This window comes from Paenibacillus sp. FSL W8-0186 (genome assembly GCF_037969765.1).
Taxonomy (GTDB): Bacteria; Bacillota; Bacilli; order Paenibacillales; family Paenibacillaceae; genus Fontibacillus; species Fontibacillus woosongensis.
This window is the reverse complement of record NZ_CP150207.1, coordinates 3882900-3940570: the sequence shown is the minus strand read 5'-3', so window position 1 is coordinate 3940570 and position 57671 is coordinate 3882900. Positions and strand designations below refer to the sequence as shown.

The 57671-nt window shown below is 50.6% G+C and carries 39 protein-coding genes (2 of these 39 cut by a window edge); 30 read left to right on the top strand and 9 right to left on the bottom strand.

What is annotated here, in order from left to right:
* Together MKX50_RS17695 and MKX50_RS17690 are read right to left on the bottom strand one after the other, a co-directional pair.
* A protein-coding gene (locus MKX50_RS17695; RefSeq protein WP_339157472.1) for a cobyric acid synthase crosses the window boundary here: on the bottom strand, window positions 1–323 show its start. 460 nt of this gene lie to the left of the window's left edge; 323 of the gene's 783 nt are visible here — the first part of the coding sequence; its start codon is at window positions 321–323; its stop codon lies off the left edge, out of view.
* Window positions 324–346: 23 nt separating this feature from the next.
* The gene (locus MKX50_RS17690; RefSeq protein ID WP_339157471.1) at window positions 347–937 is read right to left on the bottom strand and encodes a transcriptional regulator; all 591 of its coding nucleotides are present in this window, start codon (window positions 935–937) and stop codon (window positions 347–349) included.
* A 342-nt stretch (window positions 938–1279) separates the two neighbouring features.
* On the opposite strand from MKX50_RS17690, the gene MKX50_RS17685 reads away from it, so the two are divergent.
* The 7 genes from MKX50_RS17685 to MKX50_RS17655 all read left to right on the top strand — a co-directional run bounded on the left by MKX50_RS17685 (window position 1280) and on the right by MKX50_RS17655 (window position 8098).
* Window positions 1280–2104 carry a sugar ABC transporter permease gene (locus tag MKX50_RS17685; protein WP_213590678.1) on the top strand — a complete coding sequence of 275 codons (825 nt, stop codon included), beginning with the start codon at window positions 1280–1282 and terminating at the stop codon, window positions 2102–2104.
* Window positions 2105–2135: 31 nt separating this feature from the next.
* Window positions 2136–2978, top strand: a complete 843-nt coding sequence (locus tag MKX50_RS17680; protein WP_213589896.1) for a carbohydrate ABC transporter permease — start codon at window positions 2136–2138, stop codon at window positions 2976–2978.
* 37 nt (window positions 2979–3015) lie between these two features.
* Complete coding sequence (locus tag MKX50_RS17675) at window positions 3016–4356, top strand: ABC transporter substrate-binding protein (RefSeq protein ID WP_339157470.1); 1341 nt, start codon at window positions 3016–3018, stop codon at window positions 4354–4356.
* 14 nt (window positions 4357–4370) lie between these two features.
* Entirely contained in the window at window positions 4371–5198 is an 828-nt protein-coding gene (locus MKX50_RS17670) for an HAD family hydrolase (protein ID WP_339157469.1), read from the top strand.
* Complete coding sequence (locus tag MKX50_RS17665; RefSeq protein WP_213589901.1) at window positions 5195–5536, top strand: multidrug efflux SMR transporter; 342 nt, start codon at window positions 5195–5197, stop codon at window positions 5534–5536. Before MKX50_RS17670 ends, MKX50_RS17665 begins: the two co-directional genes overlap by 4 nt.
* 41 nt (window positions 5537–5577) lie before the next feature.
* Complete coding sequence (locus MKX50_RS17660; protein ID WP_213589903.1) at window positions 5578–6453, top strand: metallophosphoesterase; 876 nt, start codon at window positions 5578–5580, stop codon at window positions 6451–6453.
* A gap of 196 nt (window positions 6454–6649) precedes the next feature.
* Entirely contained in the window at window positions 6650–8098 is a 1449-nt protein-coding gene (locus MKX50_RS17655; RefSeq protein WP_339157468.1) for an N-acetylmuramoyl-L-alanine amidase family protein, read from the top strand.
* A 91-nt stretch (window positions 8099–8189) separates the two neighbouring features.
* Here the strand turns inward: MKX50_RS17655 and MKX50_RS17650 are convergent, their stop codons facing one another.
* The 5 genes from MKX50_RS17650 to MKX50_RS17630 form a co-directional block, all read right to left on the bottom strand.
* Complete coding sequence (locus MKX50_RS17650; protein WP_155610563.1) at window positions 8190–8579, bottom strand: SH3 domain-containing protein; 390 nt, start codon at window positions 8577–8579, stop codon at window positions 8190–8192.
* Window positions 8580–8891: 312 nt separating this feature from the next.
* Window positions 8892–10130, bottom strand: coding sequence for a response regulator (locus MKX50_RS17645; RefSeq protein ID WP_339157467.1), 1239 nt, complete (start codon window positions 10128–10130; stop codon window positions 8892–8894).
* Entirely contained in the window at window positions 10130–12043 is a 1914-nt protein-coding gene (locus tag MKX50_RS17640) for a sensor histidine kinase (protein ID WP_339157466.1), read from the bottom strand. The genes MKX50_RS17645 and MKX50_RS17640 overlap by 1 nt, the downstream gene beginning before the upstream one ends.
* A complete protein-coding gene (locus MKX50_RS17635) occupies window positions 12033–13031 on the bottom strand; it encodes a substrate-binding domain-containing protein (RefSeq protein ID WP_213589924.1) in 999 nt (332 codons plus the stop codon). The genes MKX50_RS17640 and MKX50_RS17635 overlap by 11 nt, the downstream gene beginning before the upstream one ends.
* 205 nt (window positions 13032–13236) lie before the next feature.
* Window positions 13237–14238 carry a winged helix-turn-helix transcriptional regulator gene (locus MKX50_RS17630; protein WP_339157465.1) on the bottom strand — a complete coding sequence of 334 codons (1002 nt, stop codon included), beginning with the start codon at window positions 14236–14238 and terminating at the stop codon, window positions 13237–13239.
* A gap of 454 nt (window positions 14239–14692) precedes the next feature.
* On the opposite strand from MKX50_RS17630, the gene MKX50_RS17625 reads away from it, so the two are divergent.
* The 12 genes from MKX50_RS17625 to MKX50_RS17570 all read left to right on the top strand — a co-directional run bounded on the left by MKX50_RS17625 (window position 14693) and on the right by MKX50_RS17570 (window position 35480).
* Window positions 14693–16198 carry a glycoside hydrolase family 43 protein gene (locus MKX50_RS17625; RefSeq protein ID WP_339157464.1) on the top strand — a complete coding sequence of 502 codons (1506 nt, stop codon included), beginning with the start codon at window positions 14693–14695 and terminating at the stop codon, window positions 16196–16198.
* A 1937-nt stretch (window positions 16199–18135) separates the two neighbouring features.
* Window positions 18136–19623, top strand: a complete 1488-nt coding sequence (locus MKX50_RS17620) for an alpha-N-arabinofuranosidase (protein WP_339160170.1) — start codon at window positions 18136–18138, stop codon at window positions 19621–19623.
* 345 nt (window positions 19624–19968) lie between these two features.
* Window positions 19969–21300 carry an ABC transporter substrate-binding protein gene (locus MKX50_RS17615; protein ID WP_339157463.1) on the top strand — a complete coding sequence of 444 codons (1332 nt, stop codon included), beginning with the start codon at window positions 19969–19971 and terminating at the stop codon, window positions 21298–21300.
* An 81-nt stretch (window positions 21301–21381) separates the two neighbouring features.
* Window positions 21382–22275 carry a sugar ABC transporter permease gene (locus tag MKX50_RS17610; protein WP_339157462.1) on the top strand — a complete coding sequence of 298 codons (894 nt, stop codon included), beginning with the start codon at window positions 21382–21384 and terminating at the stop codon, window positions 22273–22275.
* Between the two features lie 3 nt (window positions 22276–22278).
* On the top strand, window positions 22279–23112 hold the full coding sequence (locus MKX50_RS17605; RefSeq protein ID WP_213589928.1) for a carbohydrate ABC transporter permease: 834 nt from the start codon (window positions 22279–22281) through the stop codon (window positions 23110–23112).
* Between the two features lie 484 nt (window positions 23113–23596).
* Entirely contained in the window at window positions 23597–24982 is a 1386-nt protein-coding gene (locus MKX50_RS17600; RefSeq protein ID WP_213589929.1) for a sugar ABC transporter substrate-binding protein, read from the top strand.
* A 120-nt stretch (window positions 24983–25102) separates the two neighbouring features.
* Entirely contained in the window at window positions 25103–25990 is an 888-nt protein-coding gene (locus MKX50_RS17595; RefSeq protein ID WP_213589931.1) for a sugar ABC transporter permease, read from the top strand.
* 27 nt (window positions 25991–26017) lie between these two features.
* Window positions 26018–26860, top strand: a complete 843-nt coding sequence (locus MKX50_RS17590) for a carbohydrate ABC transporter permease (RefSeq protein ID WP_213589932.1) — start codon at window positions 26018–26020, stop codon at window positions 26858–26860.
* 59 nt (window positions 26861–26919) lie between these two features.
* Window positions 26920–28323: an arabinan endo-1,5-alpha-L-arabinosidase gene (locus MKX50_RS17585; RefSeq protein ID WP_339160168.1), complete on the top strand. Its 1404-nt coding sequence runs from the start codon at window positions 26920–26922 to the stop codon at window positions 28321–28323.
* Window positions 28324–28370: 47 nt separating this feature from the next.
* The gene (locus MKX50_RS17580) at window positions 28371–29339 is read left to right on the top strand and encodes a family 43 glycosylhydrolase (protein ID WP_339157461.1); all 969 of its coding nucleotides are present in this window, start codon (window positions 28371–28373) and stop codon (window positions 29337–29339) included.
* 55 nt (window positions 29340–29394) lie between these two features.
* Window positions 29395–30882, top strand: coding sequence for an alpha-N-arabinofuranosidase (locus tag MKX50_RS17575; RefSeq protein WP_339157460.1), 1488 nt, complete (start codon window positions 29395–29397; stop codon window positions 30880–30882).
* Between the two features lie 107 nt (window positions 30883–30989).
* Window positions 30990–35480 (top strand): LamG-like jellyroll fold domain-containing protein, encoded by a 4491-nt coding sequence (locus tag MKX50_RS17570; protein WP_339157459.1) that lies wholly within the window; start codon window positions 30990–30992, stop codon window positions 35478–35480.
* A gap of 44 nt (window positions 35481–35524) precedes the next feature.
* On the opposite strand, the gene MKX50_RS17565 is transcribed toward MKX50_RS17570, so the two are convergent.
* The gene (locus MKX50_RS17565) at window positions 35525–36430 is read right to left on the bottom strand and encodes an AraC family transcriptional regulator (protein ID WP_339157458.1); all 906 of its coding nucleotides are present in this window, start codon (window positions 36428–36430) and stop codon (window positions 35525–35527) included.
* A 142-nt stretch (window positions 36431–36572) separates the two neighbouring features.
* Here MKX50_RS17565 and MKX50_RS17560 point away from each other — a divergent pair, with 142 nt between their 5' ends.
* The 3 genes from MKX50_RS17560 (at window position 36573) to MKX50_RS17550 (ending at window position 43719) form a co-directional block, all read left to right on the top strand.
* Complete coding sequence (locus MKX50_RS17560) at window positions 36573–38549, top strand: beta-L-arabinofuranosidase domain-containing protein (RefSeq protein ID WP_339157457.1); 1977 nt, start codon at window positions 36573–36575, stop codon at window positions 38547–38549.
* Between the two features lie 274 nt (window positions 38550–38823).
* Window positions 38824–40374 carry a response regulator transcription factor gene (locus tag MKX50_RS17555; protein ID WP_339157456.1) on the top strand — a complete coding sequence of 517 codons (1551 nt, stop codon included), beginning with the start codon at window positions 38824–38826 and terminating at the stop codon, window positions 40372–40374.
* A 513-nt stretch (window positions 40375–40887) separates the two neighbouring features.
* A complete protein-coding gene (locus MKX50_RS17550; protein ID WP_339157455.1) occupies window positions 40888–43719 on the top strand; it encodes a glycoside hydrolase family 3 C-terminal domain-containing protein in 2832 nt (943 codons plus the stop codon).
* 1 nt (window position 43720) lies between these two features.
* Here the strand turns inward: MKX50_RS17550 and MKX50_RS17545 are convergent, their stop codons facing one another.
* Window positions 43721–44623, bottom strand: coding sequence for an AraC family transcriptional regulator (locus tag MKX50_RS17545; protein ID WP_213589948.1), 903 nt, complete (start codon window positions 44621–44623; stop codon window positions 43721–43723).
* Between the two features lie 133 nt (window positions 44624–44756).
* On the opposite strand from MKX50_RS17545, the gene yicI reads away from it, so the two are divergent.
* The 8 genes from yicI to MKX50_RS17505 all read left to right on the top strand — a co-directional run.
* Complete coding sequence (yicI, locus tag MKX50_RS17540) at window positions 44757–47078, top strand: alpha-xylosidase (protein WP_339157454.1); 2322 nt, start codon at window positions 44757–44759, stop codon at window positions 47076–47078.
* Between the two features lie 636 nt (window positions 47079–47714).
* Window positions 47715–49490 (top strand): histidine kinase, encoded by a 1776-nt coding sequence (locus MKX50_RS17535; protein ID WP_213590683.1) that lies wholly within the window; start codon window positions 47715–47717, stop codon window positions 49488–49490.
* Window positions 49491–49607: 117 nt separating this feature from the next.
* Window positions 49608–50588 (top strand): sugar ABC transporter permease, encoded by a 981-nt coding sequence (locus tag MKX50_RS17530; protein ID WP_339157453.1) that lies wholly within the window; start codon window positions 49608–49610, stop codon window positions 50586–50588.
* 17 nt (window positions 50589–50605) lie between these two features.
* On the top strand, window positions 50606–51505 hold the full coding sequence (locus MKX50_RS17525; protein WP_213589954.1) for a carbohydrate ABC transporter permease: 900 nt from the start codon (window positions 50606–50608) through the stop codon (window positions 51503–51505).
* 137 nt (window positions 51506–51642) lie between these two features.
* Window positions 51643–53373, top strand: a complete 1731-nt coding sequence (locus tag MKX50_RS17520; protein ID WP_339157451.1) for an ABC transporter substrate-binding protein — start codon at window positions 51643–51645, stop codon at window positions 53371–53373.
* A gap of 111 nt (window positions 53374–53484) precedes the next feature.
* Window positions 53485–55863, top strand: a complete 2379-nt coding sequence (locus MKX50_RS17515) for a glycoside hydrolase family 95 protein (protein WP_339157450.1) — start codon at window positions 53485–53487, stop codon at window positions 55861–55863.
* A 234-nt stretch (window positions 55864–56097) separates the two neighbouring features.
* Complete coding sequence (locus MKX50_RS17510; RefSeq protein WP_339157449.1) at window positions 56098–57000, top strand: M15 family metallopeptidase; 903 nt, start codon at window positions 56098–56100, stop codon at window positions 56998–57000.
* A gap of 385 nt (window positions 57001–57385) precedes the next feature.
* Window positions 57386–57671 carry the 5' end (the start) of an S-layer homology domain-containing protein gene (locus MKX50_RS17505; RefSeq protein ID WP_339157448.1) on the top strand. Its footprint extends 5555 nt past the window's final position, so the window shows 286 of its 5841 coding nt (coding positions 1–286); its start codon is at window positions 57386–57388; its stop codon lies beyond the right edge, outside the window.

Here is a 57671-nt window from a genome sequence, read left to right as displayed (position 1 = left end):
TCCGGCAGATAATCCTCGTATTTCGTATAACTGCCTGTATACAATAACTTGCCGTTTAAAATGATTTGCGTCTGGTCATAGGCAGGCTTAATGAGAACGGGATTCATATCCGCTTCCGGAGCCACGCCTGCGCTTAAGGCCTGGATATAGGTAGAATAAGCGATTTCGCAGTCATCTTCGGTCGTGAAGGACTTGGAGGAAATATTTTGCGCCTTAAAGGGGGCGGCAGCAATACCTTTATTCCGCAGCATACGCAGCAGAGCCGCTGTGATGAAGCTTTTGCCGCAGGAGGAGCTGGTTCCGACAATCATTAAGGATTTCATGGGTTCACCTGCTTCGCTAATTTTTATTCCGCAGAGTTAGGCTCCGCCTTATTCTCCGGCTCGATTATCACGCTTTCGTCAAAATAACGCCCCTCCCGAAGATCATAAACGAACTGCTGGAGCCATGTGTAGTAGCTAAGGGCATGCCGCAGCTTGTGAAGATCCTGCAAGCATAGCTGGCGCTCTTCTTCCGGCGTGTCAAGGTCGAGAATGATTTCTGTAAGTTCGGGCAGAACGTCGTTAATGGCCTCCGTCATCACATCTATTTCACGCTGCAGCTTTATCGTAAAAAAATTCTGAAAAGCCAGAAAAAAGTTCGTCTCCGCCTGATAGAGGTCTTTACGCTGCTCCTTTTCCGGCAGCTTAAAGACCATTTGGGAAGCCATGAGCGAACGAACGGCATAGCTCATATTGCTTTTGCTCATATTCATGCGGTTCTTCATTTCTTCCAGCGTCATCGGCTTGTCCTCGAAATACATGATGCCATATAACTCGCCAAAGGAATGGGTTGCCCCGTACAAATCCATCGTATCGGCAATGGCCTTAACCACTTTTCGGCGAAGCTCCTCATGTTTGATCTTGCGCTGCTCCTCATCCCGATTGGATTGTTTCATAATTTCACCCGCTATCGCATCAAAATTATTCACGATTGTCTTTTACATAACTTCCTATTCCATTTTACATGGAGAAAACCATACCTCTTAACTTCGAGTGTACAATATTTTTTGAACGAACGAAGTTTACTAGATTTTCATACAGACAAGGAGGACGGAATTTAAAGCGATTATAACATAGCGTCAAATCATAAATCGAGCGAGTGTTCAATAGGCTTTCGGAAATCAAAAAAGTTCCTATTGATATAAGTTAAAAATATTTTGAACGAAAAAAGGAGGAGCAACTTGAAACAATCCAAACTGGCGGCCGATGCCAAGGCGCTGCTGTTCACGCTGCCGGCAATGATTCCGCTCACGATGTTTTGGCTCATCCCGCTAGGATATGCTTTCTATCTGAGTTTTACGGAATGGGATTTCATGAGTCCGGACAAGCTGTTCGTCGGCATGGCCAACTATGCTGAATTGGCGGACAACCCCGCGTTTTACAAGGCGCTGCGCGTTACGCTGCTGTTTACGGCGGGAAGCGTCCTTCCTACGCTGATCGGCGGGCTCGGCTTCGCCCTGCTGCTGAACAGCAAGCTTAGATTTTCCGGAATATATCGTACGCTTATTTTTTCACCTTGGGTAACACCAACCGTAGCCGTGGCCATCGTATGGTCTTGGATTTTTGAACCGGAGGTAGGGCTGGCCAATAACGTGCTGCGCTTCTTCGGTTCGGAGGGAGTAGGCTGGCTGGGTGATCCAAGCTGGGCACTTATCGGCATCTTGATTGTAACGTGCTGGAAATCCGTCGGCTGGGCGATGGTCTTCTACCTGGTAGCTCTGCGCAACGTGCCGCGCGATTTGCTGGAAGCGGCCGCAATCGATGGAGCCGGAAGCTTGCGTAGGTTCACGTATGTCACGGTTCCGCTCATATCTCCGACTACATTCTTTCTGACGATTGTGCTAATTATTCAGTCCCTGCAGGCCTACGATCAGATTAACGTGATGACGCAAGGCGGGCCGTCGGGATCTACGAGAACGCTGCTGTACATGTATTATCAATCTGCATTTGAGGCCTTCAATATTGGAGAAGCATCGTCTGTGGCAGTCGTGCTGGTCATTGGCTGCGTGCTGCTCTCCATGGTTTCATTTGCAGTAAGCAGGAGCAGCGTACACTACCACTAAATCAAGATCGATAGGAACAGGAGAGCAATTCATGACTGAGACAAAGATAAGCCCGATTCTCACAAGGCATCTGCCGTTGGTGCTAATCGGCCTCCTAATGGCCTTCCCGTTCTATTGGATGGTGACCAGCGGTCTCAAAACCAATGATGAAATCTGGCAGTTTCCACCAACCTTCTGGCCAGAATCTCCCCAGTGGGGTAATTTTCTCGAAGCCTGGGAGGCGGCGCCATTTTGGCGCTATATGGCAAACAGCATCGGTGTAGCTGGCGCGATTGCCATCATTCAGGTAATCAATTCCGCGATGATGGCCTACGCACTAACCCATATGAAATTCCGGCTGAAGGGCCTGCTGACCGCATTGATCCTACTGGGTTATATGGTGCCGAACACCGCAGTTTATTTACCGAGTTATATCGTGTTATCCAAGCTTCACCTGCTGGATAGTTACGCCGGCATGATTCTATCTAACTGTGTCAGCGTATTTTCGATATTTCTCATCAGGCAAGCTTTTTTACAGGTATCCCATGAACTGGTGGAAGCCGGGCATATCGATGGGGCATCGCATGGACGCATTCTGGGGTCAATTCTCGTTCCGTTAACCCGCTCGTCCTTCGCTGTGCTCGTGCTCATTACGTTCATAGAGCAATACAACAATTATTTCTGGCCTATGCTGATCACCAAAAGTCCTGATCTGCAGCTAGTTTCGGCGGGTCTGCGCAGTTTTTTTGTGGAGGGGGGTGCTTACGGCTTGAAGTGGCCGCTGATCATGGCTGCCAGTTCATTCACGATTATGCCATTATTGCTGCTGTTTCTGCTGACGCAGAGGACAATTATGCAGAGCGTGAATTTATCTGCGGGAGTTAACAAGGGATAAACCATATAAATCATAAAGTGGAGTGGAGGAGCTATACATGAATTTATTGAAAAAGGGTTTGATTTTCACCTTGATCCTAAGCTTCGTGCTGATCACAGGCTGCGGTACTAACGGCAGCGGAAGCAGCACGGGGGGGCAGGCTGGCGCTGCAGTAAATGGAGCGAAGGATTCGGGAGCGAAGGAGCCAGTGACGATTGAATTTTGGTACGGGCTTGGCGGCAAGCTGGGCGAGCAAATGAAGGCGCTCATCGACGAATTCAATGCCTCCCAGCAGGAGGTTATTGTCAAAGGGATCGTCCAGGCTGATTATTCGGAGACGGAGAAGAAGCTTCAGGCGGCGATCGCTTCGGGTGATGTGCCTGCGGCTGTTCTAGCGGCCAATGTGCATTGGGCTCGAAAAGGTTATTTTGCCGAGCTGGACGAAATGATCGCCCAAAGCCCGGACTTTAATAAAGAGGATTTTGTACAGACCTTTCTGTCTCAGGGACAGGTGGACGGCAAGCAATACTTCCTGCCGATGTATGGCACAACCCAGGTGATGTACTACCGTAAGGACAAATTTGCGCAGGCAGGCATCCAGGCGGAGGATATCAAGACATGGGAAGACTTGGCGGCGGCGGCCGCGGCAATGACGGAACGGGAAGGCGGCAAAACGAAGGTGTACGGCTGGGAGCCGATGTGGGGCAGCGAGAATATGATCGATGCCGTACTAAGTAAAGGCGGACGTATTCTTAGTGAGGATGGAAAGACAGTCATGATCGATTCCCCGGAATGGGTGGAAACGTGGTCGCTGTTCCGCAAATGGATTCATGAAGATGGCATTATGCGCATTCACTATGGCGGACAAGGCTGGGAATATTGGTACAAAACGATCGACGACGTGATGAAAGGCCAAGCGGCAGGTTATACCGGCTCGAGCGGCGACCAGGGCGATCTTGATTTCACACAGCTTGGAGCGATGGAGCAGCCGGGCTGGGCGGGAGTTGGCGAAGGCAAGCCGGTCGCGAGCGCCATCTTGGCGGGCATTCCGGCCAAAGCAAGTCCCGAGCAGCAGCAGGCGGCGTTTAAATGGTTCTCTTTTTTCAATAATTCCAAAAATACGGCAGCCTGGTCGATGAATACCGGCTATATTGCTGTTCGCCAATCTGCACTGGATGATCCGGATTTCATTGCCTACAGCGAACAAAACCCGCAGAGTAAAATCCCGCTCATGCAGGCAGCGCATGCTTCCGCTCCATTCCAGGATCCAACCGGCGGCAGAATTAACGATGCGCTGAAAATCGCAGCTGATAAAGTGCAAATCGAGAATATTCCGGCTGAAGAAGCGCTGAAGGAAGCGAAGGCAGTGGCCCAAAAGGCGCTGGATAGCATGAAATAGGAGTGACGCAAGGAATGCCTGAACTCATTGTAAGTAATCACAGCTATGCGATTAACGGCATTTTATTGGATAAGGACGGCACCCTGCTGGATTTTGTGTCCATGTGGGGGAGCTGGAGCGAGCATATGCTGCGGCATTTTGGAAGCCAGCTAGTAGCGGAGCTGAGGCAGTCTGGCCGGGCAAGACAGCTAGAAACTGGACTGGAGCCGGGACAGGAGCTGCTCTTCACAGAGTCACACTTGTGGGGGACGGTTCATGGACAGGATGGCGCGGTGATCGATTATGATCGCAATGGACCGCTGGCGATGGGGACGATGGGGGAGCTGTTTACCCTGCTGACTTGGCGGGGTTATCGAGCGGGGTTATCCTGGGCAAAAGCCAAAGAGTTGGCGGAGCTAAGCGGCAGGTTAGCCGATGCGGAGCTGGAGCGGGCTCGTCCCGTCCGGCCGATCGCTGGAGTCCTCGCTTTTCTCGAAGCGTGCCATGCACAGCATATCCCGCTTGGAGTCGTAACTGCCGATGATACATTAGCGGCCGAGAAGCATCTGGAATGGCTAGGCATTCGCCATTTGTTCGGTGCTGTAGTTGGTACCGATCAGGTTGGGCGGGGAAAGCCGTTTCCCGATATGCTGGAGCTGGCCTGCGGTAAGTTGTCCATAGATGTACAGGGTGCAGCGGTGATCGGCGACACGAACGGAGATATGATCATGGGCCAGGCGGCCGGAGCAAGAATATGCATCGGCTTGCATTCGAAGCAGGCCGGGGCGGCGGAGCTTTTGCCCGATGCCGATTATATTATTGGAGCTTATGAGGAGCTCCGGCTGAAAGGAGCGGCAGAATGAAGGCTGCGGATGGAATCGGCTGGTTATTTCTCGCCCTGGCCATCGCGCTTGAGCTGTCGGGCACGGTATCCATGAAAATGTCCGAGGGCTTCACGCGATTATGGCCCTCCGTAGCGATGTTTGCGTCCTATGGTGCTGCTTTTACGTTCCTTAACTATGCCCTGCGTTATATGGACATGAGCATCGCTTACGCTACCTGGTCAGGCATCGGCATTGTCTTGATTACGCTGGCGGGCGTGCGGCTGTTCGGTGAACGGCTTCCCCTGTCCTCGATCATGTGGATGACGATCATCGTTATTGGCGTAATTGGATTGAATATGAGCTCGAAAGCCCATTAATCATCTTTGTAAATGGTAAAAGAAAGGGAGTGGAGATTTCCATGAGACATCACGATCATATCGATCTCATCGATCATGCCCAGGCAATTGAACAGCCGCTGGCTGCCTTCCAGGTCATTACGGATACCCATGTGACCGGGAATGCCGATCATGAATATAACCAGAATTTCGATAGAGCCCTAAAGGACATTATTGCCAACGCGGCCGGAAGCAGCGGAATTATGCATGTAGGCGATATTACGGATCACGGCTTTATCGAGGAGTACGGGGAATTGAAGCGTATTATCGAGGCTAACCGGGAAGGTCTTCCTCCTATTCTTTTTACCTTGGGCAATCATGATGTCGCCTTTGGAAATTGGAGCTCCAGATTGGGGAACTATACCGCCCAGACTGGCATGCAGGGAGTTTATCATGATCACTGGATCGACGGGTATCACTTCATTTTTCTCGGTACGGAACAGGGACTGGAGAGATTCTGCCATTTGACGAAGCAGCAGCTGGAATGGCTGGATCAGAAGCTTGGAGAGAAGGCTTCCGCCGATAAACCGGTTTTCGTATTTTTGCATCAACCGCTGATGGATACGGTGGCGGGTTCTCTCCAAGCTCAGAACTGGTACGGCGTGGAGCAGGATAAGGAGCTGAAGCAGGTGCTGAGCAAGCATCCGCAAGCGATCATGTTTACCGGGCATACCCATTGGCAGTTAGAGGCCGAGCATACGATGTTCGATGGCAAGGGAGAAACGGCAACGATGTTCAACGCGGCTTCCGTAGCCTATTTATGGACGGACGAGGATGTTCATCTTACCGGGAGCCAAGGCTTTTACGTTGAAATCTATGCAGACAAGGTTCTGGTCAGAGGCCGGGATTTTGCATCGGGCAGCTGGGTGGAGTCGGCGCAGTTTCAAGTCAACTACTAGAAAAATCTAAGACCACTTCGATAGAAGTGGTTTTTTTGCGCATGTTTTAGGACTTTTGATAGAATTGTAGATTCTTATTCAAAAATATTATAGAAAAATAGCAACTTTTGGTGTGTTTTAGCGTTAAAATGGGTGATGTTGGAATTTTGGATATATTTAGTTGTCTCTATTATTATTAAAAGGATGCGTGGATAGATTGAAAAGGCTTGGAGTCATCGTTTTGTTTGCCGTTAGCTTGTTCCTGCTTAGTTTTAATTCGCCGGTATTTGCCAATACCGCTTCAATATATTTGAATGGGGCGCAGCTCAGCGCGGCTAATTTGTCTCAAGTTGAAATCGTCAACAGCAAAGTGATGGTTCCGATCCGCGTGGTGGAGGAGCTGGGTTACGTTGTAAACTGGAATAAGACGGATCAGACGGTGAAAATTCAAAACAACTCCAAAACGGTTGCGATGGCCATTAATAAATCCAGTGCCTATGTCGATGACCGGGTCGTTTCGCTTACGTCACCACCCTTGTTGAAAGGGGGGACCTCTTTTGTGCCCTTGCGGTTTATCGGGGAAGAATTCGGCCTGGAGGTCAACTGGGATAACGGTACCAAATCGGTGTATTTATCCTCGGACGCTTTAGAGAGCACACCTGATTCGCTCGATACAACCTCTGCTAATAAGGGATTAATAGAGAATATCCAATTTGCGGACAATCGTCTGACGATTAACATGGATCAAAGCGTGCAGCCGGAAATTTTCACAATGAGCGGGCCGGAGCGGATCGTTCTAGATTTGCCGGGGGCTGCTTTAGCGGATGCTTTTACTTTGCAAAATATGGCGGGAGCGGGGAGCTACCAGATTAATATTGAGGAAGAACAATCTTTTGTAAGCAAAATCCGTTATTCCTTGTTCAAATCGGATCCTTCGACCATTCGCGTTGTCCTGGATTTGAACTCCAAGGCAAGTTATCAGCTTTCCAATGCTGCGGGGAATTCGGAAGGAATTGTACTGGATTTATTCGATCCAACTTCGCCAACCGTACCAGCTACGTCTCCTGACACCATTCCAGACATATCTACACCGCCGACAACAACGACGACGGTACCGGTTACCGGGAATAGGTTAGTCGTGATAGATGCGGGACATGGAGCTCACGATAATGGTACTACCGGAGTGTCTGGCAGAGTAGAGAAGGATTTCAACTTGACGATGGCTTTAAAAGTAGAAGCGCTGCTTGGGCAGGAGCCGTTGATCGATGTGGTGCTTACCAGGCATGATGACACCTACGTCACAAGACCCGATCGCGCCAAACTCGCAAACGATCTTAACGCGGATGCGTTTATCTCTATTCATGCCAATTCGGTGCTGAATATACCGACGGCAAGCGGTACCGAAACCTATTATTACAGCGAAGCCAGCAAGCCGTTGGCTGATGTGATGCATAAGCACCTGATTCAAGCGACCCGGCTTAAGGATCGTAAAGTCAAATACAATAACTATGAGGTGTTAAGAAGGAGCAACATGCCAGCTACCTTGCTGGAGGTAGGCTTTTTGTCCAATGCAGAAGAGGAAGCGCTGCTTTTCACGGAAGATTTTCAGAACAGGGTAGCCCAAGGCATTGTGGATGCGATTAAGGAATACTTCGGAATCAACTAGTGAGCGAACTGAATAGGTGCTTAGATTTAAATAACCCCCTCACCGTGGGAATCTCCCATGGCGAGGGGGTTTACTATATAGGAGGCTGTGATTAGCCTATTTCCTCCAGGTAATCAACGGCAACCCATCCCCATGCCTCGTGATTGTAGCTATAAACCTGCTTCCAGACATATCCGTCGGCAACCACATCGGTGCCGCCATGTTGGGCGTTAACCATATCGCCCTTGTTAAGCAAGCCGAGTACTGTACCGGATGTCGAAGGAGTTTTTCTCAGTCTTACACCGTCTCCTGTGATTTTGTATGTTGCAGACATCGTTGTAATTTTTCCGGACGATTTCACAGGCGTTAATCCTGCCAAAACCTCTTTCGAGCTTAGAGTAGTGGTGCTGACGTAACTGCTGCTATCCGCGGCAAAGACTCCGTAGGAAGGGATCATAAGAGTGGCTGCTACTAACGAAACGGCGACGATTTTTTTGAACATGTGAATGTCTCCTTTTTAATTGAAATAGGTAGTTGAGAAACAAGCTGAACCCCAGTAAACTTGCCAGGATTACTGCAGTAAAACTGATTCCCGAGAATGATCATGAGTATAGTAGATCTTCTGCTTATCCCGCTTTCTTCTAAGTAGGAAAATACCTTATTCAATGTCTAGCAGCGGAGGCAATCCCGGCGACATCCCCTCCTTTCAAAATTATAAATTTCCCATATTTTAGGATACTAATATAAATATAACAAAAATATAGTATTATTGGAATATGCTAGGAGCTAAATCTTTTCGACAAAAACTAAGGCGCTACTCATCTTGAGCAGCGCCTCCTTTGCGATATTGCAGGGGGGAGATTCCGGTGGTGCGTTTAAACGCCGTGCTGAAATAATGCTGGGTTTCGTAGCCGACCTGTCTGGCGATTTCGGCGATGGTGAGGTCGGTGCCGTTCAGCAGCTGGGACGCCCGGCGAATTCGGATTTGTGTTAAATAGCTGTTGAACGAGGTATCCAGCTCCTGCTTGATCATCCGGCTTAGATACACCGGAGAGGACTGGAGCTGCTGGGCCATCGACTCCAGTGTCAGCGTACAGTCGCCGTAATGCTCCAGCATGTACTGCTTCGCTCTGCGCACTAACGGGGAGACAGCGGTCTCCTTCAAAACGGCGGATTTACACTTGCGGAAGACGGCAGGCATAGCTGCGACATCGTTATCCCCCTCGGTCAAATGGACATCTACGGCGACCTTCAAGTAAGTCCGCACGGACGATTCGATCTGATGGAAATCGGCATCGGCGGAGAAGCTCCAGAGCAGCACCACGATAACGCCGAAGGGATCGCGGAAGATGACCTTCGGGTATGGTGCGAGCAGTTCGGCGGCAATATTCTCGATCGCGAACAAATAGAGCTGGCGCTCGCTCTCTTTCATCAGGGGCTGCGGCGCAGCTGCCTCGCGCAGGCGGATCATGCCAAGCAGGGCGGGAGCAGTCACGGGCAGTTGGAGAAAAGACAGCTGCTCCACGATTTCCTCCCCGGTCATGCTCCCGTCCATCCATTCCTGGCAGAAGCGTTCCCGCAGCAGAGGGTAGCTCTTCGTAATTTGCCGCGAAGCGGTCTGCAGATGCTCCTGCTGGATGGCCTCGGCCTCCAGCTCATCCCTGACCTGGCGCAGCACCTTCTCCAGCTGCGCCGGATTGGCCGGCTTCAGGATGTAATCCTTCACCTGAAGGCGGATCGCCGTCTGGGCATAAGTGAATTCATCATGGCCTGTGATGATGACGATTTTACAGTCCGGCAGCTCCTCGCGGACGTGCTTCATCAGTTCGATTCCGTCCATGATGGGCATATTGAGATCGACGAGCAAAATGTCGATCCCATGCCGAAGGGCGAGCTCAAGCGCTTCTTCGCCATCCTCGGCTTCCGCGGCGACCTGCAGCCGCAGCTTCTCCCAATCGACGCTTTCCCGGATGCCTTCGCGAATGATGAATTCATCGTCGGCAATAAGCACCTTCCAGCGGTGAGCGGAGGCAGGCGAAAATTGATTTAACATCAGCGATCAACTCCATTGTGAAAATCATTGTCCCGCAGCAGCGGGTGCATTACCGTTACCGTTGTTCCTTCGCCCAGAACGCTGTCCAGGTGAAGGCCGTATTTATCGCCGAAGGTAAGCCGCAGCCGGGCTTGTACGTTCAAAATGCCGTAACCCTTCGTTTCTCCAGCCGTTTTTGCGGCTTCCCCAGCTGACGTGTTATCCTTGTTCCCGATGGAAGCTTGACCGGAGCCAGGCTCCTCCTCTGCGCTTGCTGCTTGTTCAATCGCCCGGCGGAGCTCCAACAGCTGCTGCTCCGACATTCCTTTGCCATTGTCACGAATCGTAATCACCAGATTTCCTTCCCGTTCCATCGCTTCCACCTCAATATGTCCCGGACCCCGTCGTTCTTTGATCCCGTGATAAATCGCATTCTCTACGATGGGTTGAAGAATGAGCTTCAACACACTGAAATCCTGCACGGCCGGATCGACCTTCAGCTCATAATCCAGTTTGTTCTGATAGCGGACATGCTGGATTTGCAAATAGCTGCGAATGTGCTCGATTTCATCGGATAACGGAATAATAACATTGCCTTTGCTGAGCCCGATCCGGAACAGCTTTGACAGCGATTCTGCCATCTCGGCGATATCCACGGCATCCTTGCGGCGGGCCATCCAATGGATAGTGTCCAGCGTGTTGTATAGAAAATGCGGCTTAATATGAGCCTGCAGGCTGCTGAGCTCGGCCTCGCGCTTTTGCCGCTCCTGCCGTTCCGTCAAGGAAATGAGCCGGTTGATTTGCAGCAGCATTTCGTTGAAGCGGCGGCCGAGGAGACCCACCTCATCCGAGCGGTCGCCCCAGTAGCGGATCGTCAAGTCGCCGGACTGAGCCTTCTGCATGAAGGACATCAGCTGCCCGATCGGCCTGGAGATGGAATGGGCCAGGTAGAAGGAGGCCGTCATGCCAAGCAGACAGACCACAAATACGAAGCTGACGACATAGAAGCGGATTTCCCGCATTTCCGAGATGGAATCCTCCGTACTGAAGACGCCGACCGTTGTCCAGTTGGTAAACGGGGATACCCGGTAGATGAACTGCAGCTTCCGTCCGTCGGCTTGATGGGAATACGTTCCCGAGCCGTCTTTGTTCAGCCAATCCAGCGGAATATGTTCGATGTACGGATCAGGAGGAGCATAGATGAGATCGCCGCTGCTATCGATCACCGTGAGGTAACCGGTTTTGCCGAGCCGGACGTCCTGCGCCGTCTCTGCGATGACTCTCAGCTTCAAATCGATGAGGACGACGCCTTTCACCTGCTGTGTATCCGGATCGAGAATGGCTCGGACAGCCGACACCACTTCACTGTTTTTGTAATTGACATGATTGGTGACATTGCGCTCATTCGGATGGCCGACGATCTTGAATATCCCCTTATTGCTCACGGCCTCCTGATACCACGATTCGCGGGTTAAGTCGCTCTCCGTCCGCGCATACATTTCGTTGCTGATATATTCGCCGCTGCTGTTCACGATCATAATGCCGGCTACCTCTGAATGGAGAGTCGTAAAGCCTTGCAGAAATTTGCGGATATCGTAATGATCCTCCTCGGAGGCGGGCACAGGCGCTGATCCGCTCTTGCTATCAGGCTCCAGGAAACGCTGAACACCCGGATTAAAAGCGATCAGGAACGTCATATTCTGCAAATTTTCTACATATGTCTCCAGAGATTCATTCACCTTGCCGATCAGCTGCAGGGTGTTATTTGTAACCTGGCGATCCAGAACGCGGTCGACGGTCCAGTGAATCAGGAAACCGAGCCCAATGGACGGAAGGATGCTGATAAGCAGAAAATGGATAATCAGCTTATAGCGGATCGGTAAATTGTTGAATGACAAATGACGCACCCCCGCCGACGTAAACTTATTTCGCATAGTAATCATCCACGTTTTGCCGCGTTACTACCGTGATTCCGGTATCCACCTGTTCGGGAACGGGCGGCGTACCCGGAATTTGCGCGGTGTTCAGATCATGTCCGAGCGAGAAAAGGAATTGCAGCGACCAATAGCCCATATTCCAGGTGCCCTGGGCCATCGTTGCGGAGATATCCCCGCTTTTGACGAGATCCAGCGTGCCCTTGTCGGTATCAAAGCTGATAATTTTCGGCCGCTGGCTCCCGCCGATTTCCCGTACCGCTTCCGCAACTCCGATGCCGCCGTTCGCTTCCGTCGCAAAAATACCGGCAATATCCGGGTAATCCCGCAATATTTCCTCGGCCGACTGCCGGGAGTAAATCTGATCCCCTTTGCCGTTCTTCACGGCGACAACCTTCATTTCGGGATAATCCTTCTGGATTGTAGCCAGGAATCCGTCGGTCCTATCCTGATGGTTCTGCTGGTTGGGCGTGGTGACGACCGCGACTTGGCCGCGGCCATTCGTCAGCTCCGCCATTTGATGCGCAGCTTTAATGCCTGCGGAATAGTTATTCGTGCCGAGGAAGGAATAGGCTTTGCTTCCGGGCGCATCGGAGTCGAACAGGACGACGGGAATCCCCGCGTCCACCGCTTTGCCTATCGTCTCCGTCAAATCAGCGGGATGAATGGCCGAGATCGCGATGCCCGCCGGCTTCTTGGCGATAATTTGCTCCAGCACCGTAATCTGCTCATGGACGTCGCGCTGCGTGGAGCCGCGGTATTCGACGGACACATTCAGCGCCTGGGCAGCGTCCTCGAAGCCCTTCAGGCTGCTTTTCCAGTAATCGATCCCCATTTGAAAGGTGACCATCACGTATTTTTCATCGATTTCGCCCCGCAGTCCTGCCGTTTTCCACTGTTCGTTCAAGTGGCTTTGGGATCTGTAGTCCAGTACGTACAGCAGAAAAAAGCCGATCAGGAGCAAATAGACGATCCAAATCTTTTTCATATTGAAACCCCTTTCAAAGACAGAGCTTGGACACATCATACTATGAATCGCTGCTGAAATATATCCTTTTCCCATGCAGCGCCTGGCCTTAAAGACCTGAACGGGCAAAAGGCCGTCTCTTATGCAGAACATTGCTTCCGCACCTAAAGACAGCCTTCGGCTGATTGCTGTATCCTATTGTGGCCGATCCGATGAGTTGCCTTGCTTATTCCTGAGCTGCAGTCTGCACCGTCGAGTTGGTGTGCTTGCTATCCTTGCCGGGTCTCGAGGATGCTTTATCCTCGGCCTCATGGACCTCATGAACATCATAGAGCACCCGGGCGAGCAGGTCTTGGCTATAGTTGCCGAAATGCTTGCCGTAGATCGTTAAGCCTCTTTTGTTCACGGGTTTATCGGTAACCGCGATTCTGAAGGTCAGCTCGCTCTTGTAGTCCAGTTTGATCTGATCGATGGTGACATCGGAAATCCGGCATCCGTCAATGAAGCTGCCTTCGTGGTTGATACGGATCAGTTTAAGCATGCCGTACTGGTTCAAATGAGGCGGCCACCAGTCGGGGTTGAAGGTTCCCCGGGCATCGCCGAAATCGCCCGGACTCGTCCAGTAGCCGATTTCGATGCCATTGATATAGAAGTAAATGTCGGACGGGTAGTTGTCATTGAAGCCGGGCGCCTCCGAGCTCAGCTCCATGGAGAACTGGATTTCGCGGAACGTCTGATTCGGCTTCAAATAGTTAGGAATCCGGTATTCCAGAAATCCGTCGGCGAGCCAAATAATTTCCGAGTCGATCCGCTGCGGATCCGCGAAATAGCGCGGGTCGTCAAAATCGCCGATAATGCTGTCCTTCGTCGCCAGTCCACAGGTAGGAACCGCCTGGTAGTCGCTGTAATGTCCTACCTGGATTTCCACCTCATATAAATTTTCCACATCCTTGCTGCGCAGATCGACCATTAATTTGTCTTTGTTCAAGTAACAAATTTTCTGGATTCCGTGCTTGCCTACCGTCGTATTGATTTCAATAAGCCCGCTTTCCTCGAGCTTCCGAATATGCATCGTGATGGCGCCATTGCTTAGATTGAGCTTGTTAGCCAGATCATTCAGGTTCAAGGATTGATTGTTTGCCAGCAGCTCCAGGATTTGAATTCGAATCTCTGAGCCTAGAGCCTTGAAAATGTCGATCCCGCTCATTAGATCTTTAATGTAGATCATCTACCGTACCAGCCTCCGAAAAAAGTTGATTTCATTTTCGTTTGTTTCAAATAATTATAAACCAACAAAACTGAAAATGAAAGCAATTAATTAAATAATGTAATATTAATACAATATAAAACAATTGATTCCAATTTAAATTATCATTATTTTATACTTATATAAAGAAGAGGCAGCAAGCAATAAAGCGATTTTCGAATGATTCTTTATATTTATAAGCTTATATTAAAAATAAAGAGATGGAATTCAACAAAATATGAAAAGATTTATATAGATACGTTTACTATAAGGGGACTGTATGCTATTTTATAGCTGTAAGCGAATTCATTTAATGATTACAAAATTAGTTTATGTTTAATTGAAACATGATCTGAAGCTGGAGGAGATATGTGAGTACAATCATAGCGGAGATCCTGGCGAATAAATCGTGTTACAATCTATGGGAGGGTTACCATTGAAGCTTAAAATAGCCATCGGATGGACAGTCATGCTGCTGCTGGCTTCATGCAGCGGGCAGGCTGTGACCGGTTTGCCCGAGGGGGCTGCTAAGGGAGGCGGAAAAGTGCAGACAGAGACGGGAAAACAAGCTGCGGCAGATGAGGTGCCGAATTTCAAAAATGCATCCGTTCATGATCCATCTGTCATCAAGGTAGACGATACTTATTATGTCTTTGGTTCCCATTTGGCGGCGGCGAAGACAACGGATTTCATGAATTGGACGGAGATTGCTTCAGGGGTACATGACGGTAATCCATTGATCCCGAACGTGACTACCGAGCTGGCGGAAACGCTGGAATGGGCGCAGAGCAATACGCTTTGGGCGCCGGATGTCATTCAATTGCCGGATGGACGTTTTTACATGTACTACAACGCCTGCAAGGGGGATTCCCCATTATCGGCTATGGGCGTGGCGGTGGCGGATCAGGTCGGGGGGCCGTACAAGAACCTGGGCATTATGCTGAAGTCGGGGATGTGGGGCCAGCCTAGCGAGGATGGTACGGTGTACGATGCCACCGTTCATCCGAACGTCGTCGATCCGCACGTATTTTTCGATAAAGAGGAGAAGCTGTGGATGGTGTACGGCTCTTATTCGGGGGGCATCTACATTCTGCAGATGGATCCGGAGACCGGATTCCCTTATCCAGACCAAGGCTATGGGAAAAAGCTCCTCGGGGCTAACCATAGCCGCATCGAAGGCCCTTATATGCTGTACAGCCCGGATACGGATTATTATTACTTGTTTTTGTCATACGGCGGGCTTGACGCTACAGGAGGCTACAACATTCGCGTAGTAAGGTCGAAAACGCCGGACGGTCCGTTTGTGGATGCCGAGGGTCATGACATGACCCGTGTAGGCGGCCCTGCGGGCACGTTCTTTGATGATGAGGCGATTGCACCTTATGGCGTGAAGCTGATGGGCAATGTGGAATTTGGCTCTGCCGAGGGAGACACCCTGGCTGCGGGTACGGCTTATGTGTCGCCTGGACACAATTCCGCTTATTATGATGAAGCGACAGGCAGGTATTTTTTGATTTTTCATACCCGGTTTCCGAATCTGGGGGAGAGGCATGAGGTGCGCGTGCATCAGATGTTTATGAATGAGCAGGGCTGGCCGGTCGTGGCGCCTCACCGCTATAGCGGCGAGACGATCGGGTCGTACAATGCGGCGGAGCTTGCCGGCGATTACAAGTTCGTCCGCCACGGCAAGGACATTACGGCCGAGGTCAAGGAGTCCTCGCTCATCCGCCTGGACGACAACGGCAAGGTGACTGGCAGCGAGGAAGGCACATGGCGCCTTACCGGCGGCCATGAGCTTGAACTGGCCCTTTCGGGCAGCGTATACCGCGGCGTTTTCCTGCGCCAATGGGACGGCGGAACGCTGCAGCACGTCATGGTCTTCACTGCTTTATCCGGCGCAGGTGAGGCGGTGTGGGGCAGCCGTATTACAGCGAAGGAGTGAAATTGACCGTTCGAGCCGATTGAGCTATTGTGAATTGTTCGAGCTGAGCTGTACCAGACGCGTTAGTTGCTTGTATAGCTGCTAGCCCTTGACCATTATGGTCAAGGGCTTTTGGTTTTGTGGGCAGCAAGCAGACTAGTTGGTACCAGCGTATCAGTTGGTACAAGTACGCTCAATTAATTAAAGCACACCAGTCGGTTGAAGCACACCAGTCGGTTCAGTTACGAGCTTTGGGCCAAGCCAGCTACTTGGGTTTCACAAGATACCTAGCACACTATCGTACCTACATGCCAGTCGATGGCTGCTTCGGCTCAGTTCCATTATGCTCGAATGAAATAAAGCTTTGCTGCAAACGTAACGGACCCTGGATCCGCTATTTCTCCAAAATGCCGCAAATCTGTAAGCTAACGGACCGTGGTTCCGCTATTGTGCCAAAATGACTGAAAAGAACATGGGTTTTGAGTAAATAAGATCCCCTGTGTCCGTTAGGCCGCCAAATTAGCCGAAAAAGCGAGAATAGCGTCTCCTATGTCCGTTAGCCTTCGCCCAACCCATTGCATTTACCGGCGGCAAGCACATCAGTTGGTACAAGCACACCAGTCGGTTCAAGCACACCAGTCGGTTCAGTTACGAGCTTTGGGCCAAGCCAGCTACTTGGGTTTCACAAGATACCTAGCACACTATCGTACCTACATGCCAGTCAATGGCTGCTTCGGCTCAGTCCAATTATGCTCGAATGAAGCAAAGCTTTGCTGCAAACGTAACGGACCCTGCATCCGCTATTTCTCCAAAATGCCGCAAATCTGTAAGCTAACGGACCGTGGTTCCGCTATTGTGCCAAAATGACTGGAAAGAATATGGGTTTTGAGTAAATAAGGTCCCCTGTGTCCGTTAGGCCGCCAAATTAGCCGAAAAAGCGAGAATAGCGTCTCCTATGTCCGTTAGCCTTCGCCCAACCCATTGCATTTACCGGCGGCAAGCACATCAGTTGGTACAAGCACATCAGTTGGTACAAGCACACCAGTCGGTTCAAGCACACCAGTCGGTTCAAGCACATCAGTTGGTTCAATTACGAGCTTTGGGCCAAGCCAGCTACTTGGTTTCACAAGATACATAGCACACTATCGTACCTACATGCCAGTCAATGGCTGCTTCGGCTCAGTTCCATTATGCTCGAATGAAATAAAGCTTTGCTGCAAACGTAACGGACCCTGGATCCGCTATTTCTCCAAAATGCCGCAAATCTGTAAGCTAACGGACCGTGGTTCCGCTATTGTGCCAAAATGACTGGAAAGAATATGGGTTTTGAGTAAATAAGGTCTCCTGTGTCCGTTAGGCCGCCAAATTAGCCGGAAAAGCGAGAATAGCGTCTGCTGTGTCCGTTAGCCTTCGCCCAACCCATTGCATTCGAGTGTGGCCACGCCCAACCACTACATTCGAGTATGGACGCCCAGCCCATTGCATCCCAAGTAACTAGCCAAGCCCAACCCAACCAGCCACGCCGGCCGCTGCACACAGGTTACTAGCCATCCTCAGCCTGTCAACTAATCCTCCATCACTCTTTTAGTTCAAATAATTCTAAACCAATAATTTCCAAAAAAACAAGATATATCGCCTGCATTTTTAGCCAATTGCCTTTAAACGATTAAAAAACAAGAATATATCAGCGTATGTATTATATATTTATATAAATTTAATAGATGTCCAAAGGCCGCAGAAGAACTAAAATTGCCCTAAATAAGCATAAAAAAGAGCAATAGTTTCATATTATTATAAAAAGGTTTATGTTTAATCGTTTACAATCTATACCCTCTATGTTATTTTATATTTGCAAGCGGATTCATTCAAGTGTAACAAAATCATTTTATGTTTAATTGAAACGGAAGGTGAATATTTTGTCCACAACGTCAAAGTCAGCTTCAACGCAGCAAGCACGGATGGTCGTAGACAAAGCGTTCAAGATCGCGGAAGTAGACAAACGTATTTACGGATCCTTTATTGAGCATTTAGGACGAGCGGTGTATGGGGGAATTTATGAGCCATCCCATCCTGGAGCGGATAATTTGGGCTTTCGCAATGATGTGAAGGACCTTGTCCGGCAACTGAACGTGCCGATTATTCGTTATCCCGGCGGGAACTTCGTTTCCGGCTACAACTGGGAAGACGGGGTAGGGCCAGTGGAACAGAGGCCGAAGAGGCTGGATCTCGCCTGGCGGGCGCTGGAGCCGAACGAGGTGGGCACGAATGAGTTTATGAACTGGGCCAAGGAGGTTGGCTCCGAGGTCATGATGGCCGTTAACCTCGGCACCCGGGGCGTCGATGCGGCGAGAAATCTGCTCGAATACTGCAATCACCCGGAAGGAAGCTATTGGAGCGACTTGCGCCGCAGCCACGGCTATGAGCAGCCACACAAAATCAAGACCTGGTGCCTGGGCAACGAGATGGACGGTCCTTGGCAAATCGGCCAGAAAACTCCGGTGGAGTATGGCCGCTTGGCTTACGAGACAGCTAAAGCGATGCGGCTCGTCGATCCCGACATCGAGCTCGTATCCTGCGGGAGCTCCAGCACGGCGATGCCGACATTCCCGGAATGGGAAGCGGTTACGCTGGATCACACCTACGATGTGGCTGACTTCGTTTCCCTGCATCAATACTATGGCAACCGGGACAATGACACCGCCAACTATCTGGCGCGCTCCATGGATATGGAGCATTTCATCCGCACTGTCATCGCAACCTGCGACTACATTAAGGCGAAGAAGCGCAGCAAGAAGACGATGTATCTCAGCTTTGATGAATGGAATGTCTGGTACCACTCCAACCAAGCGGATCGAGAGATCGAGCCATGGAGCGTGGGGCCGCCGCAGCTGGAGGACGTCTATAATTTCGAGGATGCCTTGCTTGTCGGCAGCATGCTGATTACGCTTCTGCGGCATGCCGATCGGGTGAAAATGGCCTGCATGGCACAGCTGGTCAACGTCATCGCGCCGATTATGACCGAGAATGGCGGAAAGGCCTGGAAGCAGACGATTTTCTACCCTTACATGCACGCATCGATTTATGGTCGGGGCGTATCGCTGCAGCCGGTCGTCGAATCTCCGGTCTATGATGCGCAGGATTACACCGATGTTCCTTATTTGGACAGTGCTGTCGTATACAATGAAGCCGAAGAAGAACTGACCATCTTCGCGGTGAATCGCCACTTGGAGGAAGCGCTGGAGCTGAAATGTGATGTGCGGGGCTTCGAGAACTACCGGGTGATCGAGCATATCGTACTTGAGCATGATGATCTCAAGGCGGCAAATACGGCTAATGAGGAGAAAGTGAAGCCGCATTCGCATGGCGATGCCGCCTGTGAGAATGGCTACGTGAATACTCGCCTCTCCAAAGCCTCCTGGAACGTCATCCGATTAAAGAAGGCATAGCAGCGCCAGTCACGCCAATTACAGCCGAGTCATGCCAGCAAATAGCTGTTCAAAGCTAAGATGCAGCGCATGGCTAAGACCAGCACACAGCTGTTCATAGCCATGAGCAGCACATCGCTAAGATGTAGCACACAGCTGTTCATAGCCCATGAGCAGCGCATAGCTAAGAGTAGCGCATAGCCAGTTACAGCTGTTCGCAGCCCATCTGCGTACAACATAGTTTAACATTACCTAAACTGACAACTCGTCACAGGCACAGCAGCGTACAGCCGCCGGATTTAACAAGTATGCACAACTTTAACTTCTATGATCTGCACTTAAAAGAAAATTTTAAGGAGGTCAACAATGAAGCAAAGATGGTTTATTGTGCTTGTCGCAATGTCAATGACGCTCGCATTGTTCGGTTGCGGGCAGTCGCCTAAGAGCATGGGAGGGCAAACCTCGGTTCTCGACGGAGGAGCAGGTGAAGGCGCAACGGAATTGTCCTATTGGACATTTGTGGAGTTACACGGTCAACATTTTGAGAAGATGCTTGGCAAATGGAACGAGGCCAACCAGGATCGGCAAATCAAATTGAATGTGACAGTAATGCCTTACGATGACATGCATAATAAACTATCGATCGCCGTGCAAACAGGGGTTGGGGCTCCCGATATCGCGGACATTGAGCTGGGCAAGTTCCCGGATTTCCTTGCAGGGACTCCCCAATTGGTGCCTTTGAATGACGTGATTGACCCGTATCGCGACACGATCGTGAAATCCAGGGTCGACCTGTACAGCAAGGACGGCCAAAATTACGGCGTGCCTACCCATGTAGGCGCATCGGTCGCGTTCTATAATACGGAAATTCTAGAGCAGGCTGACGTCGACTACAAGACGATCGAGACCTGGGAAGACTTCAAGCAGGCTGGAATCAAAGTATACGAAGCCACCGGCAAATACATGGGTACCGCCGATACCAGCGCAACCTGGCAGACCTCGATGCTGCTTGCGCAGCAGGGCAGCGATTTTACGGATGAGGCCAGCAAGCCCGTCGTAAACTCGGAACAAATGGTCAAAGGTCTGACCATTCTGAAGGATTTGCAGGACAGCAATGTTCTATCGACGATTGCCGGAGGGCAGCCGGATACCGAGGAAGCCTACGGTGAGTTCAATGCGGGCAATTACGCTACCGCTTTCATGCCTCTATGGCAAATGTCGAGATATACGAACTATATGAAGGATTTATCCGGCAAAATTGCGATCGCGCCGATCCCCGTCATTGAGAAAGGAATGCCGCGCTCTGTGGGCGGGGGAGGCACGGGCACCGTCGTGACGAAGACGGCCAAGGATATTCAGCTGGCCAAGGACTTCCTGGCCTTCGCCAAATTATCGCTGGATGCGAATAAGGAAATCTGGAATACGCTGGGCTTTGATCCGGTCAACATGGACGTCTGGGACATGAAGGACGTTACGCACAACCCAGACAACCAGTTCGTGCAATATTTCCAGAACAACCCCTTCGATGTTCTGAATGAGCTCAAGGGCGAAATCCAGCTGATCAAATCGACCTCTGCGACGCCAACGATCAACAATGTCCTTTGCACAGTGACCTTGAACGAAATATTTGAAGACGGCAGAGATATAAAGGAAGCACTAGACGCAGCTCAAGCGCAAATTGAACAAGAATTGAAATAGCAAGTAACCGCTTATTCATCAATTCAGGAGGCTGTCCTTCCCAAGGGCAGCTCCGACTCCATTTCATAAAGGAGTAGTGCGATGATCAAAAAATTTCTCTACTCGCAAAAAGTCGCTCCCTACGTTTTTGTGCTGCCTTTTATCCTCGTGTTCTTATTCTTCTGGGTCTATCCGCTGGGCAGCTCATTTGGCATGAGTTTTCAGAAAATCCAGCTCGGGCAGGAAGCCAGCTGGGTCGGCTTCAGCAATTACGAGAAGCTGATGGGCGACGGCGTATTCCTCAAAGCCGTAACGAACAGCGCCGTTTACATGGTGCTTACTCTAGCTGTGCTGATTCCATTTCCGATGCTGTTTGCCGTACTCATCAACAATAAATTCATGTGGGGGAGAGATTTCTTTAAATCCTCCTTCTTCTTTCCGGCATTGACCTCCGTGGTCGTGGCCGGGACGATTTTCCGGCTGATGTTTGGAGAAATGGAAGGCTCACTGATCAACAGCGTGCTGGCCTGGTTCGGAATCGGTCCAGTCAAATTTCTGAAGGGGCAGGTTACTGGATTTGTAGCTCTGGTGTCGCTGGCGACCTGGAGGTGGACAGGGGTCAATATGCTTTATTTTTTGGCAGGCCTCAAAAATATTCCGGATGAATACTATGAAGCCGCCTCGATCGACGGAGCGTCGTCCTTGCAGAAATTCACAAGGATCACGATGCCTTTATTGAAACCGACCACGATCTATGTATTAACGATCAGCATTTATGCGGGACTCGCGATGTTCATCGAGAGCATGATGCTGTGGAATGGAAATAACTCGCCCAAGAACATCGGCCTTACGATCGTCGGATATTTGTACCGGCAAGGAATCGAGAAGAACAATCTCGGATATGCGGCAGCCGTCGGCATTGTGCTTTTGGCCATTACGATGGTCATCAATCTGACGCAGCTGGCCTTTTCCGGGATGTTCAAGAAGGAGGAGTGACGAATGAGCAGGGATACTTCCGTTAAAATCATCCTTTTTGTCTTTTTCGCCATCCTGTGTGCGCTAATTCTCATTCCGTTTTATGCCGTAACCATCGCCTCCTTCAAGCCGGGGGAGGATTTGATCCGCTACGGCCTGAATTTGAGCTTCGACCTCTCGGTCATGAATTTTGATAACTTCGTTTATTTATTCTCCGGGAACCATGCGTATTTCACCTGGTTTTTTAACTCGCTGCTGCTGACGATTGTCCAGGTGGTGCTAACCTTGCTGGTTAGCGCAACGGTGGCTTACGGGTTCTCGGCCTACGAATTCAAGGGGAAGAACTTCCTGTTTATCTGCGTGCTGCTGATCATGATGGTGCCGTTTGAAATTCTGCTGCTGCCTTTGTATACGCTGACCCATAATATCGGTCTCATGAACTCCTATTCGGCCATCGTGCTTCCGGGGATCGCCAGCGCCGCGACGATCTTCTTCTTCCGGCAATACTTAAGAGGCGTGCCGAAGGAGATCATTGCTGCAGGCCGGGTTGACGGGGCTACGGAATATGGGATTTACGTAAGATTGATCCTGCCTGTCATGAAGCCGTCTTTTGCAGCGATGGCGATTCTGAACGGCATGAACAGCTGGAATAACTTCCTGTGGCCGTTTATGGTGCTGAGCGATGCCGGGAAGTACACGCTCCCGATTGGCCTCAAGACGCTGCTCACACCCTACGGAAACAACTATGATTTATTGATTGTAGGCTCGTTTTTTTCGATTCTTCCCATTTTTATTTTATTTGTAGCCTTCCAAAAATATTTCATCGATGGCATGACGGCCGGGGCGGTAAAAGGTTAGCTGGCCGCCCCTAAATCATCGGAGAGAGCAGCTAATCTCCTCATTTGATGAGGCACCGACAGGTGCTTTTTTCTTCATTTCCGGTTGGACAAGGTCATGGGAAGCCCATTTATTTTAATTAAGCATAAATAAATACTTCTTATTCCCTATAAAACATCCTAAATTTGATTGAAAAGCAAATATATATAAAGAAATATGGATGATATAATCCTTATATTATATATTTATATAAAATTAATGCCTCTAAATAAGCGCTAATTTAGTTCCTGTCTCCCCTTTTAACGCTATTCACCATTTAATTTTAGATAATTATAAAAAGTTTTATGTTTTATTATTTACAATCTGCGTTCTATATGTTATTTTATACTTGCAAGCGGATTCATTCAATTATTTAGAAATAGTTTTACATATGATTGAAGAATACGTAGGCACAACATTTCTATTTCATGCAATGTTAAATCAATATTCATTAGGAGGGTTTATGGTGGTCAAGAAAAAAAGTTGGTTTACGCTCGTTTCGCTCATTCTCATCCTCTCAACCGTGCTGGCAGGCTGCGGAGGCAAAGGGAACGGTGAGGCAGGAGCCGGTAATGGCAACGGGAATGCCGGCAAATCTTCAGAGACTAAAGAGCTGACATTTATGTACCGCGGAGGTACCGATGAGCAGAAGGCTTATACGGAAGTCGTCAAGAAATTTGAAGCGGATCATCCCGGCGTAAAAGTGAAAATGGTCGTTACAGCAGCGGATCAGTATGCCACGAAGCTGAAAGCGGCCATCACGGGAAATAAAGTGCCTGACGTGTTCTACTTTGAATCCGGCGATTTGAAAGCCTACGTGAACAGCGGAATTTTGATGAACCTTACGCCATACCTGAATTATAACGACGATATTAATCTTGATAACATTTGGAAATACGGCGTTGATTTATACCGCTATGACGGTGAGATGGCCGGACAAGGCGATATCTACGGCATGCCGAAGGACGTTGGGCCGTTCGCTTTAGGATATAACAAGACGATGTTCGAGAAGGAAGGCATCCCGCTGCCTGACAATGACGTCCCGATGACCTGGGATGAATTTATCGAAGTGAACAAAAAGCTGACCAAGGACACGAACGGAGACGGAAAAATCGATCAATACGGGACAGGCTTTAACGTGAACTGGGTATTGCAGTCGCTAGTCTGGAGCAATGGTGCAGACTGGATTGACGAGACAAAGACGAAAGTCACGATCGATGATCCGAAATTTGTGGAAGCGCTGCAGTTCTTTGCAGACATGCAAAACGTCCATAAAATTACGCCTTCCGCCGAAGATGCGCAAACCTTGGATACCTACCAGCGCTGGATGAAAGGCGAGCTGGCCTTCTTCCCGGTAGGACCTTGGGATATGAGTACTTACGAAGGGCTCCCATTCGAATATGATCTAATGCCTTACCCTGCAGGCTCGACAGGCAAGTCCGCTACTTGGATAGGCTCGCTTGGAATCGGAGTTTCCGAGAAGACGAAATATCCGGAAGAGGCGGTTGCTCTGGTCAACTATTTGACCGCATCCAAGGAAGGCATGGAAATGCTGGTTAACGCCAAAGTGCAAATTCCGAACCTGATCGATATGGCGGAGGAATGGGCTGCCGATACGTCGACGAAACCAGCCAACAAACAGGAGTTCCTGGACATCGTAGGAGATTACGGCAGAGTGCTGCCAGGCCACTATACTTACAATGCCGAATGGTACAACCTGTTCTTTACGGATATCCAGCCAGTCCTGGATGGCAAAATTACGGCTGCGGAATATGTGAAGCAGGAACAGCCGAAGATGCAAAAGCTGTTGGATAAAGCCATTGAACAGGAGCAAAAATCGAAGAAAAAATAACCGTTCTGCAACATTAGCATCGTAATAATCCAGTATGCAAAATGATGTTAGTCACTGAGGTTATCATACAAAGGGGCTAGCATCATTTTCATTCTGGCATCCGAAATAGAGGTGAACCGCATGAAAACCAAATCGAATCTCTATCGAAAAGAAAAAATGTACGGACTGCTGTATGTAACTCCCCCGGTTTTGGGCTTTTTGCTATTTACCTTGTTTCCTGTGGCGTATTCGTTCTACGGTTCGTTTACGGACTGGGATGGCCTGGGACAGATGGATTTCATCGGCCTGAGCAATTTTAAGGATTTGTTTACGGATGAACTCTTCCACAAGGCAAGCTTCAATACCATCTACATGATGATCGGAATTCCGATCGGCATCGTGCTCGCCCTGCTGCTTGCCCTCGGATTGAACCGGGGCATACCAGGAACGACGACGTTTCGCGTCATTTATTATGTTCCGGTCATTTCTTCGCTTGCCGCTATTTCGATTATGTGGAGCTGGGCTTTTAACGGCGATTACGGCTTGGTGAACCAATTCCTCGAACTGTTCGGCATTAAAGGGCCAAACTGGCTGATGAACAAGCATACGGTCAAACCAGCCCTAATCATGATGACCGTATGGAAAGGCCTTGGTTACACGATGCTCCTGTATTTAGCAGCTCTGCAAAGCGTTCCCCGCTCCTATTATGAAGCGGCTGAACTGGACGGAGCCAACGGCTTCGCGGCCTTCCGCCATATCACTTGGCCGATGGTCAAGCCGGTGACCTTCTTTATCGTTGTGACGAATATTATCGGCGGGTCGCAAATTTTTACGGAAATCAACATCATGACCTCTACGGGGGGACCGGAATATTCATCGGCTTCCGTCGTGTTCTATATTTGGCAGAAGGCTTTCAACAACCTGCAAATGGGTTATGCCTCCGCCATGGCAGTTGTTCTGGGCATATTCATATTTATTGTGACCCTGATTCAATTCAAAATGAACGAGAAGTCATCCTTTGATATTTGAGCATGAGGGAAAGGAGAGAATATGAATATGTCTCATTCGACTAGAATCAAGCTGACGAATACGATTATTTTCATCATATTGGCGATCGGGGCCGTATTTATGATTGCGCCCCTGCTATGGATGCTGTCTACTTCGATCAAACAGAAACTGGACGTATTTGCATTGCCTCCGGTGTGGATCCCTAGTAATCCGCAATGGAGCAAGTACTTGGAAATATGGGAAGCCGGTCCGCTGCTTAGCGGGATCCAAAATAGCGTTATCATCGCGGTTTCAGTTACAGTCGTAGGTACGTTTACCTCCAGTCTGGCCGCATTTTCGTTCGCGAAGCTCAGATTTCCCGGCAAAAATCAAATTTTTCTCATGCTGCTGTCGGCGATGATGATCCCTTATCCCGCAGTCATGATTCCGCAATTTATGATGTTCTCTAAAATGGGCTGGATCGATACGCTGCTGCCGCTCATCGTTCCTGGCTTATTCGGCAATATTATTATGATTTTCTTCCTGAGGCAGTATTTGATCAGCATTCCGAACGAGGTTATTGAGGCGGCAAAAATTGATGGAAGCTCTTATTTCCGGCTCTTCTCGGTCATTACGTTTCCATTAATCAAACCTGCCGTGGCCGCTCAGCTGATCTTATGGTTTATGGGCATATGGAACGATTATCTGGCACCGATCATTTATTTGAATTCGCCGGAAAAAATGACGCTCCAGCTCGTTATAGCGAACTTTAATGCGACGTATGCGATCCAGACGGACTATCCGCTGATTATGGCGGCTTCTGTTATTGCTCTTCTGCCGGTGCTGATCATTTTCCTTGTGTTCCAGAAGCAAATTATCGAGTCGGTCGCGATTTCTGGAGTGAAAGGATAAGCGAGTCTGCAGGGCGGTGAGCAGCAATGAATATATCTAAAAAGGCGGTGCTGTCAGGCATGTCTCTATTGATGATTCTCGGGGCGGTTGGCTGCACGGGAAAAGGAGCGCCCCAACCGATATTTCCCGATTCGCCAGGTGAGATGGCGATGTATGATACGTCAATTCTTCATGCAGAAGAGAAGTGGACGGTCAACAATGCCCACGATCCTGGCATTATCAAGACGGAAGACGGCTATTATATCTTTTCTACGGACGTCAAAGTCGGCGGAGAGCCGCAGCCGGGAGTCATGGTGCGCAAATCCCAGGATCTTATCCGCTGGCAATGGGTCGGCTATGCGCTGCCGGGTATTTCGGAAGAGGCTGGGGCTTGGAGCGGGGCAGTCAATTTATGGGCTCCCGATGTCGTGAAGCATGGGGATGAGTACCGGCTCTATTATTCGGCTTCCACGTTTGGCAGCAGGCAGTCTATGATCGGCATGGCAACTTCCAAGTCCATCGAAGGCCCGTGGAAAGATCAAGGGGCTGTGCTTAAGACGAGAAGCGAGGATGTGCTGAATGCCATCGATCCTAACATTATTACGGATGCCGATGGGCGGATGTGGATGGTGTACGGTTCTTTTTTTGGCGGAATTCACATCATTGAACTTGATCCGGAGACAGGGAAGCCTGGCGAGGAAGGATTCGGCACTAGAATAGCCGCACGTGATCCTATTTCGGAGGACGGGGCAGTTGAAGGGCCTTATATCATCTATAACGAGAAGTTAAACAAATATTATTTGTTCGTATCCTATGATTCTTTATTCGAGGATTATAACGTACGGGTGGCTCGTTCAGATAAGATTACCGGGCCTTATGTGGACTATAACGGGCGGGAAATGACAGATACCGGATTCGAGCCGCAGTATGAGGTTGGCACTAAAATTCTCGGCGGCTATAAGTTCGGCGAAGACGAGGGCTGGATAGCACCAGGCCACAATTCCGTTCTCAAGGATGGAGACGAATATTACATCGTTCATCATGCCCGCGGAGAGGTAGATAAGCATTGGTCATATCTTCATATCCGCAAAATTCTGTGGACGGAGGACGGATGGCCTGTCGTATCACCAGAGAGATATGCCGGAGAGCAGGAGCAGGACATACCGGAGGCGCTGATTGCCGGGGCGTGGGAACGGATTGAAATCGATCCGTTTATCGACGGACTGATCGAGTCCGACCAGCTTATCCTTCACCCCAAAGGGAAGCTGGAAGGCAGCCGGGGACAAGGGACCTGGAAATTCGATGGACGGAGAACGGTGACTTTGACATGGAACGATGTTGCCGAAGGCGAGGGGAAAAGCGCGAGCGTGCAGCTGCTTCCTTCATGGGATTGGGAAAAAGGGGGGCAAACCCTCGTATTTACCGGATTGGATGAGCGTGGAGTTTCAATCTGGGGCAAGCAAAAGGCCCAACGAGAGAGCTGAGCCTGCCCTGGATGTACACAAAATGATTTCACAAAGGAGAAACCAGAATGATGACAAACCATGAATTCAAAAATCCAATTATAGAGCAACGGGCTGATCCTTGGGTTTACCTGCATAGTGACGGCTATTACTACTTTACGGCTTCTGTCCCGGAGTACGATCGGATCGAAGTGCGCAGAGCCCGAACGATTCAAGGGCTTGGCGAGGCAGAGCCCGTTGTGGCTTGGAGAAAGTATGAAACCGGGCCGCTTAGCGCTAACATTTGGGCTCCGGAAATTCATTATATTCAGGGTAAATGGTATATCTACTTCGCCGCTGCTCGAACAACGGAGACGAAGGACGGCTTGTTCGATCACCGGATGTACGTTTTGGAGAACAGTGCAGTTAACCCGCTTGAAGGAACTTGGGTAGAGAAGGGGCAGGTTCGCACCCGCTGGGAATCTTTTGCCCTGGACGCGACCGTGTTCGAGCACCGGGGGGATCTGTACTATGTGTGGGCGCAGAAGGATCCTGAAATTGACGGCAACTCGAATATGTATATTTCCAAAATGAGCAATCCGTGGACGCTGACAGGAGAGCAGACGATGATCTCAACCCCGGAATATGACTGGGAGGTCATTGGCTTCAAGGTGAATGAAGGAGCAGCGGTCTTAAAGCGCAACGGAAAAATATTCATCAGCTACTCGGCCAGCGCCACGGATCACAATTATTGCATGGGACTGTTGTGTGCAGACGAAAATGCCGATCTGCTTGATCCGCAAGCCTGGTCCAAATCTCCGGTTCCCGTCTTCCAGACGAATGAGGAGCACGGGCAATATGGTCCGGGACATAACAGCTTTACGGTTACAGAGGACGGCCGGGACGTCATTGTCTATCATGCCCGCAATTACAAAGAGATTACAGGGGATCCGCTGTATGATCCAAACCGGCATACGCGCGCCCAAATCTTCCATTGGAATGAGGACGGAACGCCGAACTTCGGGGAACCGCTGCCGGATGCGCAACGAACTCGGTAATTTGCTGCTTGTCTTGTAATGGGAAAATATTATTTTTCATCTGGAGGGCATCATTTTGAACAATGTCGTGATCGTTAACGCGGACATCCGCAAAGGAACTATTAATAAGAATATTTACGGCCATTTCTCGGAGCATTTGGGCCGCTGCATCTACGAGGGGATTTGGGTTGGCGAGGACTCCCCGATCCCCAATACGAAAGGAATTCGCAATGACGTTCTCCAGGCGCTGAAGCAGATCAAGGTTCCGGTGCTGCGCTGGCCGGGAGGCTGCTTCGCCGACGAATATCATTGGAAGGACGGCGTCGGGCCTAGGGAAAGCCGCAAACGCATGGTCAACACGCATTGGGGCGGTGTGGTTGAGAACAATCATTTCGGAACCCACGAGTTCTTGCTGCTCTGCGAGCTGCTGGAATGCGAGCCGTATATTTGCGGCAACGTGGGCAGCGGAACGGTACAGGAGATGTCGGAATGGGTCGAATATATGACCTTTGACGGCGAATCCCCCATGGCGAACTGGAGACGAGAGAATGGCCGGGAAGAGCCATGGAAACTGAAATATTTTGGCGTGGGGAATGAGAATTGGGGCTGCGGCGGAAATATGCGTCCGGAATATTACGCTGATTTGTACCGCCGCTATCAAACTTATGTGCGTAATTACGGGGACAACAAAATTTATAAAATCGCCGGCGGGGCGAATGTGGACGATTATAACTGGACGGAAGTGTTAATGAAGAATGCTGGCTGGCTTATGGACGGATTAAGCCTGCATTATTACACGATTCCGGGGGACTTCTGGCTGGGCAAAGGATCGGCCCTCGACTTTCCGGAGGACGAGTGGTTTATGACGATGAAGAAAGCTCTTCATATGGACGAATTGATTCGCAAGCACAGCACGATCATGGATAAATACGATCCGGACAAACGCGTAGGCATGATCATCGATGAATGGGGCACGTGGTTCGATGTGGAGCCGGGAACGAATCCAGGATTCCTGTATCAGCAGAACACGATTCGGGACGCACTGGTGGCCGGTTTGCACTTCAATATTTTCCACAACCACTGCGACCGCGTGCAAATGACGAACATTGCTCAGACCGTCAACGTGCTGCAGGCGATGATTCTGACGGAAGGCGAGAAAATGATCCTGACGCCGACCTATCATGTGTTCGACATGTACAAGGTTCATCAGGATGCCGAGCTGCTGGCCGTTGATTCTACCTTTGGCGAGTACGAATACAATGGCGAGAAACTGCCGCAGGTAACGGTCTCCGCTTCCAGAGATGCTGCAGGTAAAGTCCATATCAGCCTGTGCAATATCGATCATCTGCAGGATGCCGAGCTCGACCTTGAGCTTCGCGGTCTCGGTGCTGTCGGTGCGAAGGTATCGGGAACGATCCTCACGGCTGACAAGATGAATGCCCATAATACCTTTGAGCAGCCGGAGGCCGTCAAGCCGGTGGAATTCACTGGAGCTGCCGTGCAGGGCAATAAGCTGGCGATCAAGCTGCCGGCCATGTCCGTCGTCACGATTGCTGTAGAGTAACAGCTCACAGAAGAAGAACAAGGACCGACAGCGAGATGGAGCCATTCGTCAATCCAGTACGCTGCCGGTCCTTTTATTTACATGAATCCATAGAGGGGGAAATGAATGTGAAGCGTATATGGGATAAGCTGCTGGCCGTCATATTGACTTTGGCCATGCTAATGCCTGCCGCGGCTTTTGCCGAGCCTGGCAGTTTTTCCGGTTCGGGCAGCGGCGGAAATAGCATAGACGGCGTTAGTGACAAAAATGGTATAGGCGGTATAAGCGCTGTAAGCAGCACAACCGACATAACCGACGTAAAGGGCCACTGGGCGGAGAAGCCGTTTGCCGACTGGGTTCAGAAAGGGCTGGTTCACGGTTATGGCGATGGGTCGTTTAAGCCAAATCAGGCGATAACGAGAGCTGAATTTGTGACCTTGGTCAATAAAGTATTTAATTTCTCGGCAGTGAATGAAATTTCCTTTAAGGATATGCATGCTGAGGATGCTTATTATTCAGAAATTAAGAAAGCGATTACAGCCGGTTATTTGAGCGGATATGAGGATGGGACTGTACGCCCAGGCGCAGTGATTACGCGGCAGGAAGCGGCCGTCGTACTGGCGAAGGTGTTTGCATTGCAGCCCTCCGGCTCATCGGGCACGGCGGTGCAGCTTCAGGATGGGGAGGAGCTTCCTTCCTGGAGTGCCCCGGCGGTAGCTGCGCTGCTGGAAGGCGGCTATGCGAGCGGATATCCCGATCATTCTTTTAGAGGCGGCAATCCCGTGACGAGAGCCGAGGCGCTCGTTCTGCTCGGCAAGCTGTCCGGCGAAATTTTTAATCAGGAAGGCACACATTCGGGCGGCTCGTACCGGAATGCGGTCATCCATCGCGGCGGCATTGTTCTGAAGGATGCAACGATTCAAGGTAATCTGTATTTGACAGAAGGGGTTGCCGAGGGAGAAGTGACGCTCGACAACGTCAAGGTACAGGGCAGGGTGTACGCGAACGGGGGCGGGGAGAACACAGTCATCTTGGCCGATTCTGAAATTCGTGAAATCGTTGTAAATAAGCGGAACGGGCAAATTAGACTGGCGGCCAAAGGCCATACAAGTGTCCAGCAAATCATTGTCCAATCCAGCGCCAAATTGGAGGAAAGGACGCTGGCGGACGGGGCCGAAGGCTTCGTGCAAGTGATATTGGACGAGGCTTTGCCGAAGCACTCGAAGGTACAACTGTCAGGAGAATTCGCTGAGGTCGAGGTTCGTTCCTTGTCCAATCCTGAGCTTAGCTTGCTGCAGGGCTTGATGAAGAAGCTCGTTCTTCGTCAGCAGGCGGCACTGAATGTTTACGAAGGCAGCGTAATCGAAGAGGTCGTCATTTATGTAAATAAGACGATTCCGGTGAGAGGCAAAGGAGTGATTCATTCAAACGATCAGAGACTCGTCCGTGAAGGGGAGGGAGCTCCGGTTCCCGGCAATGGAAGTACAAATACGCCCGGAGGTTCGAGTTCAAGCTCGCCGTCAACTTCCAGACCATCGCCAAACCCGAATCCGCAGCCGGGGGGCAAGCCGGCATTTACCGAGGTGTCGGTTCATGACCCGTCCATCATCAAAGATGGCAGCACATATTACGTATTCGGCTCACATATCGAGGCGGCCAAGTCGGCTGATCTGATGAACTGGACCCGGTTCACGAATGGGTACGAGACGCCAGGCAATGTGATTTTTGGCGATTTATCCGCGAATTTGGCGGGTTCGTTTGCCTGGGCTGGAGAGAACGACTCCGACAGTAAAGGCGGTTTCTCCGTCTGGGCGCCGGACGTCGTCTGGAACGAGCATTACGTGAATGAGGATGGAACTAAGGGCGCTTATATGATGTATTACAGCGCATCCTCCACCTATATCCGGTCGGCGATCGGTTATGCGGTATCCAAAAACATCGAAGGCCCTTATCAATATGTGGATACGATCGTGTACTCGGGATTTACGAGAAACGACGCCTACGATGCCGATAGCCAGGTCAACAAGAAATGGACAAATACAAATATTCAGGCGCTGGTCGATAACGGCATATTGACCGGAAGCAACCCGAACTGGTTCAACAGCAATGGCTCCTATAACAACAGCATGTATCCGAACGCTATTGATGCGACATTGTTTACGGATAGCAGCGGAAGGCTGTGGATGACCTATGGCTCCTGGTCTGGCGGAATTTTCGTCCTTGAGCTCGATCCGCAGACAGGCCGGGCGATGTATCCAGGCCAGGATGGAATTACGGCGGATGGCCGAATCATCGATCGTTATTTCGGCACCAAAATTGCCGGCGGATATACGAAATCGGGAGAAGGCCCGTACATTATTTATGATAAGGCTACCGGCTACTATTTCTTGAATGTGACTTATGGATGGCTGGGGGCGGACGGCGGCTACAACATGAGATTGTTCCGGGCGACCGAGCCGGATGGCCCATATGTAGATGTGGCGGGGAACAATGCGGTTCTTCCGGGCAATACCGATAACTCGCCGTACGGCATCAAGATGATCGGCAATTTCCTCTTTGAGCGGCAGGTCGGAGAGCCGGGGACGGGCATAGGCTACGGCTATGCATCGCCAGGCCATAACTCCGTATATTATGAGGAGGAGTCAGGGAAGTACTTCCTGCTGTTCCATACGCGTTTTCCGCAAAGGGGCGAGGCGCATGAGCTTCGCGTCCATCAGATGTTCTTGAATAAAGACGGCTGGTTCGTGGTCGCGCCGGAGCGCTATGCCGGGGAGACGATTCAAACGGCGAATGCCGGCGACATTGCTGGTGATTACAAATTTATAAACCATGGGCTGGCCTATTCTGGAAATATCACGCATGCTGTTAACGTCCGTCTGAACGAGGATAGGACGATAACAGGCGATGTTACAGGATCTTGGGAGCTGCGGAATGGACATCTGGCTGCAATCACGGTAGATGGTGTAACCTATGACGGAGTATTCGTCCGTCAGTGGGATACGGCGCTCGAACGGGAGACGATGACATTTACCGCGATCTCCTCTGCTGGAGAGACCGTTTGGGGTATCCGGCAGCCGGACAAATCGGACGAACAGATCGTGGGCGATGTGAAGAGCGCTCTGGAGCTTGGCGATACGAGCCGGGTCATGACCCATTTAACGCTGCCAACGACTGGTGCCCGCGGTACGGTCATTTCCTGGCAAACCTCAGATGAAACGGTCATCACCGACAAGGGGATTATTTCACCGCCGGAGGTTGGCGAAGCGAATTTGACGGCGACACTTACGGCGACCATGACGAAAGGAACGGCGACCGCCACGAAGACATTCGAGATCGTGGTTGTGCCGATCGATCCTGCATATGGCCTGGTGGCACAGTATTCTTTTGAGGGGGATTTGCTCGATACCGTCGGCAATTTCGGCGCAGGTACAGTTACAGGCAACCGGATCGACAACACTGGCGGCACAATAACCTATGATGAAGGGGTAAAAGGCAAAGCTGCGATATTTGACGGGAATTCCGGCATTAAACTGCCGGATGGACTGATTGCCAGCGACCGATATTCTGTCGCCATGTGGCTGAATGTGGAGCAGCACACGCAATTTGCGACGAGTTTCTTCGGCGCAAAGGCGAATAACAGCTGGATCAGCCTGGTGCCGCAATCCTGGGATAACAACACGATGCTATGGTCGGGCGAGTCTTGGTACGATGCGACGACCGGCTCCAGAATCCGCGCCAATGAATGGCATCATGTAGCCTTTACGGTTGATCGCGGAACGGTAAAAGTCTTTGTCGACGGCGTACAGAAATTTACAGGCACCGGCTTCCCGAATGTGTTTACGGATGAACACGGCACCTTCGGCTTGGGCGTGAACTGGTGGGATACGCCGTTTAAGGGCATGATGGATGAGGTGCGGATTTATGACGTGCCGATTACCGCTGAGCTGGTGGCAAAGCTGTCGCAGGAATACGCTCCGGATTCGGGCGAGACCGCTGCAGAATTAGCAGCCAAATTTTCCTTTGAGGATCATTTACTCGATACAGCGGGCAGCTTTGGGGCAGGGACGGTTATTGGGGACATGATCAGTTCACCGTCCGGCGGAACCATTTCCTATGAGCCGGGCGTAACCGGCAAAGCAGCCGTATTCGACGGCGCGTCAGGCGTCCTGCTGCCGAAGGGACTGATTTCCGGCGATAGCTACTCGGTAACGATGTGGGTATATGCGGAGGAGCTTGCACCTTATACGCCAGTCTTTTTTGGAGCGCAGACCAGTGACAGCTGGATCAGTTTTCAGCCGAAGGGCCATGACGGCGTAGGAAACAGTGCGATGTTATGGGCGGGATCGAACTGGTATGATGCTGGAACCGGCGTGAATACAGTTCCGAGAGAATGGACGCATTTTGCCTTCACCGTCAACAAGGGCCATGTCACCGTGTACGTGAACGGAGAAGAGAAATTTACAGGCACCGGCTTCCCGGATGTGTTCCTCGATGACCAAGGCACCTTTAGCTTGGGCGTGAACTGGTGGGATGCGCCGTTCAAGGGCATGATCGATGAGCTGCATATTTACAAGGGTGCCATTACGGCGGATGATGTAGCGGCGCTGGCCCATAAATAAATTCAATTAGAGCGTGCAAAGAGCTGATCCGCAGGTAGATGCGATCAGCTCTTTGTTCTGAGTCTGACGACGGGAGTATGGGAGAATTGCCTGCGGAACTGCTGCGGGGAACAGCCGTATTTGCCGGCGAACCGATTGGAAAAATACGGAGTATTCCTAAAGCCGACGTAATTGGCGATTTCCGCGATTTTCCACTCCGTTTTCAGCAGAAGCAGCTTGGACTGCTCCAGACGGTAATGCTGCAAATAATCGTTTGGCGTCAATCCGTAGACCTGCTTCATGCAGCGCGTAATGTAGTTGTAATGGTAGTGCAGCGCCGCAGACATATCCCCGCTCGTCAGCTCAGTGCGGTAGTTGTTCCGGATGAAGGCCTCGGTCTTCTCGGCAACGGCGACGGCGGGGGACGTATACTGTTCGAGCTGCCGTAAATCCATCATGCGCAGCAGTTCCTCGAACGCCTGCTGCTGTGTCCAGAAGGCGCTGGATTGGCGTGTGCCGGGCGTTTGCAGCAGTGTCTCCATAAGCTGGTAAGCTCTCTCCGGGTAAGGCATGTCCCACATTTTTGGCAGCTGGATGTCATAGGGAGAAGTCAGAAATTCATGATAATGCTGCTCCGACTGGAGAGCGATCTGCTGGTCGGCAGGAAATTCGGCCCACTTGCATACAGAGTGAAAGTGAACCCAATAAAATGTCGTATCCTCCTCGCAGGGCTGAACTGCATAATGATAACGATCAGGAAGCAGCAGCAGCGATTGCCCGGCCGTCAAGCCCCATTTCCGCTGCTCTTCACCGATGAACAGCGTCCCGGACTTCATAAGGATGAGATCGAATTTCCCCATGTTCCGCCGGTTAGGGTGCGCTTCTCCCGGCGCGTATGAGGTATAGCCGCATTCCAGGTAATACGGAGCGGGCGGAGCCGGAAAATGGACGATTTCTGTGGCTCTGATCATAGGAATCCTCCTAGTCCATCCGTGTGATTATTAGTGTGAAATATTATAAATAATAGGTTGGTACTATTGATATTAATTATTAAATATATCGGATAGAATCAGAATTGTCAGTATGATATTTCGAAAAAGGGAGGGCTCCAGCATGAGTAAATCTATACCATTTCAGCATGTTGACAGAGTGCCGCTTGATCATGTGAACATCCATGACGATTTTTGGAGCTATTATATCGATTTGGTGCGCAGCGTCGTAGTTCCTTACCAATGGGATGCGCTGAATGACCGGATCGAAGCCGCCGAGCCAAGCGGGGCTATCCGCAATTTCAAGATTGCAGCCGGGCTGGAGGAGGGCGAATTTTACGGCATGGTGTTTCAGGACAGCGATGTGGCCAAATGGCTGGAGGCTGTATCCTATTTATTAGAATCGCAGCCGGATCCCGAGCTGGAGAGCACGGCGGACGAAGTGATCGAGATCATCGCCAAGGCTCAACAGGAGGATGGCTACCTCAATACTTACTATACGCTTAAAGAGCCGGGAAGAAGATGGAGCAATCTGGCGGAATGCCATGAGCTCTATTGCGCGGGCCATATGATCGAGGCGGGCGTGGCCTACTACCGGGCGACGGGGAAAAGAAAGCTGCTGGACGTCGTATCCCGCTTTGCGGATCATATCGACTCCGTATTCGGCACAGAGCCGGGCAAGCTTCGGGGCTATGATGGACATCAGGAAATCAAGCTGGCCCTCGTTAAGCTTTATCACGCAACCGGAAATGAGCGCTATTTGCGCCTTGCCCAATATTTTGTAGAGCAGCGGGGCCAGAAGCCGAATTTCTATGAAATACAGCTGAAGGAGCGCGGAGGCGAGAGCCACTGGACGGGAATTAATCATGCGATCGATTTGCAATATAGTCAGTCGCACGCGCCCGTCAGGGAGCAGGAGAAAGCAATCGGCCATGCTGTCCGCGAGGTCTATATGCTGACGGGCATGGCGGATGTGGCGGCCGAGACAAAGGACGAATCGCTTCTCGCAGCTTGCCGGCGTCTGTGGGACAACATCGTGTCCCGGCAGATGTACATTACAGGAGCGATCGGCTCCATGCCGCAGGGTGAGGCGTTCTCGTTCGACTACGACCTGCCGAACGATACCGTATACGCCGAGACATGCGCTTCCATCGGGCTGATCTTCTTTGCGCACCGGATGCTGCGGATTGCTCCGCAGGCGGAGTATGCCGACGTGCTGGAGCGGGCGCTGTACAATACGGTCGTCGCCGGTATGTCGCGGGACGGCAAGCATTTCTTCTACGTTAACCCGTTGGAGGTTGATCCTAAAGCCTGCCGCGGGGCAAATCACAAATTCGACCATATCAAGCCGGTGCGCCAGGAATGGTTCGGCTGCGCCTGCTGTCCGCCAAACGTAGCCCGCCTGCTCGCTTCATTAGGGGAGTATATTTATATGGTTCAGGGAGGCACCATCTATGCCCATCTCTATATTGGCGGGGAAGCCAAGTTGAACGTTGGAGGCAGCGAGGTACAGGTGAAGCAAACCTCCAATTATCCATGGGATGGACGGATTCGGTTCGAAATTAACCCGCAGGAGCCTGGTGAATTCGCTCTCGCGCTGCGTATTCCTGGCTGGTGCAGACATGCCCGCCTGTCCGTCAACAACGAGCCATATCCGGTGGACGGCCAAGTTATTCAGGATGGCTACGTTCATATCTCCCGGAATTGGCAGCAGGGCGACTTCGTAGAGCTGGTACTGGATATGCCGGTGGAGCGTATGCGCAGCCATCCCCTGGTTCGCGGAAATGCGGGCAAAGTCGCGCTGCAGCGCGGGCCGCTTGTGTATTGTCTGGAGCAGGCGGATAACGGCGCGAACCTGCATGAAATCGTACTGCCGGCCAACGCCAAGCTTGAGGCGAAATTTGAAAACGGCTTGCTGGGGGGCGCCGTAGCGATCACGGCCCAAGGCCTGCGGCAGGATGCCGCTAAGTGGCCGGGCGGGTTGTACAGCTCGGAGGCCGTGCCAGCTCTGCAAGAAGCGAAAGTGACATTTATACCTTATTACGCCTGGGCCAATCGCGGTGAAGGCGAAATGAGCGTATGGGTTCGGGAAACGTTCTAACTGCAAGGCGCTGTTTGTTCGGAAAGGGTTCCATGCCGCAGACAATCCACTGCCTGGAACCCTTATTTTTTCACAGCACAATGTCAAAATAGTGCAACAAATGCACAGGATTATATAGGCCAAGAACCGGGAATCGGGTATATGATGAATGAAAGCGCTTAACTCTAACTGTGATATGAGATGACAGTTTATTTGTATTGGAAATAGGCCGGAGGCAAGTCGAAGATTTGGCGCGACATGCCGTTTATAAATAAATCCGGAGGAGGAGTTCTGGATGATTGACGTCCTGATTGTGGATGATGAGCCGAAGCTGAGAGAAGGACTTCGCGCGTTTATCGATTGGGAAGCTCTTGGTTACCGGGTAGCGGATACGGCGGCCAATGGAAACGAAGCGCTGGAGAAGTACGCAGTTTGCCGGCCGGGGCTCGTTATTGCTGATATTAGAATGCCGGGCATGGACGGGCTCCAGCTTATTCAGCGCCTTCGTGAGCTGGATCCCTTGCTTCATATCCTGATTCTAAGCGGATATGCGGATTTTGACTATGCCAAGAAGGCCATCGCTCATCGGGCCGACGGTTATTTGCTTAAACCCGTCGACGAGGACGAGTTGATGGAGTACCTCCGGGGGATCAAGGCGGCGATCGAAGAGGAACGGGCATCGGAAGAATGGCAGCATGCCACGAAGGAGTGGACGAGGGAAGCTTTGATTCATATGCTGCTCACGAATACGGAGCCTACGTCGGATGACCGCCGCCAGCTGAAGGATCGGGCCGAGGAACTGGGGCTAATATGGAATTGCTACCAGGTGCTGCTTGTCGCTTTACATGACGAATTGACGGAATCGGTGCTTTATCTGCTGAGAAGGGCTATGGCCGAGACCTTCGAGCAAGATGACCGGGGCCTTGTTTTCGAGCTTTACGGGCAAGTCGGCGTACTGCTGAAGGAACCGCTGCTTGCTATAGAGAGGGAAGGCGTATACCGCTCCATCCGGACTGCCATAGGTGAGACAGGCGTAGAATTTACGGTGGCGCTTGGCTCCAAGGCAGGTTCGTTGGATGAAATAGCCGGTTCCTACAGCGCTGCGCGCGAACTGATCAAGCTGCATTTTTTTCTTGATGATGGGAAACTGCTATGCCAGGACGATAAGCATAGTGAGTATGAAGAGGGTTGCTCCGAGGTTCTCCCATCCGAAACTCTAACGGATCAAATATATTATGCCGTCGATATCGGCAATATGAAAGCCGTGAAATCACTGGTTAGGCAGACTGGGCGCAGCTTGGTTGCGGAAGGATATTCCGAGACAGATATCAAACGCCGTTTCGTGGAAATTTTAACCTCCGTTATGGGCAAGGGGCTGCAACAGCATCCTGAGCTTCAGCAGCATAGCAAGCCCTTCTCGGATATGCTGGCCGAAATATATCATATGCGCAGCATCTATTCACTGTATGACAAGATCGATGATTTCTTTCAGCAGTTGATGAACAGCCTGGGGGAGAAAGACAGGCACCGCGAAGTCAAAATCATGCTCGACCTGATCGAACGGAATTTCAGCGACAACCTGAAGCTGGAGACGCTGTCGGGCGTCCTGAACTATAATAGCGCCTACTTAGGCAAGCTGTTCAAGAATGAGACGGGGGAATACTTCAATACCTATCTAGACAAGGTTCGGATCGAGAAGGCGAAATCTTATCTTGAGGCCGGTTATAAGGTGTACCAGGTAGCCGAGAAGGTCGGCTATACGAACGTCGATTATTTTCACTCCAAATTCAAAAAGTACGTAGGCACTTCTCCGTCCGCTTATCGCCGGCATGCGAGCAGTGAGTGATCAGAACGAATCAGCAGGCTCTTCGTTAAAGCGAAGCACAAAAATGCAGGCTTAGGCTGCGCCATCCGATCTTTCCAGGCATCAACCTGGAAAGATTTTTTTGTCCCTATTTCCGAGCACGCAGCTAACTGCATTTGCTGTAGTAAAAGGATATGGTCCATCGCTGAATGCGCCATTAACTGGATTTCTAGCAGTAAGAATTTAAAAAATGTCCCGATAGGTTGAAAAGCTGTGTTTTAGTTACTTTAAATACAGCTATTTTGCGAAACAGCCTTATTGAACAGTAATTAGATGCATGAAATCCATTCAACCCGTTAATTCATCCGGTAGAGCGGAAAGCCTGCTCAGTAGTACGAAGAACTTAGATTATTATATGAAAACATGACTAATCTTCCGTGTATGAAGTCCTTTTCACGCGAGCTATCATGACAGTATGGGAAGATAGCTGTAAGCAGCGCAGAATTTAAAAGCGCTTTCAAGGTTGAAAATCATACAGAAATGAGGTCATTTTACGTGGAGAATCATTACCAATTTCCATTTCAGAATCCCGATTTGCCGCTGAACGAGCGGGTGAACGACCTAATCTCGAGATTTACGACGGAAGAGAAGATTCAATTAATGTGTCAATACCAAGCGGAGATTCCCCGGCTGGGCGTAAACAAATACAAGCATGGCACCGAAGGGGCGCACGGTGTGGCCTGGCTTGGCGAAGCGACCGTGTTTCCGCAAAATACGGGCCTTGCCTGCACGTGGAATCCCGAGCTGATGCATGAAATCGGCACGGTCATTGCCGATGAAGCCCGGGTGTACTACCAGCGTGATCCGGCCATCAACGGCCTGACGATTTGGGCGCCGACGGTCGATATGGAGCGCGATCCCCGCTGGGGCCGGACCGAAGAAGCGTATGGGGAAGATCCGTGCTTGACCGGGCGCTTGACGACCGAGCTAATTAAGGGAATGCAGGGAGACCATCCTTTCTACTACAAGACGGTAGCCACCTTGAAGCATTTCTATGGGAACAATAACGAGATCGACCGCGGCAGCGCTTCGGTCAGCATCGACCCCCGGAATAAGCGCGAGTACTATTTGAAGGCGTTTGAAGCGCCATTCCGTGAAGGTCGTGCTGGCTCGATGATGACTGCGTATAACGGCATCAACGGGACGCCGTGCAACTTGAATAATGAAGTCAACGAAATTGTCAAAGGCGAATGGGGCATGGACGGCTTTGTTGTCGGCGATGCCGGGGACGTGCTGGGAACGGTCATGGATCACGGTTATGTCCAGTCTTATGCCGAGGCGGTCGCAGGCTCGGTGAAGGCGGGAATCGACAGCATCACCGATGACCAGGACATTTCATTCCAGGCGCTGCGCGATGCGCTGGAGCAAGGCATTCTGGCAGAGAGCGATTTAGATCATGCGCTGCGCAACACCTTTCGGGTTCGCTTCCGTCTAGGAGAGTTCGATCCGGATGAGCGCAATCCTTACAGCCATGTGCCGGAGTCGAAGCTTTGCGCGCCGGAGCACTCGGCCCTGTCGCGGAGAGCGGCTCAGGAATCGATCGTGCTGCTGAAGAACGAGGGACTGCTGCCGCTGCCGAAGGGGCAGGGCTCCGTTGCCGTGATCGGACCGCTTGCAAATGAGGCCTATACCGACTGGTATAGCGGCACGCCGGCATACAAAATTACGCCGCTTCAGGGCGTGATGGAGCAGTTAGGCACGAGCCGGGTCCATTTTTCTACGGGAAATAACCGGGTTCGTCTTCGCTCCGCCGAGAGCGGAAATTATATTTCCGTTGCTCCCGAAGACGGGCAGCTCAGAGCGGACACGGTATCTGCCGAGCAAGCTGAAGTATTCGAATGCACGGACTGGGGCTGGGACAGCCTTACGCTGCGGGCGCTGGGCAACGGCAAATTTATCACAGAACGCGACCACGGACAGGGCGGAGGCATTGCTGCTGTCTCGGAGGAGGCCAGCGGCTGGTTCGTCAAAGAGGTGTTCAGCTTCGCCAAAGGCGAAAAGGACGCGCTCGTCATGAAATCCTGGGAAGGCAAGGCAATCATCGAGGATGAGAACAAGCGGCTGGTCGTCACCAAAGTAGAGCAGGGTGCTGCAGCTGTAAGCGGATTTTATGTAGAGGTCGTGCAGGACGGGCTGAAGGAGGCTGTCGACACGGCGAAATCTGCCGATACGGCCATTGTATTTGTCGGCAACAGTCCGTTCATCAACGGCAAGGAAACGACGGATCGCGCCGACATTACGCTGCCGCCATCACAGCATGCCTTGATTCAGGCCGTACATGCAGCCAATCCCAATACCGTTGTCGTTATTGTCGGCAGTTACCCGTTTGCGGTCAATTGGGAGAAGGAGCATGTTCCTTCTATTATATTTACATCGCATGGGGGACAGGAGCTTGGACATGCGGTGGGCGACGTGCTGTTCGGAGATTACAATCCGGCTGGACGTTTGAATATGACCTGGTACAAATCGGCCTCCGAGCTGCCGGACATGATGGACTATGACATCATCAAGGGCAAAAGAACCTACCAATACTTCGAGGGCGAAGCGCTGTTTCCTTTTGGTCATGGACTCAGTTATACCGAGTTCTCATACAGTGATTTGACATTAAGCGCCGTTAAAATATCCGAAAATGAGTCCGTCACCGTATCCGTAAATGTGCGCAACGCTGGGCAACTGGACGGTGACGAGGTCGTTCAGCTGTATGTCCGCGCGAACCAGTCCCGGGTTGTACGCCCATTGAAGACGTTAAGCGGGTTCCGGCGCATCCATCTGGCCGCCGGGGCATCGGCTGCAGTAACGTTCGAGCTGAATAGCGCCGACCTGGCCTTCTGGGACGTAACCCGGGATCGTTATTGTGTGGAGCGCGGAACATATACGCTGATGGTCGGTCGTTCCTCCGGGGATATCATGCTCGAAACGTCCCTTGAGGTTGAAGGAGAACAGATTCCGCCGCGGATGGCCGCAGCCCCGGTGAGGGCTGTAAACTATGACGACTACGAGGGCGTCTTCATCGACGAATGCCGCGAGGGCGGCGAGAGCGTGGCCTGTAAGTCTGAAGAAGGCTGGATCGCGTTCCATGACGTGGAGTTCGGAAGCCAGGCTCAGCGGTTTGAAGCGAGAGTATCGGGAGCTATCCGGGGCGGCGAGATCGAAATTGCGCTGGATGCCGCGGACGGGCCTGCCGCAGCCCAGTGCCGCGTGCTGCCGACCGGCGGACCACAGGCATGGACGACGATATCGGTTCCGGTCGAAGCGGTTTCTGGCCGCCGGCAGCTGTATTTGAGGCTGAAGGGCGAGGTCCGGCTTAGCTGGTTCCGGATCGTTTGATTTAAGCTTCGATCGATTCGAACCATTTTTTACGGAATTCTGAAGGTGAGCAATTCATCGCCTTCCGGAATACCCGGATGAAATAGCTGATATTGTCATAGCCTACCTCAAGAGCGATGTCGGATATTTTGCGGTCAGGCTCCCGAAGCAGCTCGACGGCTTGCCGGATTCGGTAGGAATTGATGTAATCCATCGGGGTCTGCCGGGTCATGGATTTGAAGAAGCGGCACAGCTGTCCTTCGCTCATCGGAATGAGCGCGGCTAATTCGGAGAGCCGGATTTGCTGGTCATAGTTCTGCTGAATGTAATGGATGACCTTTTTCAGCCGCTCGATTTTGAAGGAGTCATTGCCGGTCGTTGCCGCACGGTTGCACAGCTGGCCACGTACCGCTAATTCCGAGAGCATAAGATAGAGATGCCCTTTGACAGAACCCTCATATCCGGGAGCTCTTGCCTCGCAGCTGTCCATGATCGCTGCCAGGTGCTGCAACAAGGGTTGTCCGTAATCATGCTTCCCGGATATATGACGGGGGAACGTGGCTTTTCTTTCCTGCAGCGGAAGAATTAAATTCTCCTGAACAGCGTCATAATAAGCGCTGGACAGCATATTCGTTCCAAATACGAGCGTAAAAAAAGAGCAGCCCTGTTCTCCATGGGCATGCGCGGCGTGAATATCGCCGCCGTCGATAAATACGGCTTCGCCGGCCCGCACGACGAAATAATCGGTGTCTACCTGGAACAGCGTCTCTCCCTCCAGGCAGTAGAAGAACTCAGCTTCCTCGTGCCAATGGCAGTCCACGACGTGCTCGCCTGGGCCGAACTGGTACCAGTAGGTGCCAAATGGCAATCTTTCGTCGCCATGAGTCTTGCTCTCTTTCAGAGAGCGGCGCAATGCTTGATCCATTCTGCTCACCTCATCAATATTGTGTTATAAATTCATTAAATTATGTTAGAATGGGTTATTTTTTATCAGTATAATGCAAGTATAGACGGTTTATTGCAAGATTACAACGATATTAGAAAGGCGGTTCCAAACGATGAAATTTACAGACGGCAACTGGTTGATTCGTGAAGGATTTACACTGTCGACAGCAGTGCAGGCCCACGATTTTATGATTGCGGATAATAAGCTGACAGCCTATGCTTCGACAAGGCCGATTCAAGGTCGTGCCAATACGATCAACGGCCAACTGCTGACGATTCAATTCCACTCTCCGCTTCCAGGCGTCATCGGCGTGAAGCTGGTGCATTTTGCTGGTACAGTAGATCACGGTCCTCATTTCGAACTCGCAGGCGGCAGCGGCGATCACGTCCAAATTACGGAGAATGACGATTACGCTGAGCTGAAGAGCGGTAATTTGAGCGTCAGAGTGAACAAGGGGCCGCAATGGTCTGTTGATTTCTACCGCGGTTCGGAGCGCATTACGGGCAGCGCGTTCAAATCCATGGCTCATGTCGAGGAGAACGGCGGCGCGGTATATATGCGCGAAGAACTGGATCTTACGGTAGGCGAATGGGTATACGGGCTTGGAGAACGCTTTACTTCCTTCGTCAAGAACGGTCAAGTTGTGGATATCTGGAATAAAGATGGCGGCACAAGCTCCGAACAAGCTTACAAGAACATTCCTTTTTATATTACGAACAAAGGATACGGGGTATTTGTCAATGATCCGGGTGCTGTTTCCTTTGAAGTAGCTTCCGAGAAGGTCAAGAAAGTACAATTTAGCGTTCCTGGGGAATCGCTTGAGTATTTCGTCATCGACGGTCCTGAGCCGAAAGAGGTTCTGAACAAATATACGGCGCTTACGGGCAAGCCTTCCCTGCCTCCGGCATGGACGTTCGGGCTGTGGCTGACGACGTCGTTTACAACGAACTATGATGAAGCGACGGTCAACTCTTTTGTTGACGGCATGGCGGAAAGAGATTTGCCGCTGCATGTCTTCCACTTCGACTGCTTCTGGATGCGCGAATTCCACTGGACGGACTTCAAATGGGACGAGCGCACTTTCCCGGATCCGGAAGGAATGCTGAAGCGTCTTAAAGAGAAGGGGCTTAAAATTTGCGTATGGATCAATCCATATATCGCTCAGCGCTCCGCTCTGTTTGAAGAGGGCAAGAAGCATGGCTATCTTGTGAAAAGACCTAATGGCGACGTATGGCAGTGGAATTTGTGGCAGCCGGGAATGGCGCTTGTTGACTTCACGAATCCCGATGCGTGCGAATGGTTCGCGGGCTATCTGCGTGATCTCGTAGATATGGGCGTGGACAGCTTCAAGACCGACTTCGGCGAGCGGATTCCAACGGATGTCGTCTATCATGATGGCTCTGACCCGGTGAAAATGCACAACTACTACACTCAATTGTATAATAAAGTTGTGTTTGAAGTGTTGGAAGAGAAGCTTGGCAAAAATGAAGCGGCACTATTTGCCCGTTCGGCTACTGCGGGCGGTCAGAAGTTCCCGGTTCACTGGGGCGGAGACTGCTACGCGGACTACGAGTCGATGGCTGAGAGTTTGAGAGGCGGATTGTCCCTTGGCGTATCCGGCTTTGGCTTCTGGAGCCACGATATTGGCGGATTCGAGAATACGGCGCCTGCCGACGTGTTCAAGCGCTGGCTTGCATTCGGGCTCCTGTCCAGCCACAGCCGTCTCCATGGAAGCAGCTCTTACCGGGTTCCATGGGCATACGACGATGAGGCGGTAGACGTAACGCGCTTCTTCACGAAGCTGAAATGCCGCCTGATGCCGTACTTGTTCGACACAGCGGTTGAAGCGACGGAGCAGGGCGTGCCGACGATGCGCGCGATGTTCCTGGAGTTCCCGGAAGATCCGGCAAGTGAAATGCTCGACCGTCAATATATGCTGGGCGACTCCGTGCTGGTGGCACCGGTATTCAGCAAGGAAGGCAACGTAGCCTACTACTTGCCTGAAGGCAGATGGACCCATCTATTGACGGGCGAAACGATCGAAGGTGGAAAATGGCGCAAAGAGAACTATGACTTCTTCAGCCTGCCGCTCTTCGTGCGTCCGAACTCCATCCTCGTTATGGGTGCGAACGATGTCAAACCGGATTATGACTACGCTCAGGACGCAGATGTCAGATTGTATCAAATCGAAGACGGTGCGCAGGTATCCCGGAAGGTTCGCAACGTGAAGGGTGAAACCGAGCTGGGAATCGCGGTATCGCGCGAAGGCTCTACGCTCCGCATCACGGCGGATGGCGCAGGCAAGCCGTTTAACATCAGCCTGCACGGCTTCGGCCAGGCAGCATCGGTGCAAGGCGGCCAGCTGAACGCCGACGGCAGCATCGCAGTAGGCGCATTCAGCGGTAAAGTGGAAATTCAAGTGACACTTAAATAAACAAGTTGGATTCAAGTGGAAATATCCCCTGCATCATAGGGGATATTTTCCGCTTTTATTGGGTGTTTTTGTTAGGACACTGGCAGTAACTAGTACCCGTTGTATACATTTCTTCGCCTTCCGGAAGCTCAAGTAACCATTAAGTAACCATTCATTGGGGATCAAATCAATATCGAGAAGTCATGTTTGATATATATAAGAGGAATCATGTTGATTACACCATAAGAGGAGTCATGTTTCAATCACACCACAGGTGGAGCCATGGTTGATCACATCACAGAAGTAACCATGTGGGAGTCTAGCGAAATGTATTTAATACATTTAGTTAAGCTCGTTTTATAAAAAATACATGTGCTAAATGCAAAACATGCAGTTAGTTTGCTTGAATGGAGCGCATTCGTCGAAATAGCTTAAATCTAAATGTAGGTTTTGCAGTTAGTTCCCTCTAACACAGCCAAAACCGATGAACTAGTTGCATGAATTACATCTAGTTACTTGAACCTTGCCTGGATGTCCCTTTTCTGTGGTAACCCGGTTTTGTCATAATAGATACGCGGAAGAGACTAGTCCATCGAGGGATACTAGAGTCGCAGAGTAAATGTCAAACAGTCAGGTGGTGTTTTTTTGCGAACCAAAATGGTGCGTATTTTGAATGATCTCAGGCTGAAGCACAAGCTTCTGATTACTTATATCGTGGTCGTTATGCTTCCCGTTCTCATTGTGGGAGGGGCAGTAACGAGTTATTTCCGCCAGCAGGCGATGGACCGGGCGATCGTGCAAACGACGAACGACGTACAGAAAATCAAAACCCAATTGGCCAACATGCTTCGCGTACCTACGGACTTATCCAATACATTTATGTTCGATAAGAAGCTGGAGAAAATGGTGACTACGTCATATCCGAGCGTGTTCGAGCTGACTAAAGCTTATTTGGATTACGATGATTTCAAGGATAATGTCCGTCTTTACCGCGGAATTTCTGCGATTCGTTTCTATTACGACAACCCAACGCTGATTAACAATTTGGAGCTTATTCCGCTGGATGAGGCCACCCGCTCCACGGTGTGGCATAAGAGAGCGATGGAGTCGAAGAGCATCGGCTGGTTCTATATTGCCGACGAGGTAGATGTTCCTGTTCGCAAGCTGAGCCTGGTACGGCAAATTCCATTTCCCGAGCATCGCGCAAGCGGCGTGCTTATGGTCGTGCTGGATCAGGAGGAATTGAACCGGATGCTGCGGCAGGAACAGTTCGAGACGCTGATTTTCGATGAGCAGGGCTATATCGTGGCGGGGAAAGATCCCCGTTTGGTGGGCAAAACCATTGATGAGCTCGATTACGGGATCGATCTGCATCAGCAGCCAAATGGCGCCCATAAAATGGATATTCAAGGCGAGCCCTCCTACCTGGTTATCGAGGATTTGCTTCCCGAATCCAGCATGAATGGCCTGAAGATTGTCTCCGTCTTTGCCACAAAGGCTATTGTCAAGGGCGCCAATCAAGTTAGCGTGCTGGGCCTGCTGTTTATATTGCTTGTGCTGCTGATTGCCCTGTTATTTGTTTATATTGTGTCGTTCCTGATGACCAACCGGCTGCTGCGCCTCAGCCGCCACTTTAACCGGCTGGCGCTAGGCGACCTTGCCGTCGTCTCCTCCGTTGACGGGAATGATGAGATCGGTCAGCTGTCGCGGCAATTCAATTATATGGTCGAGAGTATTAACCTGCTCATGAATCAGGTTGTAGAGAAGACCGAACAGAACAACTCCCTGGAAATCGCCCAGAGGGAGATCAAGTTGAAGATGCTGGCCAGCCAAATCAACCCGCATTTTCTGTTTAATGCCCTCGAGTCGATTCGCATGAATGCCCATATGAAGGGTGAGAAAGAGATCGCCAACGTTGTCCGGCTGCTCGGGAAGCTGATGCGCAAAAACCTGGAAGTAGGCCGGGATCAAATTACGCTCAAGGAAGAGCTGGAAATGGTCCGTTCTTATTTGGAAATCCAAAAATTCCGCTACGAGGATCGGCTGAATTATGAGCTAATCATAGACCGCAAGCTAGAAGGTATTCGCATGCCGCCTCTGATCATTCAGCCGCTTGTGGAGAATGCGGTCGTGCACGGCGTAGAGAACAAGGAAGTCGGAGTTCATGTCCAATTGCGGATTCATGCTGTAGATGACCATGCTGAAATCGTCATTCAGGACGATGGCATCGGAATGGCTTTGGAACGGCTTGAAGAGGTTCGGCGTTCCATGGCCGAAGCGCAAACAGCCGTGAATAATCGCATCGGATTAAGCAATGTCCAGCAAAGGTTAACGATGACATTTGGGGATATGCACGGTTTGAGCATTTCCAGCGAATATGGACAAGGAACTGTGATTTCCTTCACGATTCCTTTAAAACGAGAAAAGATCTAACAATCTCTGGAGAATGTCTAATTTCTATATGGTTTTCTCTGAAATCTGTCGGGTATTCCCTGCTCCTCTTCTGGTTTATCTTAAATATATAGTAAGAAGGGGGGATTGGACAGACATATGAAGACGCTCTCAGCGCAAGCCGATACTGGAAATGTAAGCGTAACCCCTAATCCGCAGAAGAAGCGGAAGAAAGGATTTTGGCGAACTGTAGTACGGCAAAGATACCTTTATTTGATGTCCTTGCCATTCGTAATCTGGTTGTTCGTTTTTAACTATTTGCCGATTTGGGGCTGGACGATGGCTTTCCAGAACTATAAACCGTCTAAGTCGTTTTTCGATCAGAAATGGGTCGGCATGAAAAATTTCGTGGACCTGTTCCAGGATGAAAGATTTTATCTCGTACTTAGAAATACGCTCGCAATGAGCGTGCTGGGATTGATAGCCGGTTTTGTGATTCCGATCGCCTTTGCTGTATTTCTGAATGAGATGAGGGGCAAATTTTTTAAACGAACGGTTCAGACGGTATCTTACCTGCCACATTTCGTCTCGTGGGTCGTTGTAGCGGGGATCATTACCAAAATGCTCTCCATGGACGGAGGCATCGTCAACGAGATTTTGCTAGCGCTTCATATTATAGAAAAACCCATTCAGTTTATGGCCCAAGGCAAATGGTTTTGGGGAATTGTAACCGTTTCCGACGTCTGGAAGGAGACCGGCTGGAACGCCATCATATATTTGGCGGCTATCGCAGGTATTGATAGAGAATTGTACGAGGCCGCGAGAGTCGATGGAGCGGGGCGTTTTCGTCAAATGTGGAACATTACTCTACCGGGAATCCGAACGACGATTTCCGTGCTGCTGATTATGTCGATAGGCCATTTGATCGGTATCGGCTTCGAGAAGCAGTTCCAGCTCAGCAACTCGCTGGTCACGGATTATTCGGAAGTGCTTGACCTTTATGCGCTCAATTACGGCATTAACATAGGACGCTTCTCTTACGGTACCGCCATCAGTATGTTCACCTCTGTTGTAAGTATCATACTGCTGCTAACGGCGAACGGCATCATGAAGAAAACAACAAAAGAAAGCATCATGTAAGGGGAGAGGAGAAAATTATGGCAAGCAAAGCATTCAACTCCACCAAATCCGATCGAATCTTTGATGTTTTCAATCTCGCGCTGATGACGATCATTATGATCATTACATTATATCCATTCTTGAATGTACTGGCGATTTCGTTAAATGATTCGACGGATACGGTTCGAGGCGGTATCTATATTTGGCCGCGAAGTTTCACTTGGGAAAATTACAAAACGATATTTAGTTACAGCGGCTTGATTCAAGGCTTCAAAATATCGATTCTGCGTACGCTTTCCGGAACCATTCTAGGGCTTATCAGCTCATCCATGCTCGCGTATACGCTGAGTCGCCAGGACTTCCAATCCAGGAAATTTATATCTACATTTCTGGCATTAACTATGTATGTTTCCGGCGGGTTGGTTCCGACATATATGCTTATGCGTCATCTAGATCTGATCGGTACGTTTTGGATTTATATTCTTCCGGGAATTGTAAGTGCATTTAACGTCTTCGTTATCCGTTCATTTATCGATGGACTGCCGTATGCCCTTCAGGAGTCAGCGACCTTGGATGGAGCAAACGACTTTACGATTTACTATAAGGTAATCCTTCCGCTTTGTAAGCCTGTTCTGGCTACGATAGCCTTGTTCCTGGCTGTTGGACAATGGAATTCTTGGTTTGATACTTATTTGTACAATGGCAACAAGCCCCATTTAACGACACTGCAGTTTGAATTGATGAAAATTCTTCAGAGCACGAACCAGGGGGCGAATATGATCAATGCCAATGATATGGCGAATCAAATGGCACAAGTATCACCAGAATCGATCAAGATGGCGATTACGATCGTCGTAACACTACCAATATTGTTCGTATATCCGTTCCTGCAGCGGTATTTCGTATCAGGGATGACGCTTGGAGCCGTCAAGGCGTAATGGTTCAGATGATGCGGAGAAATTAGCATATATTTTCTAAACCTAGGATTGTAAGCACTTACCTAGATATCGGTATACGCAGGGACAGCCTGTTATACAAATATAGTTGTGATTATGACATGAGGGGGAAAGTAGAAATGAAGAAGCGGAAAAGTCCAAAGACAATCGTTGCACTTCTGCTGGCAAGCATGATGCTGCTTAGCGGCTGCGGAAGCTCTGGCGGTGACAGCAAAAATGCAGGGAATGCGAATACGGGCAACACGAATCAAAGCACTGAGGCGGGAGCAGATACCAGCCCGATCACCCTTACGTTCTTCGGAGCGGACGCAAGTCCAAACTGGAATAATATGCAGGATGATATCGGCAAAGTCATCACGGAGAAAACGGGCGTCACGATTGAAGCGGAGTATGACGTCGGCAGCGGTGGTGGGGATAATAAAATTGCGTTGATGGCAGCTAGCGGTGATGTACCTGATCTTATTTTTGCCAAAGGAAACTTATCCAGTCTGGTGGACGCAGAACTTATTGTTGACATGGCCCCGCTAATTGAAGAACATGCTCCAAATATTAAGAAAATATTCAGCGAGAATATGAATCGCCTGAAATACAGCAACGAAGATCCGGCTATTTATTCTTTAACGACAAATGTGGGTGTGGATCAGGAATCTTTTGATGCAATTGGAGGTTTTGAAATCCAACAACGCGTATTGAAGGAGCTAGGTTATCCTAAGGTCCGTACAGTCCAAGATTTCGAAAACGTATTGAAGCAATACGTAGAGAAGCATCCGACTACCGATGGACAGCCGACCATTCCGCTCACACTTAATGCGGATGACTGGAGAATCATGATTACCGTAACCAATCCGGCATTCCTGGCAACAGGGGCACCGGATGACGGGGAATACTATGTGAACCCGGAAACTTATGAGGCGATTCTGCACTATAAACGCCCGGTAGAAAAGGAATATTTCCGTTGGCTGAACCATATGTACAATGAAGGATTGCTTGATAAAGATACTTTCGTGCAAAAAGATGACCAGTACAAAGCTAAAATCGCCAGCGGCCGCGTTCTGGGTCTCATTGACCAGGAGTGGGGATATCAGGATGCTGAAAATGCGTTAAAAACAGCGGGCAAGGATGAATACACTTATGCACATTTCCCTGTAACATTGTCTGAAGAATACGTTGACCACTCCTTCCAATCGGCAGGCGTTGACGGCTATGGCATCAGCATAACAACTGCTTGCAAAGATCCGGTCCGCGCTATAAAGTTTCTGGATTGGCTGGCCTCCGAAGAAGGCCAAATTCTTAGAAACTGGGGTATTGAAGGCAAGCATTATAACGTTGAAAACGGCGTTCGGGTAATTCCGCAAGAAATTCAAGATAGAAAAGTGAATGATGCAACTAACTTTACGAAGGAATCCGGCATTGGCTTGTACTTGGCAATGAGTGCTCGCTATGGCGATGGAGTTAAAGATTCTACTGGAAACTACTATACGACGAATTTCCCTGAGCAAATTGTTGCCGGCTACACTGAAGCAGAGAAAGAAACTTTAAAAGCATACGGCGCAACGACGTGGAAAGACCTGTTCCCGCAAGAAAGCGATTTTAAAGCGAAGGAATGGGGCGCTCTGTACAACATGCCTGTTCCTACGGACGGCGATTATCAAATCATCTTCAAGAAAACGCAGGATATCATCCGCAAAAGGATTCCGGAAGCCGTTCTGGCCAAACGCGAGAACTTCGACAAAATCTATGATGACTTCCTCGCTGAGCTTGATAAAGCAGGTGCAGAAAAAATGGAAGCCGAATATACAGAGCTCGTGAAAGCAAGAGTATCTCTGTTCACAGGCAAAGACATTAAATAATTCAGCGCTCAGGCGGAGCGGATTTGCTACAACTGGATAGCACGAATCAAGAAAAGGCCCGTAAATACTCGGGCCTTTTTCTCTAAGTTTTTTACAATCGGAGGGGAGAAAATGAGTAAAGAGCACTGTATCGGAAGCGAGGACACCAAGCTATGGTACAGATGTCCCGCATCCCGCTGGGAAGAAGCACTTCCTATCGGAAATGGCAGGCTGGGCGGTATGGTATTCGGAGGAAGCCGCAGCGAACTGATTGCGCTTAACGAAGATACGCTATGGTCCGGTTTTCCTCGCGACACGCAAAATTATGATGCGCTTCGTCACTTGAAACGGTCGCGAGAGCTCATATTTGCGGGGGAATACAAAGAAGCGGAGCGGCTAATCGAAGCGAAGATGCTGGGCAAGCGTACGGAATCGTACCAGCCGCTCGGCAATTTGAAATTAGAGCATTTGGGAACAGGTGAGATTACGGATTATTACCGGGAGCTGGATTTGGACACAGGCATTGCGGCCGTGACATATTGTGCCGACGGGACCAGGTTTACGAGGCGTGCGTTCGTCAGCGCCGTCGATCAGGTGCTGGCTGTTCGTCTGGAGGCGGAAGAACAGGGAACCATTCATCTGTCTATCGTCTTGGACTCTCCGCTTCAGCACAATGTTGGGACATGCGAGCAAGGGACCGGCCTGGTCATGCGGGGCCGGGCTCCGAGCCATATCGCCGACAATTATCGGGGCGATCACCCGCAGTCCATCCTTTATGAAGACGGGCTGGGGTTGTCGTATGAAGCACAATTGCGCGTGCTGCACGATGGGGGAAATCTGGCTGTGCGGAGCGGCCGGCTTGATATAGCCGGCGCTAGCTCGGTGACGCTGCTGCTGGCGGCTGCGACTGATTTTGCTGGTTACCGGGTCATGCCGGGGACGGATACAGGGATTAGCGCAGCCGAGAAATGCAGACAGCCGCTCGAAGCCGCGGCTCGACACGGCTATGACCGGCTGCTCAGCCGGCATATCGAGGATCATCAGGCATTGTTCCGCCGGGTGGAGCTGGAGCTGAATCCACAGTTATCCGCGGAAGTCAGCTCCTTGCCGACAGACGAACGACTCAAGGCCTATCAGGGGGGGACGCCGGATCCGATGCTGGAGGCGCTCTATTTTCAATATGGCCGCTATCTGTTGATGGCTAGCTCCCGGCCCGGCACGCAGCCTGCGCATCTGCAGGGAATATGGAATCCGCATATGCAGCCGCCCTGGAATAGCAATTACACGACAAACATCAATACCGAGATGAATTACTGGCCGGCGGAAATATGCAATTTAAGCGAGCTGCATGAGCCGCTGTTCCGCATGATTCAGGATTTGAGCGAGACGGGGGCGCGGACGGCGCGGATCCATTACGGCTGCCGGGGCTGGACGGCGCACCACAACGTAGATCTGTGGAGAGCCGCTGGGCCGTCGGACGGGGAGCCGAGCTGGGCGTTCTGGCCGATGGGCGGAGTATGGCTAAGCCGGCATTTGTGGGAGCATTATGCTTTTAATCGGGATCGGCAGTTTCTGGCGGAGACGGCTTATCCGTTAATGAAAGGCGCTGCGGAATTCTGTCTGGATTGGCTTGTGCCTGGACCGGGCGGCGAGCTGGTTACCGCACCGTCAACCTCGCCGGAGAATAAGTTTCTGACGGAGGAAGGGGAGCCCTGCAGCGTCTCAGCCGCCTCCACGATGGATCTGTACCTTATCCGGGAATTGTTCGGTCATTGCCTGCAGGCGGCTGAGCTTTTGGACATCGACGGGGAGTTTGCCCATCAGCTCGCGGAGGCTTTGGATCGCATGGCCAAGCCGGGAATAGGGCCGGACGGCCGATTGCAGGAGTGGAGCAGGGATTACCCGGAAGCCGAGCCCGGCCATCGCCATGTGTCGCATCTATATGGGCTCTATCCCGGCAATGCCATCACGCCTTCCCGCACGCCGGACTTTGCCGAGGCAGCCAGAAAGACGCTGGAGAGCCGGATCGTTCAAGGGGGCGGACATACCGGCTGGAGCTGCGCCTGGCTGATCAACCTGTATGCGCGGCTGAGGGACGGGAATACGGCGCATCGTTTCGTGAATACTCTGCTGTCCCGCTCGACGTATCCCAATTTGTTCGACGATCACCCGCCGTTTCAGATCGACGGCAATTTTGGCGGAACGGCGGGCATTGCCGAGATGCTGCTGCAGAGCCATGAAGAGACGATTGAGCTGCTTCCGGCACTGCCGGAGGCATGGAAGAACGGCCGATTCCGCGGGCTAAAAGCCAGAGGCGGCTTCACGGTTAGCGCGGCATGGGAGAATGGCCGCCTTCGTTCAGCTGAATTGACCCCCACCTTGACAGGATGGTGCTCAGTTCAGTATGCGGAGCCGCTAAATGTTCAGTCGTCTGACGGAACCATCGTCAATACAGGGGAACGGTTCTGGGCGGAATCGGGCGAGACGTACTTTATTCAACGGCGGAACTAAGGCGCTGCGGCACTATGGAGCTAAAATTGTTACGGCTGTTTTGCCGGTCACAACCCTTTAGCTCCCAGCGCGCAGGGTTTGCCGCAAGATCAACCTGTTGACAACGGTTGAAAGACATATTAAGATGATGCAATCATGCACCGCCAAAATCCTTAAATGTAAGAGGAGCATATTCTCTGTGCATTTACGGATTTGGCGGTTTTATTGTTTCTTAGAACTGAAAGGGGAGACCTTATGAACAGAAATTGGTTAACACTAGGCTTAGTCTTGGCAGGATTATTGGCTGGATTACTGGCAGGATGCTCCTCCACTTCCTTGCCGGCACATGAAGAGAATTTATCCAGTCAAACTATGTCTGAGGAAGGGCAGAGCTCTGAACAAGAAGAGCTTGGAGCTGAACCAGGCTTGGAGAGCGATCAAGCGGAGATGGGGCAGAATTCCGCGCAGGAAGGGGAAGAAGCTCAGCTAGAAGCTGAGGCGGATCAAGCAGGGGATCAGCCGATTGTCGGGATTGCGAAGAAGCGAGAGCTGCCTGAAGGGTTTGTTTATGCAGACGAGGTGCTCGAGTATGCCTACTATGACATTCGCTATTATAGTGAATACAACTTTGTTGGAGAACAAATCGACGGCTATCATGCGCCGTTTGCTATTTTAAGCGTACAAGCAGCAAAGGCGCTAAAAAAAGCAGAACAAGCGTTGGAACCGCTGGGCTATTCCTTGCTCATTTATGATGCCTATCGTCCGCAAAAGGCGGTGGAGCATTTCAAGAAATGGGCGGCAGAGGAGCAGGATGTCAAGATGAAGGAGGAGTTCTATCCTGACATCGATAAGAAAAATGTGTTCAAGCTGGGCTACCTTTCGCAGCGGTCAGGCCATTCACGCGGAAGCACTGTAGATTTAACCTTGGCTGATCAAGAAACAGGAGAGCCAATTGATATGGGCGGTATACATGATTTCCTGGGCGAGATTTCCGCGCATGATGCAGCAGGCTTGACAGAAGTGCAGACTAAGAATCGACTGCTGCTCAAAGAAACGATGATGGCTGCCGGTTTCAAACCGTACAACAAAGAATGGTGGCATTATACCTTGAACAACGAGCCGTATCCAAAGAAGTATTTTGATTTTGATGTGGAATAGCGATTGACAGATGTGTTTTATTGCGTGGATCGTTTAATTTAGAGCAGGCGGGGCTAGATTAGCTGCCGCTTTTTTTGTGCTGCAAAAAGGTTTAACGGCAAAAGGGTTGAACCTTGTTATTGCCATGCAGCTTAAATAACCTGCATATAAGTCTTTAAAAACTTCATTCATCATCAGATAAGGCGATGTTAATCTTAGAACGAGCAAACAACAGCTATAGACATGATGAAACGGGGAATTGGAGGTTATGTAAAAATATAAGGAAGGAGGCCAGTTCAAGCTTAAGCATGTAAACGATAGTTGTCTCTTCAATTCCTGCAAAGAACTGGATTTTTTTATGAGGATAGGTTGTTGGGGATTAGTTATAGTTCTATGGAGGTGCTATATGAAAAGAACGATTATTTTTAAGGCAATGTGGAAGCGTTTTCTGATGACTTCTCTTGCCGCACTAATGCTTGCTTCTTGCGCTATAATAACACCGGCATCCGTTTCGGCTTCGCCTGGGAGTGGTTATCAGGTTGAAATTATAGAAAGTGAGAGCAATGGATTTATTCATCCTGGCGTCGGTGTAACTAAATCTGTCCTGGAAAACATGAGAACGCAGGTATTAGCGAAGAAGGAGCCATGGTATTCCTATTACCAGGCTATGACCGTATCCTCTGCGGCTTCAA

Bases quoted from the DNA above. Each gene is read 5' to 3' on its own strand.
- MKX50_RS17675 (WP_339157470.1), top strand. From the start codon at position 3,016: ATGAATTTATTGAAAAAGGGTTTGATTTTCACCTTGATCCTAAGCTTC.
- MKX50_RS17665 (WP_213589901.1), top strand. From the start codon at position 5,195: ATGAAGGCTGCGGATGGAATCGGCTGGTTATTTCTCGCCCTGGCCATC.
- MKX50_RS17585 (WP_339160168.1), top strand. From the start codon at position 26,920: ATGTCTCTATTGATGATTCTCGGGGCGGTTGGCTGCACGGGAAAAGGA.
- yicI (WP_339157454.1), top strand. From the start codon at position 44,757: ATGAAATTTACAGACGGCAACTGGTTGATTCGTGAAGGATTTACACTG.
- MKX50_RS17520 (WP_339157451.1), top strand. From the start codon at position 51,643: ATGAAGAAGCGGAAAAGTCCAAAGACAATCGTTGCACTTCTGCTGGCA.
- MKX50_RS17645 (WP_339157467.1), bottom strand. From the start codon at position 10,130: ATGTTAAATCAATTTTCGCCTGCCTCCGCTCACCGCTGGAAGGTGCTT.
- MKX50_RS17515 (WP_339157450.1), top strand. From the start codon at position 53,485: ATGAGTAAAGAGCACTGTATCGGAAGCGAGGACACCAAGCTATGGTAC.
- MKX50_RS17605 (WP_213589928.1), top strand. From the start codon at position 22,279: ATGAGCAGGGATACTTCCGTTAAAATCATCCTTTTTGTCTTTTTCGCC.
- MKX50_RS17640 (WP_339157466.1), bottom strand. From the start codon at position 12,043: ATGCGAAATAAGTTTACGTCGGCGGGGGTGCGTCATTTGTCATTCAAC.
- MKX50_RS17530 (WP_339157453.1), top strand. From the start codon at position 49,608: ATGAAGACGCTCTCAGCGCAAGCCGATACTGGAAATGTAAGCGTAACC.
- MKX50_RS17535 (WP_213590683.1), top strand. From the start codon at position 47,715: ATGGTGCGTATTTTGAATGATCTCAGGCTGAAGCACAAGCTTCTGATT.
- MKX50_RS17510 (WP_339157449.1), top strand. From the start codon at position 56,098: ATGAACAGAAATTGGTTAACACTAGGCTTAGTCTTGGCAGGATTATTG.
- MKX50_RS17545 (WP_213589948.1), bottom strand. From the start codon at position 44,623: ATGGATCAAGCATTGCGCCGCTCTCTGAAAGAGAGCAAGACTCATGGC.
- MKX50_RS17670 (WP_339157469.1), top strand. From the start codon at position 4,371: ATGCCTGAACTCATTGTAAGTAATCACAGCTATGCGATTAACGGCATT.
- MKX50_RS17635 (WP_213589924.1), bottom strand. From the start codon at position 13,031: ATGAAAAAGATTTGGATCGTCTATTTGCTCCTGATCGGCTTTTTTCTG.
- MKX50_RS17560 (WP_339157457.1), top strand. From the start codon at position 36,573: ATGAGTAAATCTATACCATTTCAGCATGTTGACAGAGTGCCGCTTGAT.
- MKX50_RS17650 (WP_155610563.1), bottom strand. From the start codon at position 8,579: ATGTTCAAAAAAATCGTCGCCGTTTCGTTAGTAGCAGCCACTCTTATG.
- MKX50_RS17615 (WP_339157463.1), top strand. From the start codon at position 19,969: ATGAAGCAAAGATGGTTTATTGTGCTTGTCGCAATGTCAATGACGCTC.
- MKX50_RS17680 (WP_213589896.1), top strand. From the start codon at position 2,136: ATGACTGAGACAAAGATAAGCCCGATTCTCACAAGGCATCTGCCGTTG.
- MKX50_RS17565 (WP_339157458.1), bottom strand. From the start codon at position 36,430: ATGATCAGAGCCACAGAAATCGTCCATTTTCCGGCTCCGCCCGCTCCG.
- MKX50_RS17630 (WP_339157465.1), bottom strand. From the start codon at position 14,238: ATGATCTACATTAAAGATCTAATGAGCGGGATCGACATTTTCAAGGCT.
- MKX50_RS17525 (WP_213589954.1), top strand. From the start codon at position 50,606: ATGGCAAGCAAAGCATTCAACTCCACCAAATCCGATCGAATCTTTGAT.
- MKX50_RS17660 (WP_213589903.1), top strand. From the start codon at position 5,578: ATGAGACATCACGATCATATCGATCTCATCGATCATGCCCAGGCAATT.
- MKX50_RS17580 (WP_339157461.1), top strand. From the start codon at position 28,371: ATGATGACAAACCATGAATTCAAAAATCCAATTATAGAGCAACGGGCT.
- MKX50_RS17690 (WP_339157471.1), bottom strand. From the start codon at position 937: ATGAAACAATCCAATCGGGATGAGGAGCAGCGCAAGATCAAACATGAG.
- MKX50_RS17610 (WP_339157462.1), top strand. From the start codon at position 21,382: ATGATCAAAAAATTTCTCTACTCGCAAAAAGTCGCTCCCTACGTTTTT.
- MKX50_RS17595 (WP_213589931.1), top strand. From the start codon at position 25,103: ATGAAAACCAAATCGAATCTCTATCGAAAAGAAAAAATGTACGGACTG.
- MKX50_RS17685 (WP_213590678.1), top strand. From the start codon at position 1,280: ATGATTCCGCTCACGATGTTTTGGCTCATCCCGCTAGGATATGCTTTC.
- MKX50_RS17620 (WP_339160170.1), top strand. From the start codon at position 18,136: ATGGTCGTAGACAAAGCGTTCAAGATCGCGGAAGTAGACAAACGTATT.
- MKX50_RS17590 (WP_213589932.1), top strand. From the start codon at position 26,018: ATGTCTCATTCGACTAGAATCAAGCTGACGAATACGATTATTTTCATC.
- MKX50_RS17555 (WP_339157456.1), top strand. From the start codon at position 38,824: ATGATTGACGTCCTGATTGTGGATGATGAGCCGAAGCTGAGAGAAGGA.